The organism is Nitrospira calida (genome assembly GCF_976986435.1).
Genome location: NZ_OZ335950.1, coordinates 3,131,629 through 3,186,394, shown reverse-complemented (window position 1 = coordinate 3,186,394; position 54,766 = coordinate 3,131,629). Strand labels below are relative to the sequence as shown.

Genomic DNA, 54,766 nt, shown 5'->3' with positions numbered 1-54,766 from the left:
TTCCGCGCGATATTGCTTGGCCTGGCGTTCACGCTCGGCCTGCATGCGGGCGAACACCGCTTTCTCGTTCTGTTCCGGCAGGTCAGCCCGCTTGATCCGGACGTCCTGGATTTCAATGCCGTAGGCCGACGCTTTTTCGTTGGAACGTTCCGTCACCACCTTCATGATTTCGGCGCGTGTCTTGGAGACGATCTCGGACAGGTCGTGGCGGCCCAACTCGACCCGCAGCTCGGAATAGATAATGTCGTGGAGACGCTGCAGCGCGCCCCGTTGGCTCTGAAACGCTTGGTACACCTTCAACGGATCGACGATGCGCCACTTGGCGAAGTTATCGATCAGAATCGTTTTCTTGTCCTGGGTGATCACGTCCTGGGCGGATGAATCATAATCCAGCAGACGCTTGTCGAAGTACGTGACTTCTTGGATGAACGGAACCTTGACGTACAGTCCAGGTGTCGTCACATTGCGAACCGGCTTACCAAGCTGGACGACAATCGCCGTTTGCGTGACGTCGACGATGAAGAACGGCGAAGCGCCGAGCAGGAACAGAAGAACGGCGACAGCGATCAACGCCACGAGAAGATTTTGCTTGGTCACGGCTTCTTCTCCTCGCCGGCGGATGTCCCCGAAGACTTTGGTACACGATCGAGCGGCAAATACGGAATCACCCGATCGCCTGCCTTCCCGTCGATGATGACCTTCTCCACGTTGGGCATGATCTCTTCGAGCGTCTCGATGTAGATTCGCTTGCTGATGATGTCCTTTGCCTGGTTGTATTCCTTCAACGTTTTCAGAAAGCGATTCGCTTCACCCTGGGCACGATTCACACGGGCCTGAGCGTAGCCTTTCGCCTGGTTGATCAGTTGCGCCGCCTCTCCTTTCGCCTTGGGGATGATATCGTTCCGGTATCCCTGCGCCTGGTTGATCAGCTTCTCCCGGTCTTCTTTGGCGCTCGCGACGTCCTTGAACGCCGCGACGACCGCCTCAGGCGGGTCGACGTCCTGCAACTGAACCGCGGCGATCTGGATGCCCGCCTGATACTGGTCGAGGATGCCCTGCAAAAGTGCCTGCGTGTCCTGCTGGATCTGCGCTTTTCCAGTGGTCAACGCCTCATCGATCTTGCTCTTTCCGATCACCTCTCGCATCGAGGCTTCCGCGGCCTTGCCGATTGTCTCCTCGATGTCGGCGACATTGAAGAGATACTCTCGCGCGTTCTTGATCTTGTACTGGACGATGAATTCGATCGCGAGAATGTTCTCGTCGCCTGTGAGCATCAAGGCTTCCTGGGGCAGCATTTGCTGACGGCCCTGACGGTCTGTGCGGAAACCGACTTCGATGCGGTGGAGCTTGGCGACCTTCGGTTGCAGGACCGTCTCGATGAAAGGGATCTTCAGATGAGGGCCAGGACCGACCACCCGGACCACATCGCCGAACCGTTTCACCACCCCTTCCTCGTCCGGTGCGATGATGAACGCCGCCTGCCATACAAGCACGATCAGCAGGATGATCAAGAAGACCGAGCGCAGGCCGCGCGACGGCATCACCTGCCGCAGATGTGCCTGCGCTTGGCGAAGTGCGTCTTCAAGCGGGTCGCTTCGCTTGGTCCAGGGGTCTTTCGGATCCCATACCATAAGTGCCCTCACCTTAGCAGACTGAGGGAGAAGGCGGCAACCGGATATCGGCCTCAGCCCAAGATGATGTTCCGGTTCTTGCTCTCCTGGTGGTCGATGGAAGAATGTCGGAGAGACGGCATCGCGCGGGGCTCGATGCCGGACATGGTGAACACACAGCCGGGGTCTCCGGCCTGCGTTAGGTGACGGCACCGCTGCATGACGAGCCAGCTCCGGCTGTGCACCCGTAGCAATGGTTGCCGGTCACGATTCGGCGGCGGTGCAGGAAGGCCGGCTCGAACTCACGGATATGCCGCGGCGCTCCGCGATGGACCGGCAGGTCCAGCATCTGATTGAAGTCGCAGTCGTAGAGTGTACCATCCCAGCCGACCGACAGGGTGTACCGGCACATGACGCCGGCCGCCGCGGCGGGGTTGAACGCATTCGCCAGCCGCTCCATGTACTCTTCGTAGTTGCCTCGCTCCAACAGGAATTCCAGGAAGCGGCTAATCGGCATGTTGGTGATGGTATAGAGGCGATTGAACGTGATTCCGTATCGGCCGGCCAATTCTCGGCGGAATTGCGCTTCGATCGTCTCCTGTTTTGGAGGGAGAAACGCGCCAACGGGGTTGTAGACCAGGTTCAGCAACAAACCCGTCCCCTCTTGTCCGTAGCCGACTCGGTTCAGCAGTTGCAGGGCTTGAATCGATTTCTCGAAGACCCCTTCGCCGCGCTGTGCGTCGGTCTGCGCTGCGCGGTAGTAGGGCAGGGATGCGATCACTTCCACGCGATGTTGGGCCAGAAAGTCAGCCAAATCAATCTGGGAGGGGAGCAGCAGGACGGACAGGTTGCAACGGTCCATCACATGGCGCCCTAATGCCTTGGCCTGTTCGACCAGCCATCGGAAGTTAGGGTTCAGTTCCGGAGCGCCTCCGGTGATGTCGACTGTCGGAATCTCGGTCATGGCGAGCGCCCGAATGCAGAGTTCTGCTGTGGCCCGGGTCATAATCTCTTGACGATCCGGCCCTGCGTCCACGTGGCAGTGCCGGCAAGTCTGGTTGCAGAGTTTACCGACGTTGATCTGGAGGACCGTGATGCCGGTGGCGCGGAGAGGGTGCAGGCCCGCTTCACTGAGCCTGGTCTCGAACGGCTGACAGGGGGAACCTTCCAGGATCTGGAGTTGCTCGTGAGTCGAAGCGAGGGGACTCTGGCGAGCTAACAGGGTCAATCCCATGGTCAACAACAACTGCCTGTCGGGCCGCACGCGGCTTCCGTACCGGAGACAGCGGAGGTCGCACGGTTGATGATGGCGAAGTGAAGCCGGTATGCGTCGGTCTGGAGAACGTGCAATGTCTTTGAACAGATTTCCAACGGGACGCCTCGCCGGAAGGTGTGGTGGTCGTCGTCCTCGACTTCGGCAAAGGGGCCGGTGAAGATCGCGAAATGCCCTTGCCAGACGCAGGGTTTCTGCTCGGGTAACACGGCCAACCAGCGGGAGTCCGACGGCTCAAGGACGACCGGCGTATCCGATAACAAAAACAGGTTACGAAACGGCGGTAGGCTGAATAACTGAGCCGTTGCCATCGTGATCTGTTGGGGAATGCCGCGCCTGTACAGGTTACTCAGTTCGTCGGTCACCCGGCTGAACGGGCCTACCAGCGTGGCAAACCGCGCCTCAGTAGGCTCGGCCGCGGCAGGCAGCTTGAAGCCAGTCAAGGTGATCGACAGGAAGTGAATGCCGTCGATCGACTGCCAGGGCACGGCCTTGAGTTGATGCACCCCGCGAAAGCCCGCCTCGACCATCCCGCCAATGTACTCAGCGACTTGGAGAGCGCCGGACAGGCAGTTCCCCCACTTCTCCGTGTCGTGGATCAGGTACTGAGGTACCACCTGGTCGGCGACGATGTCCGAGATTGTGAAGCGTCCGCCCGGTTTGAGAACCCGAAACATCTCGCGGAACACGCGACGCTTGTCTGGCGCCAGATTGATCACGCAGTTTGAAATGATGAGGTCGATACTGCCGTCGTCGACCGGCAGGGCCTCGGCCAGGCCCTTGCGGAATTCGACGTTGGAGGTCTCATAGCCCAAGTTGGCCGCGACAATTGGCGCATTGCGCCTCGCAATGGCCAACATAGTGTCGGTCATATCGATGCCGATCACCCGGCCGGTCGGACCGACCCGGCGCGAGGCTTCAAAGCAATCAATGCCTCCGCCCGATCCGATATCCAGCACGGTTTCTCCCGGCCGAACCGTGTCGAGGCCGGCCGGCGTTCCGCAACCATAGGAAATCCTCAGAACTTCCTCGGGAATAAAACGACGGAGCTCGTCAAAGTTGTATCCCGTCGGGCAGCACATGCGCTCGCCTGTCGCGGCGGCCCTGGCGTAACGTTCGCTCACGAGTTCTGAGATTTTCTCGACGGTCACGATTCCCTCTTATGGGAGAACGCCATAGAGATGGGTCTATGTATCAACACCCAGCGTTTCCGTCAATCCCATCGTGGAGGATGTTACCTGATTTCGACGCCAGACCTCTGTAAGCTGGTTCACAGCCGAGGCGAAAGAAGCCGGCCAGTGGACTCTCCGTCCCTCTGTCAACTACCGTCTCTACCCAGACCGCGGTGGATATGGTGCTTTCAGTTCCGTCCCTTGACTCGGTACCAGAGTACAAGGTGTAGCATTCGCCTCAGGAGGGAGGTGAGACTTATGTGTCCCTGGGTCGAAACGCTCGGCTTCTGCCCGTACGAAGCGGTAACCAAAGTCTGGCGGTGGGTGCAGAGCTTCTTTGGATGAGCAAGGGCCAGAGTAGAAAGAGTAGAAAAGGGCGGCCGGAGCATTGTTCACCGGCCGCCTTTTTCGAAAACCTTGATGCAGAGGTCATTCGAAGGCAATGACTCTGTAAGGCATTCTTCCCCTTGACTCGATACGACGGGACTGGGCGTACAGTTCACGAACCCCACGGTGGTGCCATGGAATCAGCATTGACGATTGGGCGACTGGCGAAGCAAGCAGGCGTCAACATCCAGACAGTCAGGTACTACGAACGGCTGAAGTTGTTGACACCGATGGCTCGCAAGTCGTCCGGGTACCGGCTCTATGACGATGAAGCGCACCGGAGGCTGCGCTTTATTAAGAACGCTCAAGCATTGGGCTTCACGCTTCACGAGATCGAGGAACTCCTCGATCTTCGGGTCGATTCAACGGGGCGATGCGGCGTCGTGCAGCGGAAGGCGGAAGCCAAGCTGAGACAAGTTGAGGCCAAAGTGCGTGACCTCCAGGCCCTTGCCCGAGCCCTTCAAGGGTTGATCCGGGCCTGCCGTGCTGGGCGGTCGACTGAGCAGTGCCCAATCCTGCAGAGCCTGGAGGAAGGCGAGGCGCGAACGGCGCTTGGGAGCAAGCGGAGGTCACGAACACGGCCCGTGGGAGGATCTGGAAGTGGACGGTTGGGGAGTCCGTTCTGCGGAAAATGAGTGAAACCGGGGAGGAAAGCGGCAATGGCCAAAACCTGTGGCGGCGAAACCAAGGCGATCCAGGGTCGGATCATGAAGACATCGGGCCATGCCGGATCGGCAACGAAACCGGTGGTGATCACCTCGATCGCCGGGCTGGTCGCGGCGTTCTTGGCTTCGTTGTGCTGTATCGGGCCGTTGGTGTTCGCCGCGCTCGGCGTCGGAATTGGCGTCACCGGTGCGTTGGCTGGTACTGCCGGGTTCCTGAAAGCACTGCTGCCCTATCGGCCCTGGTTGATCGGGATGACGATCCTCTTGCTGGGCTTCAGTTTCTATCTCGCCTACCGGAAGCCGAGGGCCGGTGAGCCGTCCGGTCAGACCTGTGGGCTAGTCTCAGGTTCTCATCCGAATCGCGCGCTGCTTTGGATCATCGCGACGCTCGCGGTGGTGTTGGTCTTGGCGCCGTACTGGCTGGCGCTGTAACGCGGTATCCTCCTCACCCCCCTGCGGGAGAGGAGAGGGTGAGGGGTGGAAACAAGGAGATCGGCCATGTGGAGACTCATTGTGACAGCGATGCTGACCGGGATCATGACGCTGAACATGTTCGGGCTCTGTGGTCTTTCGGCTGAGACCCAGGGGATGCACACTGTCATCTTACAGATCGACAGCATGACCTGCGGGGCGTGCGTGAAGGACGTCAAAGCCGCGCTCAACAAAGTGCCCGGCGTTAGTGCTGTCGAGGTCAGGGTGGGCAAGAAGTGGATCGTTTTCTCCGCGATTATGCGGACGCGCGCGCCTCGGTGACGTTCGATCCGGAGAAAGCCGGTGTGGAGGCGTTGATCAAGGCCGTCGAAGGGGCCGGCAGCCCGCTGTCAATGTATAAGGCGCGGCTGATCGAAAAATAGGTGACAGCCAACAGCGAGCAGCTTCCCCTCCGGCCTTCCCCTCCCCCTTCAGGGGGAGAGTCTTGGTGAGGGGAGATCTTCGCGACTCGCTGGAGGTATTTTAGGCGAGGGAAAGGAAATCGTTATGAATCAACCGACAACTAATGAAACCAGACTATTCACCGAACTGAGAAAGTTGAGTCCCAAGGTCACGGGAGGATTGCTCCGGATGCGCCAAGAGGCCTATCGAGATGCAGCGGTGGCGGCCAAATATAAGCTCCTGACCGCCATGGCCATCTCCATCGCGATCCGCTGCGAACCCTGCATCCGGGCCTATGTGCAGATGGCGTGCGACAAAGGAGCCACCCAGGACGAATTGATTGAATTCCTCGAAGTCGCGATGACCATGCAGGGCTGTCCGGGCGAAGAGTGGGCGCTGAAAGCGTACGCGGCGTACAAAGGGTCCATCCGCGGCGAGCAGTCGGCGTCCTCGGCCCAGTGTTGTGCGCATTGAGCCGACCACCAAGCGGGGTGCCGTGGTGAACGGATGGTGCAGAGCCGATTGAGGAACTGGCGGGCGGCTTTCACATTTGCCCTCAGAGCAACGATCTTCTGTCGGTCCATACCAGACCTAGGCCGTCAGGCGGCTCGCTGGGCCGCATCCGCCGCACGCGTTGCCAGTTCGCGCCACCCATCGATCTGGCGCATCCGGATCTGCCCTATGACCAGGAGCCCAAACAGCAGCAACTCGGCCGCCTGGGCATTCGGCAACGAGCCCTGCGTCTTGACGCGGCGCCGGAATTCGCCATGGAGCCGCTCGATGGCGTTGGTGGTCCTCAGGCACTTCCACTGACTCGCGGGGAACCGGCAGAAGGTCAGCAGTTCCTCGCCCGCTTCCTTCCAGGCTCTCGACGACCTTCGGGGCTCGGGCGCGCCACGTGCGCACAAACGCGCGGTACGCCTGCTGCGCGGCGCTGAGGGTCGCGCTGCATAGACGATCTCGTGAGAGGCCGTGCGGAGCTCCTCGATGGCATGCTTGGGGGCGTGTCGTTCCAGATTCAGCAGCTTGTGGACCGTACGGCGCTGCACCGCCACGCCCGGCCAGGTCGCCTCCACCGCGGCCCGCAGGCCGGAGTTCCCATCGACCACGCACAACTGTGGCCGGCGTACCCCCCGCGTACTCAGCCCCCGAGCAGGCCCTGCCGGGCGGTCGTCGATTCGCTTGTGAGCAGCTCCAGATCGAGGACGCCCTTCTGCCCATCTTTGCGTCTCCACAGCGCCACCAGCACCGGCGCGGTCACCACCTTCTGCACCAGCCGGACACGTAGCGCAATGGTGTCCAGATACAGATAGACAATCCGTCCTCCGCCAGCGACCGCGGGCGCCACTGCCCCAGCAGGCTCTTGATGCGACCGACCAGCCGGGAGCTCGCACTTTTCGACAAGGACGTCCCACGCAGCAAGGGGGCCAAGGCGCCTTTGATGCGCCGCTGGTTTGCACCCGCCAGATAGACGCTCAGCACGGCGGCATCCACCGCCCGGGCCCGGCGCTCATAGCGCGGCAGTAGCCGACTCTGCCATTCCACCAGCCGCCCCTCCTGCCGCAGTCGCCCGCGAGGCAGCGTCGCTGTGGCGGCGCCCAAGCCCGTCGTGATCGTTTGCACCTCGCTGCCGTCCGATACCCGCGCCGGCCCGGTGTTCGCTCATACAGCTGAGCCGCTAGGACTTCGGCCAATTCTCCCTCCACCAGGGTGCCACCAGGGTGATGATCACTTCCTGGATGCGCTCCCGCAACGAGGCGGTCAAGCGATCTGGTCCCCAATTGTCTTCCACTGCGCGCTCAATCGGCGTAGACTGTCGCCTCATAGGTGTATTCCTCCTGTGGTTTCGGCCCTCCCCAGGACCGTTTCTTACGACGGGAGGATACGCCTTTTAAATTTCCACGAGAAGAGGGCCACCACCTCCGTCGCCGCAAGCGCTGTTTTCCAGACGGCAGCCGATCCTCTCAAGAAAACAGTCCCGATCCCTTTGCAGATCCCCACCAGGCTGCTCCTTTGTGCGCTGTAAAGCTGGAATACGGAATAGCCGGCTTAGTGCATCGACACCGTTGGTTCTCGACGATGTCTTGCTTCCTCGGACCCAGGGCGGCCAGCCATTCATTCTTCTCGCGCTCGCCGACCTTGAACGTGTTCAGCATGGCCACTAAGTCTCCGACCAACGCGTCGAACTCCTCGCCGGTGATCCCCATGCCGGCGTGGGCGGTTTTCATATCGCGACCGGTGTACGTGCAAGGTCCGCCGGCAGCCTGGCAAATCTGATCGACCAGCATGGTCTTCAGACGGGGAATGCTGGCATTGGCGAACTTGCCGTTGATTCGGCTGTCCGACCCAACGCGGGCGACAAAATCGTCCACCACGGCAGTAATCGCCGGCTTGCCGCCGAAGCGGTCATAGAGCGACTTGTCGGCCGTCATCTTCCCGGAGGACGGCTCTATCGTATTGCAGGCGGCTGTGACGGCAACCAGTGTGGTGAGCATGATCCCGGATGCGAAACGCGAACGCATGGCGACTCTCTCATCCTGATAGGGTTAGTTGAGCGGTTGTGAAACGGTCGAAAGACCGGCTCGCTACTCAACCCTTGCGAGCGGATACGGGAGATCGGATTTCAAAGACGGATTCTTTTTGGCGAATAGTCGTTGCGAACAACAAATCCGCTTTAGCAATTGATTCATAAGAAGCAATCGTGCGAGCTGCTGCCTCAAGTCTGCCGCGTCCGCTGCCAGAGCCATCCGTAGATCGCCAGATTGACGATCAGCACCAGTGCGCCGAGGGCGAACTGGGCCTCGCGCGTCAGTCCAGCCGGTTACAACGTCGGCAGGAGATATCTGGCGGTGAAATCGGGCTGAGGACCGGCCTCGTCTTCGGACTCGCGCAGCCAGAGTTCGAGCGGGGTCAGCGGGCACGTCCAGCCGCCGAATTCCACCGCGGCGCCCCACGCCGCAGCGGGCACGTGCAAACCACACAACCCACCGCCATTTCAATGCCAACAAGCCCCTGCACACCACAAACAGCACGAAGGCGAGATGGAGAGCTGCGACCGAATCGGCGAGCAGAAGATAGAGCATGCTTCACGACGCCCGGGCGATGCCTGCTTTCGCCACCAGCCGTGGGAGAGCCGCTACGTGTCGGCGGTCTTAAATGGATTGTCCATCGTGGGCAGGATCTGCCCGAAGGCCCGCCACGCGTCCGCTCTGGCTCTCAACGCGCACAGCCATAGGCGTTTGGCATTGGTGGTCGTAGACTTCACGAGATGACGCTGATGACTCGGCGCGATAGCGAGTATCTTGGCCGAGCCGAGGGTGAGACATCCTTTGTTTTCCGAGAGCAAGTCCAGCGTCTGGTTAAGCGCGAGATTTTCGTCGAACAACGCCTGCTTGAGCCCCGAGCTGTAGTGACGGATCTTCAGCGCCGCGATGGTTCGTAGCGGCCCCCGGACCGGCTTGCTTCGGTACCAGAGCGGCTTGTTGAGGATGACCAGGATGTAGCGGCAGCCACACTCGACGACGCGTCGGATCGGCAGCGGGTCGCTGAGGCTGCCGTCCAAGCACCACCGGTCCTCAACGCGGACGAACCGGTTATGCAGGATGGGTGCGGCGGCCGTGGCGCGAAAGGCTTCCCAGAGGTCAATCCCGGGTGTTTTGTTCGTCACATAGTGGGCGGAGGCGTCGCGTGCGTCGGTGAGGGTGATATGCAGGGTGGTCGAGGCTTGAGCCAGGGTCGACACCTTGAACGGGCGGACCTCTCTGACGACGTAATTGATCAGGTAGTCGACGTCCAGTTGTTTTCTCACGCGCAGGAGATGGACGAATCTCCTGTTGCTCAGATGGTGAACATAGGTCTCGACGCCATACCGCGCTTGGCCGGTGATGAAATGAGCTGCCGTGAGCGCGCCCGCCGAGGCTCCGGCGACATGATCGAAGCAGGCGGTGAATCCCATTTCCTCCAAGGCAGCGAGGACGCCCATGCAATAGATGCCGCGCATACCCCCGCCTTGCACCACCAAGCCCATGGCAGGACCTTCGGCCGACCCCGACGCACGCTGGCGCAACGCTTCCCACATCTCCTGCGCAACTGCATAGTACGCGGTCTTTTCCGGCAGGGTGGCGCTCATGGGGACCGCACTCTCTATAATGCGGTTCGCAGGCCTTCCTCATCAGGATCGAGACGTGAAAGCAGATTCATCTTAATCAAGCGAGGCGGCAGGGACAACTCTGAGGGCTTTGTGAAACGCTGCTAGGGGTCGCTTGCCAAGGGGAATGAACGTCGCGGTCGGCGCGTCCGGACTGTAGAGCCGGCTATTCCACCGGATACATCACCTTCCCTTCGTGGATTCTGGCAAAAGGCGTGAGTCGGTGCGGGGTCGCCTCCGCCGCAGAGAGAATATGCCGAACCGTCCAGCCTCGGCTCACCAGCGCATCCGCGATCAGCGATCGGTGGCAGCGCCAGGGCACCGCTTCGGCACACATGACGACGGTGGGCCCGCTCTTGCCACAGGCCATCAGCTCTCCCAGCGCGCTCCAGAATGCATCCGTCTGCATATAGTCCGCATAGCCTCTGAAGCCTTCGCTCCGCCATCGCAGGTTCACGGAATCGGGCCGGCTTGTCCGCCGCCCGCCCAACTCCGGCATGTGCCGGTATGGCATACCGGCTTCCTGTAGGCTGTGAGCGAGCGGCTCGGCGTTGAACTGAGGATGGCGTCGCGAAGTGGGAAATCTCCGGACATCGACCAGGACTCGGATGCCGTGCGCCCGGAGGAGATCGATGAATTCCTCAATGGGTCTGGTGGAATGGCCGATGGTCCAAATGAGCATGGCTTTCACCATGCCTGAAAAGGCCCCGATGCGTCTAGCCTGTGTTGCGAAGCGCCCCGCTTATCCGTTCAGAAGAAAGAACTGAGATCGGGATTGTGGTTCTCGTAAGATCGTGGCTTATCCGCACACCTGTCGTGAGACAGGGGCCCACGAGTCACCTCGTCAGCGGTCACAGCTGTCTTGCCTTTGTTGCCGAAACCGCCGTTTCCTCAATAATAGTAGCAGCCGGTTTCAAGAAAACAATCCCGACCCTTTTTCTCCTCCCGGGCTAGCTTTACCATGCCGCGGCGACCTATCGCGGAACCGCTCCGCGCATCGGTGTAGCGTTCAACTTGGAACCGATTCTGCCGCGGTAAGGCAAAAAGATTGCGGTACGAAGGGGGGCGGAGTCTTTGCGTGCATCCCTATCGCCCTTGTGATGGGTCACACGGGGAACGTCTTCTGAGCGGGCAAGTGTATGTATCTTAATTGCAAAAGATTCCCGCAATTGCAAAAGATTCCCGACCCCTTTTTCAGCTTCTCGAAGCTGGCGCAGAGGAGGCAAGGCTCCAGAGAGGAACTGGCGGGCAAGAAAAGTAGAATGTCCCTATTTCCAGGCCCCTGACCTCACCGCCGGCCTCTGCCCCCTCCTCCACCAAACCCGCGTGTTGGGCATATCGTTGACTGTCCGCCATAGTTGCCCCTCGCCCCTTGCGGGCCAAGATGAGGGTGAACCCGCTGCCAGGGGACTGGCTCCACCGTCTGCTCCTCGATGGAACTCGGGGTCCTGAGCCGGTCGAAGGACGGCGGTGCCTGTCCCTGTTACCGCACTTGCGTTTTCGATGAAAAGGTTTTGTCTTCAGCGGAACGATGGCTACAGTTCACCTGTCAGGTGCGTGGGTTGAGAAGCTTGTCTCTGATCGGGAAACGCCGTCATGCGCCGAATCAGACGCCGGCACGATAGTCAATGGTTCGACAGACCACGAGCTGTTGCCGCTTCCAATCAATCGTAATAGAGGAGCAAATGGGAAAACGGTTTAGTACACGTCTGAAGGGCGCACGAGAAAAAGCAGGCCTTTCCCAGGCCGAACTCGGCGAAAGGTTTCATGTATCGCAGGCTGCAGTACATACATGGGAAAGCGGCTCCTCGGAGCCCCGGGGCGACACGTATGACAAAGTACTTGAATGGATCGAACATTCTGAAAATGGCCAGAGGCCCCCAAGGAAGGCCACTGCTCGAACAAAGGAAGACATTCCTAGGGGGCACGAGACAAGTGGCTTCGGAGAGTGGTTGCTAAATGAGAGGCAGTCACGAGGCCTTTCCCACGCCAAGCTCACAGATAAGGCTGGCCTAAGCTCCCAAGCAGTGTACACCATCGAGATGGGCATCGTCCGAAGCCCCTGGAAAAAGACCCGCGAGCGTCTTGTCGAAGCGCTAGGGTCCGTCCCACTCCCACGCGAAGTTGCTCAAGAAATTAAGGAAGAAAGCGAGGTTCAGGGACTCGGAGAGTTCAGCGATTTTTCACCGTGGGATGATTCGATGATTCCTGAGGAGCCCTGTGTGTACGTCTACTATGACCGAACCGAGCGCCCCATCTATGTTGGCCAAACCAAGAACCTCAGGCGCCGGAACAAGCAGCATCAGACACAAGACAAATGGTTCTTTCGACGACTCCTCGAACGCGGCGGCTATTTTCGCGTGGACGACGATACACAAAGAACCCAACTGGAGAAGGTTCTGATCAAGTTTCTCGGGCGGAATAGCCTTTTCAATGAACAAGGTGCCCGGAAGGACGAATGATCCACTGGGGCAACAAAGCTACCCAACAGAATCGAGAATAATGTACCGATCAAGGCGATTATCAGGAGTCTTTTCCGGTTCTGACAGATCGGAAACCTCGCGAATGAGGCAGATCGCTCACGGAGATGGAGGAGCGCCGTGGAAGTCGTGTTCTTAGACAGCCGAGACTTATGGTATGCAAAAGTGCTATTGCCCGTGTTCAAGCATGAACACTGCAAAGAGGTTGAGCGCATAGACGGGAAACGAGCCACATGGCGAATAAATGGAGAAAGAATCATCATCGCCAAGAAAGGAAAGACTCGCGGACAACGCAAACGCTATTGGCAATTCACCTTCAATCCCAATGAACTCAGCATTCTGTGCTGAAGAAGGGTGGCGTGCTAAGATCTGCCTTCTTCTCGTGTGCGGCGAGGCTGTGTGCGCGCTCTCTTGGCGAGAAGCCAAGCAGGTCATGCGCCCTGATTCTGTCAGCGCATGGGAGCCCCTGTATGTGAGAACGAGGGACCAGCAGTGGTATGAGGTCAAAGGGGCGAACGCTAGCGTGGGACCACTGCTGGCCGAAAGGACCAGGCGTCCGAATCTCCTCAAGTACGTGTATTGCCTCTGACACTCCTGGGAGAAGCTGAAAATGTACCGGGAAGCTTTTCTGGTTCCTACGCCGATGAAAGTGGCATTGGTCAACGGGTAGATCTGAAGTAACCCAAGGGCTTGATGTGAAGCTGGCTAGTGGCGATCCTTACAAGTTTCGGGTGAAGACGAGTGGCAACGCTGGGATTAATCCTCGCGGGAGTTATTACCTGGGCGTTGATAGGGTATTTTGTCTATCGGTACTTCAAGTCTTCCCCTGGACGCAATAGATCCGCTTGGATGCGTTGGCAACAAGACGGCCAGCCTGTCTCGACCGGACCGATGCCGTACCAGAAGAAGTGGTACTTACTGTCTCCTGCGGAACGGGACTTTTATGAGGCGCTCCGCCAGGCGGTAGGGAACCGCTACTTGATCTTTGCCAAAGTAAGATTGCTGGACCTTCTCTGGTTGCCGCAGAACCTATCCAATCGTCAGACGCACATGAATCGGGTGCAGGCTAAGCACGTAGACTTTGTCCTGTGTCATCCGTAAACCGTGGCTCCAGCTTTGGTGATCGAGTTGGACGACGCCTCGCATCAGTTACCGGAGAGACAGGAGCTGGACATCTTCCTCAATGAAGTCCTGCACGTTGCCGGGATTCCTTTGCTCCGTGTGCCGGTGAGGAAGTCCTTTTCAGCTCCGGCCCTGCGCGGTCAAATCCTGGAGACATTGGGCGTGCGCAGCCAACCGGGAACTGCCGCCTAAACAAGTTGTTTGTTCAGCAGACCTTACGGGCATTCAACTGGGCTTAAGAAAGGGCGTCAGGTTCTCGTCATCACCTATTGCAGCCCGGACATGCCGGTGATCGTCCCATCCCGTCATCTTGGCTGCTGCGCTAGAGTCAATGGTCATGTCGGACCCAGATTCCCATTGCCCATCGACGGATGGGGGTCGCGTCTTGCAGTCACAGCTTGGCTCACTCGCCGCCGTTGATCGTTCCAATCTGGTCCAACTATCGCTACTTCGTCAGAACGTTAACTCTTTGTCCACCACCTACCGGGCCAACAGGCTCATCATGAAGGAAGAAAAGATTCCGAGAACTTTTGTCCCTCTCTGTCTCCTGTTCTCGCCCCTTTCTCGTCAGCCATTTCTCTGCCGTAGAACGTTTCAGTCCTGTCCCTCACGCTGACGATCAGCCAGTAATACTCTTTGTGGAATCGCCAGGGCGGCGCAGCGCCGTGGGTTCTTCAGTTGCGCGATAGCGCTCGTGGCAGAGGGAGTGGTTGATGCGATGGGGAGTGATGAGTCTCGCAGTGGCGGGAGTGCTTTGTTGGTCATCGGTTGCCGTCCAGACTGCATTAGTCGTGAAGGCTTGTGAACGGACGCATCCGTTTCCTCATGGAGTCGTGACGGTCAAAGTGACTCCTCAGTATGTGCTCGGAACATCTTTTACCTGTCGGAGCCGGAAGTACTCTCGCCTCTGCCATCAGTGCGGGTCTTAGCTCCAGCTCCAGAAGCACTGTCGTCACTCTTGAGGACAGTCAGGTCGCTTCCCGTGTTTTTGCCCACACAGTGATCCGTCAGTTTGCCACGGCAATCAGAGACGCGGGCTCACTCAGTCAAGATCATAGAGTAGGAGCGCGTAGGTCCACCGCACGACGAAGGGAAATGACGCGAATCAGCAAGTGGTGCGACGCAGCACTTCCGAAACTGATCCGACGATGGGTGTGAACCTGTAGGCCGGCAGTTGTGGGGGAGAAAGGATGGGTGACCCGGTGAATCAGTAAGGTGCGTCTGTCTTGCTACTTCATTCGGCATGACTGTGCCGTAGGTGCTTCGGCTCTCACTGTTCCTGAGGAGACAACGTGGAGGGATCTCATATGCGTAAGCTCGTGAAGAAGATGACAGTGGTTCTGGGCGTGATAGCGATGGTGCTGTTCGCCAGCACGGTGATCATGGCAGTCCCGGCGTTTGCGGGCGCGGACGCAACGTTCGGTCCGCTGAACACTCTGTTGACAGGCTGGATGCAGGGTTCGCTCGGCACGTTGCTGGGCTTGATTGCCGGGGCGATCGGGTTGGGCTCCGCGATGACCGGCCGGTGGGGCTACATGTTCACGGGGTTCGGCGTCGCAGCCGGGTCCTTCTATTTGCCGACCGTGATCCCAACGATTACCACGGGGCTGATGTAAGGCAGAGGCTCGATGGGGAAGGGGTTGGATAGACGACTCCATCCCGATCTGCCTTGGGGCGACGTGCCTCGGTCCTCGGATCACCGAATCGATGTTGCAGGGGAGGATGACGGTGCCGGTCTTCATTTTAAGGTATCTCGACAATCCGCCGCAGATCGCCTGGTGGGAGTTGGACGAATTGATCGTGCTGATCCTCTGCGGCTTCATCGGCATCCTCACCCGACACCTGACCTTCCTGCTCATCGTCGGCCTCGTGTGTACGTTCATGATTTCGACGCTCAAGAGTGGGAAGAGCGACGGGTTCATCTACCACTGCGCCTACTGGTACGGAATCCCGGGATTCGACCTTCCGCTGGGACCACAAGAAACGATTCGGGAATTGATTGAGTGAGGACCCAATGCATCTCGGACAGTATGTGAAGGATCTCTACAGCACGCGGGCCATCGCGTTTGTTCTGCTCCTGGCCAACATCGGATTGGTGCTGGCCTTGATTGCAAACGGCCTCTATCGCCGGGTGGAGATTCTCCACGTGGTCCCAGCGTCGGTCTCGCGGGACTATCTGGTCACCTCGGACGGGAAGGTTTCCGATGAGTACCGCCGCCAGATCGCGCCGACCTTGCTGCCGTTCATTACGAATGTCACGCCGAGGTCGGTCGAGTTCGGCCACACGGTCGTGCTGCGTTACGTGGCCCCCGAAAAAGGGAAAAGGGGGTTGGGAGTCTTTCTCGTGGGGAAATGGATTGGGATGCTTCACGGTGCGAACCTGCTAGGGACGCTTGCTCCTGGGAGCTTCACGGGCAAGCAGCGCCGGGTGGCTGAGTAGGAGCTTGATGAACTCCGCTTGGCGTCTGGTGCCGGTCTTCTGAAAGATCTGTTTGAGCTGGGTGCGGGTGGTGTGGAGGTTTCGGTGGAGGTGGACGGCTGCGTCTTTCACGGACAAGCCTTGCAGGAGCAACGTGGCGAGTTGCCCTTCCGCGTGAGTCAGGCCGTACATATGCCCCAGGGAAGGCGTCGGACAGCTCCGGCGTGTCCTCCGGGTCGGAGATAAAGACCACGGCGGCGGGCCTCTGCTCATCCTGCCGCCTGCCGGCGTGCAGTGGGCTGACGAGCAGCGGGTAGCCCCGGCGTCCCGATGGCCGCGATACCAACATGGTGTCGCCGGCACCCAGCCCCGTGTCATTGGCAGTGTCCAGGGTCTCACGGAGCAGGTGTGCCAGCCGGCTGTTTTCATCGATAGCAACTGCGGTGAGCATGCCGTTCGTGATCGTCAGGTCGTCGGTTTGCCGGCACAGTGCTTCGGCTGCTTGGTTGGCCCACTGGATGCACCCCCGCGCGTCGTACACGATCATCCCCGGCCGCAAGCGATCCGCCACTTCCCGCAGCGTGTCGCGCTCCGCGGTGGCTTGGTCCAAACGGTTCTGGATTTGGAGCGCGCGTTTGAGATGAGGAAACAGGGATTGGAGGACGCGGGCCTCTCGATCCTCGTAAGGGCGGTGCTGGGACCAGGGCGGATGGACACCGATCAGGAACATCCGATTTCCCTCGACGAGGGGGGAAAGCCGCCCGCGGTGTGAAACAGTCCCAGCGGTTTCATCCAACTCTGATAGAACTCGTTCCGCAGGAGAGCCTGGTCGATGACGTGACGGTGGCTGGCGTAGGCGACGCCAACCTTAAAGGAGCCGGGATTCGGAGTCCATAATCCGAGAAACCCTTGGCGGAATTCCCACCAAAGCCAGCGGCCGAGTCTCTCCGCTGACAAGGTTGATTTCCGCGATGTTACCGGTGTGGCTCTGGGTGAGCTGGACAAGATCCTGCAGCACGGCAGACCAGTGCGACGGATCGAGGGCGTCGTCGTAAATCTCGCCAATGAGACCGGTCAACTGCTTCTCCCGAGCCATGGCTCACCTCCGTGAGCCGGTGTAGAGCCGCTGGGAGGTAGGAATGATGACAGGGCGATGGTGTAGCGCCAGCTTCGAGACAAGGCTACTTTCTCGAAAGTAGGGGGAGGCGGTTCGGACGCCAGCGTGGCTGCGGTGACCGTCAGTTCGAAGCGTCCTTTGTAGATGATGCCAAAGAGGGTTCCCCCGTTGAGAACATCCACACCGCCGAGCGTGACGCGGTTGATGACACCCCGGAGTTGGCGAGTGGAGCCAAGAACAGTCTTTAAATCCGTCCAAGTCGAGGATAGCGGGTCCTTTACAAAGGCTTGCGGCCGGCGACGAGACGGGCCACAAAGGGAAAGACGAGGCGATCGCCACGTCGGTACCGATTCGCGCCTTGGAGGATGAGACGTTTGACTTCCTGTGTTTGATTAATTGAGAGTTTTGCCATCAGGTTTTGAACTGGCGCTGCAATCTCCAGCAGGTTGGTGTAGTACTCCTCGGGGGAGGCATAGGACCATTCTGCGGCAAATTCCGACTCGCTCACGTCGCATAACCCGGCCTGAGTCAGCATGCTGCTCAAGTCACCAGGGTTCGCCAACCGAAAGATACCTGGCGCGGTCGGGTCCGGCGGCGGGAGCTCGATAACGCTTCTGATAGCGTTTACGGACAAACTGATCGACGGATTCTTGTCCGGGTCAGACCAGACGGCGGCGGCAACCCAGCCGCCGGGCTTGAGCACCCTTGCGATCTCGGCCGCCGCTTGAGGAACGTCCGGCAGAAACATCAGGCAGAAGCGGCTGGTTACCGCATCGAACGAAGCGGCGCCAAACGGCAGTGTCGTCGCGTCACCGGTGCGAAATGAGATGTTAGTCAAGCCGAGCCGGGCGGCTTTGCGCTCCGCGGCTGCCAGCATCTGCTCCGCCAGATCGATCCCGACCACGCGACCCTGAGAGCCGACGACCTGCGCGGCCAGCAGCGCGGGATAGCCAGTGCCCGAACCTAGATCCAGCACGTGATGGCCAGGGCGCAGTCGGGCGTCGCCGACCAGGCGGTGGTTCAAGCAGGCCATGCTGCGATCGAAGAACTCGTCCCACTTTTCCCATCCGGCCGCGACACGGTTCCAATCCTGCCGTTGAATCTCGATGACTTCTTGCGCTGTCTGTTGGGGCATGGCATCTCCTGCTACCAATGACCAGTGACGGTTGACGCCTGTCGCGATACGCGTCGTTCACTTCAAGCTCTGCAATGTCTCGCGCAGCTCTTTGACTTCCGAGGCGAACAGATCCAAGTGTTGTTCACGCTGTGGTTGATCGTCTTTGAACTTCCAGGCGCGCTTGAAAATCGCCCACAACTCCTTGCTGTGCGTCACGGCGAGAGCATAGGTTGGTTGCTCGCGCACGGCCTTCTCCACGCAACAGAGGGTGTTATCGAACGCATGAAGTTGATTGTGGAGATCGTTCAGCGCCTGATCGGATCCTCTGCCGCTTCTGGCGGCCTTCGCGCTGGCTTCCAACTCGTCGTGAGGTTGATCAACGTTTCGACGTGCGTGGCCCCTTTCGCCTTCTCCGCAAAGTCTTGAGCGTGCGGATAGAACACATAGCTGCAGCCGGTGAGCGCAAGCATTCAACGCCAGAATACCGAAGATACGACGCATGCCCGCCTCCCATGAATAGGGCCTCTGTCAACAGGGAACACAAGGCCCTGACTAATAATATGATGGACCGTTAACCTCCCATGCGGGCTCGGGTCGCCCAACCTTCCGGTTCAAAGACAGCCGCCCAATCTCCAGAACGAGGTGCGTGCCTCAAGGCACATGCGGGCTCACTGTCCTTGCTTGTCCATCAGGGTGCGCCAACCTGATCCGACGGTCTCTCGCATGCTACGCGGTCGCGGGCTCGAGCCTGCGCGGATCATCGCGCTCGCCGGACTTCAGCACGCCGTAGGCCGTGGTCAGCAGCTTCCGCGCTAAGGCCACGACCGCGATCTTCTTCCCTCGTCGGCGGGCGATGCGGGCGAAGAATCGTTGCAAGGGCTTGGCCCCGTGGCTCTTCATCCGCGCCACCGTATGCGCGCACTGCAGGAGCACGCGTCGCACCTCGCCCCGGCCATCCCGATTGATCCGTCCTCATGGCCGGACTGCCCCACTCTGATAGATGGTCGGGGCCAGCGCCCCATAGTTCGCCACGGCCTTGCTATCCTCAAACCGCTGGGCCTCGTCCAATGCGCTCACCAACACCCGGGCCGACAGTGGCCCAATGGCCGGGATGCTCTCCAGCAGGGGACAGCGCGGATCCTCGATCGCCTCGAGCCGAGCCGTGAGCTGCCGCTCCGCCGCACTCAACGCCTCGATGCTCGCCATGAACGTCTGCATGATCAGCTTCAGCGGCGCACTCACCGGCAGCCGCGCCAGCTTCGCCTGCCAGGTCGTGCCAGCAAAGAACTTCTCTGGGAGCCGATACCCTTCTTGGTACACATCGCCCCGGATCGTGTTGATCAGCGCGATGCGCTTGCTCTGCAGTTGCTGCCGCGCACTCACCAACTCGCGCAGCTCCCGGACAGGCCCCTCTACCACATGCACGGCTCGCGGCAACATCCCCGCTCGGGCCAGCTCCGCCAGCTTCTTCGCATCCACCCGATCCGTCTTGCCCCGACTCTCGGTGATCCACTTCACCTCGTTCGGATGCCCCACATGCACCTGGACCTCCGGCAGCGTCTGCAAGGTCTCCGCGATCCACTTCATCTGATTGCCCGCCTCGAAGGCGACCAGTTTGGCCCCGAGACCCACCTGTCGCAGCAGCGCGCGCAGTCCCGCCCGGGAGGCCGGCTGCTCCCCCGCGAACACGCGCTGTTTCCGTTCATTGACCGCATAGACCACCAGGCTCTTGCCACTGACATCCAATCCGACGTACACCATACGCTGCCCCCTTTCATTGGTGGTGATCGCTCACCGCAGACAGTCGGGCCTTCGTGCCTCGCCTGTCAACCAATTGAAAGGGGGCCCTATTCATAGAATCTCTTTTTAGAAAGGGTGAGGTCGGTAGTCAAGCATGTTGGTCCGCCCAGGTCAATGCCGCTCTTCACCTCTGCGCTAAAAAGGAAGAGTCAGCAGCCATTAGCGAACAGCTAGAGGCTTCACCCCCTCCCTTCCCTCCTCACTTTGTCAAGTGGGGAAGGTCTCGGAAAGCGGGAGTTCACTGGATCCGGCTTATCCATGCGATTCAGGGCTGGCTTTAGGCCAGAAAGGCCAGAGAGCGCGTATAATGTCGACCATGCGACTGGCACGATTGGTCGAAGTGGTCGCCAACGTTCGGGCAACCACGAAGAAGACAGAGAAAGTGGCCCTCCTCGCTGAGTGTCTCCGCCAAACGCAGGGCAAGGAAACGGAACTGGCTTCGCTCTATCTGTCCGGTGCGCTCCGGCAGGGCAGAATCGGCGTGGGCTGGCGCATGATTCAGGAGGCGATGGTCGAGGGGGCGGCGTCCGGCGAGTCCTTAACATTGACGGAGGTTGACCAGGTCTTCGACGGAATTGCGACGGATCAAGGGGCCGGTTCGACCGAGCGTAAGATCGGCGCGCTGCGCCGACTCTTCGAGCGGGCCGGTCCAGAGGAACGCCGGTTCCTTGCGCAATTGGTGATGGGCGAAATCCGGCAAGGCGCATTGGAAGGATTGCTGCTGGACGTGATCGCCAAGGCTGCTGTTCTTCCGTCTGGCGATGTCCGGCAGGCCTTCATGTTCTCCGGCAACATCGGCGAGGTTGCCCGCGCGGCGTTGGAAGAAGGTGCGGCCGGGCTCTCCCGCTTTTCGCTGCGGCTCTTTACACCGGTGGCGCCGATGCTGGCCAACAGCGCTGAGGATGTGGAAGAAGCGTTAGACCGGCTGGAGGAAGCGGCCTTTGAGTACAAGCTCGACGGCGCCCGCATCCAGGTCCACAAGGGCGGAGACGTCGTCAGGATTTTCACTCGACAACTCCAGGATGTGACAGAACGCCTTCCGGAAGTCGTCGAATGGGCCCATGCCTTGCCGGTGCGCGACGCGGTGCTGGAAGGCGAAGCCATTGCGCTGCGGCCCGACGGGCGGCCGTTGCCGTTCCAGATCACGATGCGCCGGCTCGGCCGCATCAAGGATGTGGACGCGGTCCGGCGGGAGATTCCGCTGTCGTCGTTTTTCTTCGATTGTCTCTACCTCGAGCGCGAAGGGTCTTTGATCGCACGACCCTATCACCAACGGATGGAGATCCTGACCAAGATCACTCCGTCATCCCTCGTGCCGCGCCTCGTGACAAACAGCCGGAGTGAGGCTGAGGCCTTTCTCCGGCAAGCGTTGGATGCAGGGCACGAAGGGCTCATGGCCAAGTCACTCTCCGCGCCCTATGTCGCGGGGCAGCGCGGCTTTCACTGGCTCAAGCTGAAGGCGGCGACGACGCTGGACCTCGTTGTGCTGGCAGCGGAATGGGGCCACGGTCGGCGCTCCGGCCGGCTGTCCAATCTGCATCTCGGCGCGCGCGATCCGCAGAGCGGGCAGTACGTGATGTTGGGGAAGACGTTTAAAGGGCTGACGGACGAGATGCTGAAGTGGCAAACGGAGAAGCTGTTATCGCTCGAAGTAAGCCGCGACGAGTGGACGGTCTATGTGCGACCGGAACTTGTCGTGGAGATCGCCTTCAGTGAGATTCAAGAATCACCGCGCTATCCAGCCGGTCTCGCCCTGCGGTTCGCCCGCGTGAAACGCTTCCGACCCGATAAGTCAGCCGCCGAAGCCGATACCGTTCAGACGGTAACGGCGTTATTCCACAAAAAACGAGGAACGGGCGAGGCGCTAGCTCGATAGACCCCTGATGCTCCCGTTTGAATAGCTGAGGTGTCTACTGAAAGATAGCGAGGGATGCAACCGGCTAGATCGTCAGCTTCGCGTGCGTGCGCTTGATAACCTCGTCCGTGAACTCAGTCGTTGTGGCATGGCCCTTCAAGTCTGCGGTGCGGACCCCTGCGCAGACGGCTTCGAAGACCGCTTCCGTGATTGCTTGCGCAACCACCGCCGCCCGGCTGCCGATGTAAGACAGGAGCGCCGCGGCCGCGAGGATCATGGCCATCGGGTTGGCGAGGTTCTTGCGAAACAATGAGGGTGCTGTTCCATGCGGTGCCTCCGCCATGATGACGCGGAGATTCCAGCTCTCATCGAAGCTCAATAGAAGGGATTCGGCTCCTGCGATCGACCCAAACATTTGCAAGACCAGATCGGACAGACAATCTCCGTCCCGGTTCAAAGCAGGGATCACCAGTGCGTCGCCGGGATTGGCCAGCAGCAGCGCATAGGTTGCGTCGATGAGCTGCGGCTCGTAGCGCACATGAGGATAGCGTGCGGCGGCCGCGTCTAGTTCTTCTTTGAGCATGCCCTCGTAAATGGGGCTGACCGTGTATTTGGGGCCGCCGAAGACTTTAGCGCCCAACCGTTCGGCGTGACGGAACGAGAACTCGGCGACCGCGCGGCAATGCCGTCGGGTGATCCGGTCGATCCGATAAGCCACCTGGGAAAGTCCCTCCCCTTCCCGCCACTCTTTCGCTCCGTACGCATCCCCGACCGCCATCCGCACGATCGCGATAGGTGCGTAGACGTTTGCCAGGGTTGGCACGCCGGGGATGCGCCGGCCAGTGCGCACGATGACCGTGCCGTCGACCCGCTCCCGCAGCAGGGCATTGGGGCTTCCCAGATCCGGCTCGCCCTCTGTGGTGATGGTGGCCGCTTTCAAACCAAACCGGTATGCGAGCAGAGCTTCTGCCGCCTCTTCGACGACACGATTCTTGGTGGCCCGCCGATTCCCAAGGCTCAAATCGAAACGTTTGAACGTGAGCGCAACTCCCGTCACTGCGGGGTCCAGCACCCGGAGCGCCTCCTCGAGGAGTTCTTGCCCCGTTTGGTCTCCCTCCAGGATCACGATGGTCGAGTTCATAAGACCGCCCCTCTCTTCGTCCGCGATTAATCTGTTCGCTGAATTCCCTCGCCATCATACTTTGTCCGAGACTCCGAATGCCAAGTGATGAAGAAAATGGGTCGTGAAGAAAAGTGAAGAAAAGGGGTCGGGGGTCTTTTCTCATCAAAAGCTCATGACTTATCCTCATGCCTGGCTCGAGATCTTCGCCTTCGAATCACCTCGACTCATGTTACAGTCATCTTGTCTCTGTCAACGTATGTGCCGTTCCATTGACCCTAGCAGGCCATGCCAAGAACATGCCAAGAAAAGAATCCCGACCCCCCTGTTTTACTGGACGGCTTGAAGTCACCCGATGAGGAGTGGAGAGAGTTGGGGGAGCCAGGGAAGAAAGGCGATGCCCACGCAGATCGACAGGGCGACGATCGAGGCGACCAACTCTTCGTCAAGTTTGGTTTCGGTGGCGAAGATCACCGCTGTGACGGCGGAAGGCATAGCGGAAACGAGAATCACGACGGCTCGTTGAAGAGCGGCGAGGTCAAGCACCCTCACGGCGGTCAACCCGAGTGCCAAGCCGCCGCCCATGCGCAGGGCCGCGCCGAGCATGGCGAACGGGAGTTGGCGCCGGACGGCGGCTGGCGTGATCGAGAGCCCCAGCACCAGGCTGGCCAAGGGCGTCGTTGTGAGATGGAGCGGCGTAAGGGCGAGATGCGCCCACGCGGGGAGAGTCAGTCCGAGCCCTTTCAGCCCTAGAATGATCAGCAACGCCCAGAGTGGCGGGGAGGAGATGAAACGGACAAGTGGAGACCAGACCGTCGGTGACGTCCCGCCGTACCACGCGGCCAGGCCGTAAACGATCGTGAGCGTCAGCGTGGTCTGGCCCAGATCGAACAGGACGGCTTGGCCAAGACCCTCTTCGCCGAACGTCGCGAGCGTGACTGGGTAGGAAAAGTAAACGCTGTTGATGCATCCGGTGGCGACAATGAAACCGCCTTGCCTGGCGCGTGGCCATTGCAACCAGCGGACGGAGAGCCAGGACAGGGCGATGAGCGGCAGCGTGATCAGGCAGGCGGAGAGCGGAATTTTCCACGCGGCGGCATCGAAGCCAATCCGATCGAGTGAGATGAGAATCGTGGCCGGCAGGCTGATCGAGAAGACGAACGCGGCGAGCCGCTCGGCATGGGACTTGGTGAGGAGATCGACGGAGCGGAGCACGGCGCCGACCACAAAGATCGCGACAAAGGCTTGCAGCGCGTGGGGCATAACAACTTCACTTGCCAGAGTGGTCGCGGCAGAGTAACAAAGATGAGGAGGCAGCGGCTATATTTTCTTCTGCCGTAGACTGGCCAACGTCATCATCGAATGGGAGGAACGCGATGGATTCCAAGAACCTCCAGCAAGACCTGGCAAACTTCTGGTCGAGAGCGCTCGACCGGCGCCAGATGCTTAAAACGCTCGGTGTGGTCGGTTCAGCCCTGGTCTTGAGCGGCCCAAGAGGGTTGGCGGAAGCGATGGCACCAGCAGCGACAACCAGCCAAGATACCGAGCGCGGTACGACAACCGGCGAAATTCCGAAGCGCGCGCTGGGCAAAACGGGGGTGGAAGTCTCGGTGCTCTGTTTCGGCGGGGCCCATTGGAGCCGGATGAATTCAGAAGCCGAGGCCATGCGGGTCATCCATGAAGCCATCGACGCCGGCGTCACCTTCCTGGATAACGCCTGGGAATATAGCGGTGGACGAGCTGAAGAATGGATGGGCAAAGCGCTTCAGGGGAGGCGGCAACAAGTTTTTCTCATGACCAAGGTCTGCTCGCACGGACGCGATAAGAAAGTGGCCATGCAGCAGCTTGAAGAATCCTTGCGCCGGCTGCGCACAGATTATCTGGATCTCTGGCAGATTCACGAAGTGATCTATGACGACGATCCTGATCGGCATTTTGCACCAGGCGGGGCGGTGGAGGCGTTGCTCGAGGCCAAGCGGCAGGGCAAGGTCCGGTTCATCGGCTTTACGGGACACAAAGACCCGACGATCCACCTCAAGATGCTGGCCTATGACTTTCCGTTCGACACCTGCCAGTTACCGCTGAACGTGTTCGACAGCACCTACCGGAGTTTCGAGCAAGACGTCCTGCCGGTGTTGAACCAGCGCGGCATCGCGCCGCTAGCCATGAAAACGATGAGTGGGAACGGGGCGCCGATCAGGCAGGGGATCATCACTGCGGAAGAAGCCCTGCGCTATGTGTTGAGCCTGCCAGTGGCGTCCATCGTGAGCGGCATCGACTCGCGGGAGGTGCTGCAGCAGAATCTCGACATCGTGCGCCGCTTCACGCCGATGACCGCCGCCGAGATGCAAACCCTGCGCATCCGCGTGGCCCGTTACGCCATGGACGGCCGCTTCGAGCTGTTCAAGTCCTCTAATCGCTACGACGGCCGCATTGGGCGGGAACAGCATGGATTATTATGAGCGTTGTTCGCAGAGCATGCAGCATACTCGTCCTGAACGAGCAACCGATTGCGCAATCAAGACGAGAAAGAGACATGAAAAGGGGTCGGGAGTCTTTATTTGTACAACTCATGGCTTCATCTGACGGACAGTGAGTCCTCACCGGGTTTAGGCCGCTAACATTTTCTCCTTCGTCAGCGACACGCTCGCAACAAATGGCTGCATCGGCGGCTTACCAGAACACCCGCGTCTCTGATGGGTTCGCTGTTCGTTGTACGCCTGCAACCAGGCATCCCAGTCAGTCTGGATGCTCGCCCAGCGTCCGATAGAGCTTCTTCCAGAACGCCACGCGATAGAACGCATTGAGCAGGGGCGTGTGGAATCGTTCACCGATTCCGTTGGTCTGGGGATGCTGCGTCTTGGTCCGGGTGTGATCGATGTTCTCGACGGCGAGATACCATTCGTACTCATGGCGCTCCGGCGCCCCACCGTACTCCGTGCCGCGATCCGTGAGGACGCGATTCAGCGGAATCGCGTGCTGCTCGAAGAACGGCAACCCCCGGTCATTCAGCAGCTCGGCAGCCGTGACCGGCGTTTGGGGGTCATACGGCTTGGCAAACCCGACCTTGCTGGAGGTATCGCTGAAGGTCTGTTGGTCGATCCGGCCCACGCCCTGGAGTGTCCCGAGAGAGAACGTGTCCTGCGCCCCCCAGGAGCCCGGGCATTCACTTTCAAACTCGCCATGCGCTTCTTTGTCCGCTGGGGCTTGCTCCAAGCCACGACTTGGGCTTCGGTTAAGACGCGGCCTTCTTGGGCGCCCTTCGCGTCTAGCGCCCTCAGCTGCGTCCGCATCGTCTCCAGATCGTGCCGGAGCCAGATGCACCGGATGCCCACGGGGGAGATTGGCAGGGCCTGTTTGCGGAGTTCGTTTGCCACGCGCTGTGGGCCCCAGGCTGGTTGGTCGCTGGCCATCTGCACAAGGGCCTGTTCCCCGTCGGGCGAGACCCGATTCTTCCGGAGCGGCTTCCGCCGGGAAATCTCCTGGAGGGCGGCCTCGCCCCCTGGGGCATAGAGTTCTTTGAACCGATAGAAGCTAGCTCGACTGTAACCCATCACCTGACAGGCCTTCGGGACGCTGCCGAGTTGCTTCGCCAACTCCAAGACATCCACCTTCGTCTTGATGATCTTCGGTTCCGTGGTCAGCGTCCTCGCTCCTTTCGGTGAAGGCAAGGACTCTCCCTGACTGTCCGATTAAGTTCTAGCTTTCACACTTTATTCTTAATGCAATTTGTCTTCCTCACGAAAAGAGTCCCGACCCCTTTTGTGGACGCGAGATTTCTCCCGAAACCGTTCGGTTCTGGCATCCTGGCCGACAAAGTGCGGGAGATGTTGGCGGATACATGCTCGTGACCAGGGAGGAAGCCGATCGAGGACGAGACATGCGCGGGGACCTTCCCTGAAAGACGCGCCGCCGGACGCGCGGTGTGTCGTCAGCCTAACGCACTATTTCTTGAAGAGATTCTGCAAGGCGCGCCGTGCGGCTTCAGGACCGGACGATCCCGACGACGTTTCCCGCTCGACCGTGACGCGCAGTGAAAAAAAGGGGCATTCGTTGCGCGCGCGCTTGTCGGCGATGCGCTCGGGGATCGGCTGGGAGCATTCGAACCGCTGGCCCGGAGCGAAGTGGGTACACTGCTGGCAAGCATGCAGCTCGGCGTGACACTTGGGGCACTGGCCCTGCGCATCGGTCAGCGGGGGGAGCTGCGTTCCGCAGTCGGCGCAACGGACGACGGTTCGACTCGGAAGCATCGCGGGCGTACGCGGGCCCGATGGCCTTCCTGACTTTGCTCGTTCCGGCTTTTCATAGTCCCGATACCCCCGCTGACCGTATTTTCTGTCCGCCATAGCCGCCCCCCTGATTGTTCAGCTTTAGTCTACTCCAAGCAGTCATTGGTGTCATCCGGCACGCGCCTATGTTGCCTGATCCGGCGGAGCGCACGTCTTTCATAAGAGTACGGCTTGCGCCGTGCTCTCTCGTCGGTCGTCCAATCCAAAGCGCGGAGGTGTAGAATACCCATCGCGGATCAATCAGCCTTGCTTTGGCGATGAGTCTTTCGTCGAAGGAGGGGAACATGAAGCAGATCACACAGAACCGTACTCGGGGATATGTTGGACTTTGGATCAGACCAGGCATGGTGCCGATGTTGGCAATGGGATGGCTGGCCTTTCTCACACTGCCGGCGCACGCCAGCCATCAGGGCCATGCGGGTCATGCGGAGGAAGAGAGTCATGAGCCAACCGGGCCGGGATATGCGATCCCGGGCGCATCATTTCGGATCTTCCTGGGTACGGGAAACGCGACGCCGGCAGGCGGGGGGCTTGACCAAACCCACGTCGAAGCCGCTGTCCAGACTGTCGTCGATGCCCTCACCATCATGCTGCAACATCGGACCGACTATGCGCGATTTGATGAAGCCTTGAAGAAAGACGCGCTCGACAAAGTCGTCGTCGAGCCCACCGTGGTGAATCGGGACGGAAAGGAGTTTGCGTTTCTGGTTGCCCGTACGACAAATCCGGGCCGGGTCAAGCTGCTGATCAGTGCGTCGTCACTGAAAGACAAGGGCTATCTGGGACATCCCGACAAACTGGTCCCGGTTCTGGCCCGAGAATTCCAGTGGGTCGTCAGCAAAGCGGATACGTCTCCCAAGGCCAAAACCGTGGCGGTCGAACGCAACCTCAAAGATGCGCCAATTCGCACGGACAAAGAGATTCGGGAGATGTCGGGGGAGGAGCGAGAACGTCTCCTTCAACGACTGTTCGACACGTATCTGAGAACCGTGGACGACTTAAAGAGCTTGCAGGGGCAACCGTTTTACGAAGTCGGCACCACCACGCTAGTTCAGCCGAGCCATCCCGATTCCACGATCAAGCTCTATGACATTCGGGTCCGTGAGGCTCTGCAGAAGATCGTGCGGGACCCGTATTTTTCGGAACACACGCCGAAGGCGGTCCGCAGCCTGCTAAACGGAAAAATTTGGAGCGTCGCGTTTGTCAAAATCGATCAGCGGGATTGGGCCACGCGCACCCGGGTGCTTCCGGAAGACAAGGCCGTGCTGGTGGGGAACAGCGAACATCCGATTCAACCGGCTGCGGTGTTGGTCAACACGTACCGAACGGCGGCCCCGGACGACCCGTTTTATGCGGACACGAAGGGCCTGCCGATGGGGGCGCTCTCGACGGATCAGCTCGCCCGCGTCATCGCGCTCGAAATTCAGCACAACATTGTCGAGAAGTCCATGCGAGGTCACGTGGTCCAGGACGCGAGCACTGCCCCCAAGTGAGGGAAGGGGGCGGGTCGCGCGAAGCAAGGTTGCCCTTTCCGAATTCATGCACCAGTCAACACAGCCGGTCACGAGAGACAGGAAAAGGCTGTCGGCGCCCGGCATCTCGATCACTGCGGAGAGACAGCGGCGAACTGATAAGGATTCCCCATGAGTAGTGCGGAGAAAGTCTCAGCTTGCTGTGGCATCGCGGGAGGCGGTCCGGCCGGGATGATGCTCGGACTGCTGCTGGCCCGCACCGGCGTGGATGTGCTTGTCCTGGAGAAGCACGCCGACTTCCTCCGGGATTTTCGCGGGGACACGATTCATCCCTCCACGCTCGAAGTTCTGCACGAACTTGGGCTGCTGGAAGATCTGCTGAAGCTGCCCCACCAGAAGGTGCCCCGGATCAATGCGCGGTTCGGCGACCTGGCGCTGACGGTGGCGGACTTCACCCATCTGCCGACCCGGTGTCGCTTCGTCGCGTTCATGCCACAGTGGGATTTTCTCGACTTCCTCGCCCGAGAGGGGGCTCGGTATCCCGGCTTTCAGTTGAGGATGCGGGCCGAAGTGACCGGCCTTATCGAAGAGGCGGGTCGTATAGTCGGACTTCACGCGCAGACCGCGGACGGCCCGTTGGAGGTGCGCGCGAACCTGGTCGTCGCCGCCGACGGCCGGCATTCGGTCGTCCGGGCACAGGCCGGCTTGTCAGTGGAAGAGTTCGGCGCGCCGATGGACGTGCTGTGGTTCCGGCTGTCGCGTCGAGCGGTCGATCCCGAGGACCCGATCGGGCGCTTCGATACCGGGCGGATTTTCATCATGCTGAACCGCGGCGACTACTGGCAGTGCGGCTTTGTCATTCCCAAAGGCTCACGCGATCAATTCCAGGCTCGAGGGTTGGCGGCGTTTCGCGACAGTGTGGCGCAGCTCGCGCCGTTTGTGGCCGATCGCGTCGGCGAACTGCAAGACTGGGAGGCGATCAAACTGCTCACGGTCCAGGTCGATCGGTTGCGTCAATGGTTCCGTCCGGGACTCCTGTGCATCGGTGATGCGGCGCACGCCATGTCGCCCATCGGCGGCGTCGGCATCAACCTCGCCATCCAGGATGCCGTCGCGGCCGCGAATCTATTGGCCGCTCCGTTGCGGGAACAGCGACTGACGACCGACGATCTGCGCCGCGTCCAGCAACGGCGGGACTGGCCGACGCGCGTGACCCAGCGCGTGCAGCGCTTCATCCAGAAGCGCGTCATTACACGTGTGCTCGGAGAGGCGGGTCCGCTTGCGCCTCCGTTTCCTCTTCGCCTCCTGGCGCGATTTCCCTCTCTCCGCCGGATTCCTGCCTGGTTGATTGGGATTGGCGTCCGTCCCGAGCATGTGGAAACGCGCGCCATCTCCGTAACTCAGCAGGGCTTTAAGCTTTCTTTTCTCACAGCTCGATCGCCGCGTCCGTCTCCAGGGCGAAACGACCCCGGCCACAGGGGACAAGCTGGCATTTCTGTTCCAGCCGTTTGCGCAGCAGGATCAGCCGGCTTTCCAAGTTGTCCTTGATCTCGGGCAGGCCGAGCCATGGATCCATCCGGAGCTCGCGGTTGGTGAACTCGGACCGGCCTTCCTGGCGGTACTGGGTAAGCAAGCGCCACAGAATGCGGCCCGGCACGCTGCGAATCAGATATTCGCCGTCCACAAAGATACAGTCATCGCGGTGAAAGAAGCAGAACCGCCGTGCACGCGGCAGTGACACCGCTGCATGCACGGGTTGCGGTCGCGCGAACGTCGCCGACGGCGGTTCCTCCGCCTCGCGGCCGAGTTGCTCGATTCCAGCCGCCACGTGCGCCGCCGAGATCGTCAGGATGGTATTTTCGCGAGGCATGAAGGCGAGCGGCTCCGCACTTTCGACCGCCAGCACGCCCGCCAGGCGACCGCGGGCGACCAGCGGGATGGCGATCTGGCCTGCGGCTCCGGGCAGACCGGGAAGCGGAGTTTCCCGACACACTGCCTCAGGCCCTGCGACCACCGCCGCGCGATCCCGCACGGCGCGGGCGTACCGCAGGCTGTGATCGATCGTGGATAGATGCAGCGCGCGTCTCGCTCCGGCGACCATGCCGATCAAGCCCTCGCCGAATCCCACCTCGGATTCCGCGCCGTTTTCCGGATAACCCTGGATCGCGATGGTCAGCAGTTTCTGGTTGCGCTCGTCCGCCAGCAAAATCGTGGAGTGACGAAAGCCGAACAATTCGTCGAGGAGTTGGAGCGCCATCTCCAGCAAGTCGCCCAGCAGCTTGCGCCGGTTCAGGCGTTCGGCCAGGAGCCGGAGCGACACCAGGTCGTTGTCCACAAACAGGCGGGAGGGGCGTTCCGAGGACGGTGGGGTGGGCAAGCGGGTGAAGCCGTCCATCCGCTCGAGGCGCAACACCTCGTGCACGTCGGCCGCCCGCAAACGAAAGATGTCCGTCATCCCCGCATAGGACGCGACGGCCTGCAGTTGCGGGGACATCGACTCGAACAACAGACCGGCCGATTCGGAATGGTCATACCGCAGGTACAACCGATAGGCCTGGAGGTTCCGGGGTCGAGGATCATGGCGCAGGCCAGCGGATTTTCTCGAACGTTCTTGTGCGTCTTGTTGAAGAATTGAAATGAGATCGCCACGTGCGTGGCGTCAATGTAGTACACCTGGCTGAGGAACGTGATATTTGGGGTGCCGTCGCGCGAACAGGTGCTCAACGCGGTGGGGATGATGCCCTGGAAACAGGGCCAGAGGTCTTCGATCTGCGGCGCGGTTGTTTCCATAAGCTTACACCCTCTCTCCGGCGCCGGGACCCGGTGTCTGTAGAAAGACCTCCGTCACGTCGATCTCGACGGCCAAACCGGGCTCGGTGACCCAGGCTTCGCCAAGCTGAGCCGGAACGCCGACGGCGGCGATTTCTCCTAAAAAGTCGCGGTGCCAGTTCCTGCTGCATTCCCGGTCGCACTGATGCGCGGGCCGGATTACTTGTGCTCGTCCCTTGAGTTGGCAGGTCACGTGATCGGTCGGCCGCGTGCAACTGACGGCGATCAGTCCGTTCTCTCTCAAGTTCTGGAGTGTCTTCCGGGAAATCGCCTCCGTGAGCAAGATTGTGACCGAGGTGCGGTTGTCTCCCACGCGGATGCCCTAGGCCCGCGTGCACTCCGGCAAGAGGTGCGCGTCACGCGTGCCGACGACGACGGAGACGCCGGTCTGGAGGAAGTCGTACACCTGTTGAGGGATCATGAGGGAAACAACGAAAACGCATTTAAGAAAGAATTAGGCAAACGACAGCATATTCTTAGGAATTTCCGCTCGCCCTCCTATGCTAGGGTTGGCCCCGTTGAAGGGTGGCGGCTGGTCCCGCCGATCATCGTCACTCACCCTTACTGGCCAAACATGGAGGAGGTTCCCATACGACACGTGCTATTTCCATCACTCGTCGGCCTTTCTGTCCTGGTACTGGCCATTGCTTTTTTGAGGAGGCAACCGGCGGCGAAGCCGTCGTGGCTGCTCGCGAGAATGGCCCTTCCGTCGTTTTTGTCGCCCATGACCACAGGTTCAGTGGACCCGACCGCGTACCGGCCTGAGTAACGACGGTGGAAATCATCAATCAGGGGCAGGATCTGCATCATGTGCAGATCGTCAGGTTGGCTCAACACAAGACAAGACCGCGGCGGACTTCCGCGCGGCGATGCAGGCGAACCCGTCCCGGCCACCGAGTTGGGTGAGCTTTGTCGGCGGGCCGAACGCGGTGTTTCCCGGAAGCAAGACATCGACGACGATGAGGCTCGAGGCCGGCAACTATGTGGTGCTTTGTCTGATTCCCGATAAACCCGGGGTGCCGCATGTGGCGTTGGGGATGGAAAAACCGCTCTTGGTCACGCCGGCCGTCGTTGCGGCTGATAAAGAGCCCGTTCCGGACCTGATCATCACCCGGAGTGACTTTCACTTCAGTCTTTCCAAACCCGTTGAGGCGGGAACGCACACGATTCAGGTGCTCAACGCCGGCAGTCAGCCGCACGAAGCCGTCGTGGTCAAGCTGACGCCCGGCGCAACGGCGAAGGATTTCATCGCGGCCTTCGAGCCCGGCGCAGCCGGTCCTCCGCCCGGTCAGGTGTTGGGAGGCATTGTGGGACTAGACCGCGGCGGGCACGGATTCTTCCAGGCGCATTTTGAGCAGGCCAGTACGGGTTGATCTGCTTTTTCATGGACGCCGAGAGCAATGCGTCGCATGTTGCGAAGGGCATGGCGCTGAACTTTACCGTGAAGTAGACGTCGCTAAGGATGCGGGCAGAGCGACCGGTGTTTTCGCGACCGCTATTTGATCGTGAAGTCCAGGACCATACCCTTTCGGGCATGGGAGTTCTGAAGATAGGGATTAGAAAACAAGCAGATCAAGGCATAGCGGCCGGGTGATAACGTGGCGGTGAACACGCCTTCTCCGCCGGGCTCCAACTCGGTAATCCCTCCGACCAGCTTTCCAGGTAACGGAACACCGTAGCCCAGCGTCCATGCGGATAGAATCTGGTCCGGCGACGCGTCCGCGGCGAGCCGGAAAAGACTGACCTCATGCGGTTGACCTCCGCGATTGACGGTATAAAAGGTATGGCGTCCCGGCCTGATACGTTCCACGATGTCGAATTGGAAATCGCGCAGCGCCAGATGGTAATGCCCCGAAAAGGTCGGTTTCGGCGCTGTCTCTTTGACCACCTGCAGCGACCTCCGCATGCCCAGCGCAACGTGCGGTCTCCCATCGCGCGCCGGGATCGTGCAGATGAGGACGTAAGAACCCGGGGCCAGATAGACCACGGCTTCCCCTTCTTCCCCGGGTTCGACTCCATTCGGCCCACCCATTCGTTTCGCCCAAGAGGAGAGGGGAGCGCCAGCACGGGCTCCCGAAGCACCGCAGCGAGGTCTTCCGGACGTTTGCCCTTTTCCAGGCGAAGCAGTTGAATGTGGTGCGGTTCACGGCCGTGATTGACGAGCCGGACGGTAGTTATGCCGGAGGGCATGAACGGCGGGGCCGTCGAACCCATAATTTTCTGCCGTAAACGTCGCGATGGAAGCTTCGGAGGAAGAAGATGAGGCATCTACAGCGGTAAGACCACAGAAACCGATCGACATCCAGATGAGGATGAGAAACCGAGAATACCAACCAACCTCACCGGGGTTCATCGCGAGTGTTTTGTCCCCCGTTGTCGTCCGGAGTCCAACCGAAAAGTTGAACGGAGCACGATGGTGCTCGCTCCTGCCGATTGCGTCAATAGAAGGAAGCACGACGCCATGACCGTCAGGCCTCTTGGCCGTCATTTGAAAAATTTATCGGCGAGACGGAGATCCTTTTCCAGGTCAAGGGACCGCCCGGCCGGCGGTGAACCGAAACCCTCGGGCGCACGCCTGCCGAGTTCCTTGTCGAGGCTTTTCACAATCTCCTCCGGATGTTTGGCGCCGATGAAGTCGCGAAAGAGCGTCGGTCCCGGGGGCGGACTCGGCCCTCCCGGCGGCCCGACCGTGGGGGCCGTTCCCGGCCGGTCGTCGACCCGGAAGTCGCCGGTAGGACCCAGTTGGGCCAGTTGCGCGAACGCGGAGACGTTGCTGACCACACCAAGGAGAAGCAGAGACACGAGCCATCTCATGGTGGCCTCCATCGAGGCTCTGGGAGGGAGGGAACGAGAAAGATAATTTAATTTACTCTACCACACCGGAGCATACTGGAGAACGTACAGGCCGAGAATCCCATTCAAGACGATTGATGCGGCGAACGGGACCGGCGAATCCGGTCGGCAAGGCAAGGTGTGAGCCGCACGGGAGATCTTTGAGCCGGCGCGCGTGACCGGTGCCACCCACACCCGATACAATGGACCTCGGACTCGCTCGCCGGATGAACGTGTTCAACGGAGGCCCATCATGCAACTGATGTTAGAACCGCAAGAGCGAGAAATCTTGGTGTGGGCGTTGAACGGCGCGGTTTCCGATCTGGGAGCCGAGATTGCCGATACGGAGAATCAGGAGTTTCGAGAGGACCTGAAGAAGCGAAAGGCGATCTTGCTGGGGATTCTCGACCGTCTGAAATAGACAAGGACGGGGGGCCGCGCCTAGCCTAATGGCCGAGAATGGCACCGGACGGCTCAGTCAAGCGCGGTGCGGGATGGAGGCGTTTGATCCCAGGAAGGATGGGCGAGCGCCACGCACAGGTTGCGTGCGATGTCATAAGGAGGGTTTATCGTCATGGCCAACAAGAACATCATCGCGGTGGTAGGAGCGACAGGGATGCAGGGCGGCGGGCTGATCCGCGCGATCGTCAACGACAAGGATGGAGGGTTTGCGGCGCGGGCGCTGACGCGCAAGGTGGGCTCGGACAAGGCCAAAGAGCTGGCGCAACTGGGAGCGGAGGTGGTCGCCGCCGATCTCGACGAGGTTGAGAGTCTTAAGCGGGCGTTCGCAGGCGCCTACGGGGTGTTCTGTGTCACCAACTTCTGGGAGCATTGCTCGCCCGAAAAAGAATTCGCCCAGGCACGGAACATGGCGGAAGCGGCTAAGCACGCGGGTGTCCAACACGTTATCTGGTCGACGCTTGAAGACACGCGCCGTTGGGTGCCGCTCACTGACACCCGCATGCCCACGCTCCTGGGCAAGTACAAGGTGCCACACTTCGATGCCAAGGGCGAAGCGGATGGTGTGTTCCGAGCGCTGAATATTCCCACCACCTTCCTGCTCACCTCGTTCTACTGGGACAACCTGATTCACTTCGGGATGGGTCCCAAGAAAGGTCCGGACGGCACGCTGACGTTCACGCTCCCGATGGGCGACAAGAAATTACCGGGCATCGCCGCGGAAGATATCGGGAAATGCGCCTTCGGCATCTTCAAAAAAGGCTGGGAGTACGTCGGCAGGACGGTCGGTGTCGCCGGCGAACATCTGACCGGCGCGGAGATGGCTGCGAAGCTTACCCAGGCGTTGGGGCGGGAGGTGCGTTACAACGCGGTGGCGCCCGAGACCTACCGCAGGTTCGGATTCCCCGGCGCCGAGGATCTCGGCAATATGTTCCAATTCAAGTGCGATTTTAACGCCGTGTTCTGCGGCGCGCGCGATCCTGCCGTCGCCCGCGCGCTTAATCCCGCTCTGCAAACCTTTGACCAGTGGTTGGCTCAGAACAAGACGCGCATTCCGGTCGACTAGCAACTGTGTCGCGCTGAGGGATCTCCATCCGCGCGACCGAACCCCTTGTCCAATCCCTTCTTCAAGGACCGCCTGCAAAAGACGAGATGCCGCGACCGCGCATGAGAACAATTTTGTAGTACGGGCGACAAAATGCGTCAGAGAAAGACCGAGTCGGTCAAAAGGCGATGCTTCGATCCGGCTCGGCGGCAAAACAAAAATCACTGATGGTGTATGCAGTTCGTTACAAGCGGCGGCGGTTTCTTCCCGTGACGGCCCGTTGACCCTCCTGCGGCACTCCATTTGCCGTCACCTTGTTCGGCTCGTTGTTCGAGACGGTCCTTGCGTGTCGAGTCGCGGGCCCTTGCTTTTCAACGGTCGGGGAGGGATGCCATGAAAAACCTGATCCTAGTGGCAACTGCGGGATTTTTGCTGGCAGGTTGCGCGGTGGACGACGGGCGACGTCCCAATGTCAACGTCGGCGTCGCCATCGGCGGTGATGCTCCCGCCCGCGGCGGTGGTCCTCCACCCTGGGCCCCCGCCCATGGGCGACGCGCCAAGGAAGCGGCCTATCGATATTACTACTATCCGGCTTCGGGCGTGTATCTGAACATCAGCACAGGAACCTACTTTTACCTGAGCGGCGGGACGTGGCAGGTGTCCGCGAGGTTGCCGCCTTCCGTGGTGATCGACACAGCTGATTACGTCAGCCTCGAACTCGCTACGGACAAGCCGTATCTCTTCTACGACGAGCACAGGGTCAAATTTAAAGGCAAGAAAGGCCATCCGAAAGGCAAAGGGAAGTGGAAGGACGGCGGACCGCCTTTCTGACGTCGGTATCCACTGCTCGCGCTTCCGGTCTTGACCTTGGACATTCCGGTGGCGGTGCAGGTTCTGTTTTTCGGAGCCGCCGGTTCACATTGTCCCAGCCGAGGAGGAGGCGCTTCCGGCGTGACGCCGCGATGACCGCATGGGCTTGCGCGGGCATGACCTCCGCTCCGGCAATCCTTGGAGAGAAAGGTGTTCGAACCCGGGAGGCGTCGCAGAACCTTGCTCAATCGGGTGAGGCGACCCGTCCAGCCGGACTGATGTTTGTCGCGTTCTTCCGTGGTGGGGAAGAACGCGTGCGCGAGCGTCAGTTCGGTGCCCTCCGGAACCGTTCGCAGCTCAATGGTGACGAAAGTTTCATAAAATTCCCTGAGTCCAAGCCGGTCCCGATCCGAACCTTCCCATGTCCAGGTGAACACCAACCGTGCCGGCGGCGTCACTTCCTGATAGCCGCCCGGGTATAGATCATCCCGTCAAGGGCCTTCATCGCGATGCGATAGCTCCCGCCAACGCGCGGGTCCACTTCGGCAAGCAAAGTGGAGTAGTCGTCCGACGGCGCAAACCACCGCGTCAACGCATGCGGGTCCGTCCAGGCCCGGAAGACTTTTTCTCGCGGTGCCGTGAACCTGCGGGTGATTCGGAGCATAGTGTGAGGGGGCGGTGAGCCGGTCGGCCATAGCGATTCCTTCGCCGGCCGGGGAACAGCGGGCGAAGCAAGTGCGAAGGCATCCGGGCGCGCGGCGCCGGGCTGCTCGCCTTCCCTTATCCGGGAGAAATGGACAGGAAGATAGTCGCGTTGCCGCGGCTGAGCAGGAGCAGGACCGGTGAGTTGGGCGCGAGCTGGCTGGTCAACCGCTCGAAGTCCTGGACGTTCTTCACCGGCTTGCGGTTGATCTCGCGGATGATGTCGCCAGACCGCAGGCCAGCACGCTCGGCCGGGCTGTCCGGTTCGACATCCGTGACCAGCACCCCGCTCTTGGAGCGGCCGGAGCCGGACGGGACCGGTTCTACGGTCACGCCGGCGAGCGCGTGCTCGCCTTTCGCGCCTTCCGAGGAGCCGCGCGAGGCCTTCGCGAGGTCCTTGGGCAATTCCCCGATCGTCACCTTGATGTCTTTCTCCTGTTTGTCGCGGAGCACTTTGATCGTCACCTGCGTGCCCGGGGCGGTTTCGGCGACCAGGGCGCGTAGATGAGCTGGGTCGTTGATCGGCGTCCCGTTGTATTGCAGGATCACGTCGCCGCGCTCGAGCTTGGCCTTGGACGCCGGGCTGTCCTCCATCACGTCGGCCACCAGCGCCCCCTTCGTGTCGGAGACGCCGAATTGTTTCGCCAGGTCCTGATTGAGTTCCTGAATTGACACGCCGATCCAGCCGCGCACGACCTTACCGTGCTTGATCAGGCTGTTCATGACGCTTTTCGCCATGTTGCTGGGAATAGCGAACCCGATACCCATGTACCCGCCGGTGCGGCTGAAGATGGCCGTATTGATCCCGATCAACTCGCCTTTCAAATTGACCAACGCGCCGCCGGAGTTGCCGGGATTGATGGCGGCGTCGGTCTGGATGAAGTCTTCATAATCGACGATGCCGACATTGGCCCGTCCGACCGCGCTGATGATGCCCATCGTGACGGTCTGGTTCAAGCCGAAAGGGTTGCCGATGGCGAGCACGAGTTCGCCGACCTGCAACTGACTCGAGTCGCCCCATGGCAGCGTGGGCAAGTCGGTCGCGTCGATCTTGATGACCGCGATATCCGTCTTGGGATCGGTGCCGACCAGCTTGGCTTTGAAGCTGCGTTTGTCGGCCAGCAGGACTTTGATCTCATCGGCTTTTTCCACGACATGGTTGTTGGTGACGATGTACCCGTCTGGAGACACGATCACGCCGGAGCCCAAGCCCTGTTCGCGTCGTTCCCTCGGAATGCGGAAGCGCCGTTCGAATTCCTCCCCGAAGAAGCGCCGGAAGAAGGGATCGTCGAAAAACGGATTGGAGAATTGCTCGCCGCCGTCGCCTTTCCGTACGGCCGAGATATTGACAACGGAAGCGCGGGCGGCTTTGGCGACCGCGATGAAGGTTTCGTTGGACGGAATCCCCGCGGTCGGGACCGCAGTGGCGACGGGGGTCGGCGCGGGAGCCGGGGCGGCCACCGCCGCGGGAGGGTTCGAAGGCAGGGGCGGCGGTGCTTGTTCTTGCGAGCAGCCGATCACCACCAACAAGGCTGCAGAAAGCCCAAAAAACAAGAGCCTGGCCGACTTCCGCCGACGCGACCGATGTGCAACCCCGCATCCCCTTACAGCCATGCGTTTCCTGCTCCCACTTGAACAGACATCCAGCGTATATACCAGTTTATTAACCTTCTAGGGATCTTAGTCAAGATGCAAATCCCGCCTCATTGGCGAATGCAAAACGTCGCGCTCACCGGCGCGGCAAATCTGGGCGGGGATCGGGGACAAATCCGTGCCGATTCGGCATCTGCACGGCGGGCAATGTCCGCGCATCGAACACGGCGTGCTCATCCACGATGCCGTTGCGATACAGCAACCAGGCGACTACGGCGTACACCTCATCGGAGGTCAGCGACTGCGGGGCGGAGAAGGGCATGGCGCGACGGATGTAATCGAACAGGGTGGTGGCGTAGGACCAGTAACTGCCGATCGTCTTGATCGGACGCGATGTGGCCAACGTGCCCTGCCCGCCGACCAGCCGATCGTTCGGTCCTTCCACGCCCGTCGGGCCGTGGCAGGCGGCGCATTTCTTGGCGAAAACCGCGGCGCCCTGTTTCACACTACCGCGGCCGGGCGGCAGGCCGTCGCCGTTCGGGGAGACGTCGATGTCCCAGGCTCGGATCTCCGCCTCGGTGGCCTGGCGACCGAGGCTATAGGACGACTGGCCATCCAGGGAGAACGCGTCGGCCCGGGCGGAGAATGTCACCACAGCCGCCGCGAAGAGACAGATCCCGTACAGCTCGACGGTTGCCCGATCGTTCTTTTCTCGACAGGGGAGCAAGAGGTGGTTAAGCATGGATATTCGTCACCCTGCCATCGCGCGCCACGCGCCAACTGTGAACAGCGTTGTAATGGTACACGGAGTTCACGCCGCGCACCGCCAGCAAGTCGGCGCGGGCCGGTTGCACATAGCCGGTTTCATCTGTGCAGCGGCTCTGGAGTATCGCGTCCGCTCCCTGCCAGCGCCAGGGGAACCGAAAACGCGTCAGGCACTTGGGCAACACCGGCTCCTGCAACTGCGCCGGTCGCCACGTATGCCCGCCATCCGTGCTCACCTCGACCGTCGTGATGCGTCCTCGTCCGCTCCAGGCCAACCCGCGGATCTCCACGAAGCCCGGCCGAATCCGTTGCCCGCCCGAGGGGCTGGTGATCACCGACTTGGCCTCCATGACAAAGGTGAACTGCCGCGCGGTCCCGTCCGGCATGAGGTCCGTATAGTGCGACGTCTCTTCACGGGTCATGAACGGTGCGGTGCCCAGTTTCAGACGACGCAGCCACTTGATACAGGTGTTGCCTTCCCAACCGGGAAGGACCAGACGGAGCGGATAGCCCTGCTCGGGTCGCAACGCTTCGCCGTTCTGCGCATAGCACAGTAGGGCTTCTTCCAGGACGGCCGGGAGCGGCAGGCTGCGTGTCATGGCGGCGGCATCGCTGCCTTCGGCAAGCATCCAGGCCGCTTCCGGCTTGATGCCGGCCTCGGCCAACACCGCCGCCAAGGGCACGCCGGTCCATTCGCTGGCGCTCAGCAGCCCGTGGGTTTCCTGAACAGTGCGGCCGGTCGGCACCGCCCATTCGGCGGCCGAGTTCCCCGAGCATTCGATGAAGACGACTCGCGAGGTGGACGGAAACCGTACCAGATCGTCCATGGTGAAGATCAAGGGGCGTTCCACCAGGCCATGCACGAGCAGCCGGTGTTTGGCCGGATCGATGGCAGGGACACCGTTGTGATGCCGCTCGAAATGCAAGGAGTTGGGCGTGATGATCCCGTGCAGCGCCTGGTGCGGCGTCAAGGACACGGCGGATCTGACCAATCGACCCACCTGCTCGAACGGGGACCGGCGGCCGTAGGCGCTGGGCGGCGCCCCCGGTACCTTGGTCGGGTCGGCCGGGGCTGCCGGTTTCGCATGCGCCGACGGCAGAAGGGAGCGGGTTGCCGTCAATCCCGCGAAGGTTGCCGCACCGGCGATGAAGGCCCGGCGGCTGAGCGGCCGGGCGGAAGTATCGATATGCGGAACATCATCGTCCGGGAAGCGTGCCATCGATCACCTCGCGTCGGGTGGTGGCAACCGATTATGGATTGCCGCAGACCAGCGGGTCAATCGTCCGTTCCGAGGACGACTCCGATCCCGTACCGTTCGAAGAGGGCGGAGAGGAGCGCGAAGTCGTCGCGATAGAGCATCACGCCGAGCACAATCAGAAACAGTCCGCTGACGGCCGAGATGACGCCGAGGTACGCTCGGATTTGTTTGAAGGCGTCGAGAAAGCGGTCCAATCCGATCGCTGCGGCGAAGAGGGGCGATCCCAGCCCGAGGGAATAGAATCCCAGCAGCGCGACGCCGTCCGTCACGGTGTCGGCCGCGGCTGCGTACAGGAGGATCGTCCCGAGCACCGGCCCCACGCAGGGAGTCCAGCCGGCGGCGAAGGTGGCGCCGATCAGCAACGGGCCCACGGCGCCGATCGGCCGGCCGGCGAGCCACACCCGTCTCTCGCGCATCAGAAAGCGCAGCTTCACGATTCCGAGCAGGGAAAGCCCAAAAGCCACGATAAGCGCCGCGCCGACTTTCCGAATGAGCGCCTGATGGTCCGCGAAGACTCGGCCTATGAGACTGGCCGATGCCCCGAAGGCAACGAACACGGCTGAAAAGCCGGCGATGAAGAGGAGCGAGTTGGCGATGATCGTCGCGCGCTGCCGGTGTCGCCCCTCGGAGTCCGTCAGTTCATGCAGCGACAAGCCGGTGATCGACATGAGATAGGACGGCACTAGCGGCAGCACGCAGGGGGAGACAAAGGACAGCAGGCCGGCCAGAAACGCGGCCAGGAGCGAGGTGTGCGGCAGTGAATCGATCATGAGAGGGACGCAGATGGAGGCGGGGACCGGGTCCGCGCGGCCCCGCCGGTCTTCACTCGGTCAACGCGGACAGGAACTCCTGAAACTTGGCGTTCTGGAGAATGCCGGCGCCGCGATGCACGAGCACGATGTGCCCCTGAGCGTCGACCAGCACGGAGGTCGGCGTGGCGTTGACGTTGAAGGCCCGCGCCGTCCATCGATCTTCGTCATAGGCTGTGGGAAACACGAATGTGCCGGGACTGGCCTTCACGAACGCCTCGACGTGGCTTCTCGTGTCGGCGAATCCGATCGAGACCACACGGAGCCGCGCCGGTTTCTTTCGCTGGTAGAAATCGCTCAGGCTCGGCAGCTCGCGCTGGCAGACCTTGCACCACGGCGCCCAGAACACCAACAACGTCGGCCGGCCCGTGATCGTTTCATGGCTGTACACCTCCCCGGCTAACGTCACCAGCTCGAACGGCGGGATGGCCGAAGGTGCCGCTTCGGCGATGCCCTCTCCGTTTCCGGTCAGGCCTCCACCGAGGCCAAACCACAGGATCGTCAGAATACAGAGACCGCTCCTGATCCCTCGCATGACGACTACCTCCTCGTTACGGTTTGATGTAGATGTACCCCTGCCGCTGCAGATCCGCAATGCGCTTCACCGCGACGGGATGCAAGGTGGCGACGAATCCCTTGGCCAGGTTGTCCAGAGTCTTGCCGAACATCTTCATCGATACCTGGCACATCTCCGCGCGCACGCCTTTCTCGATGATCTGGTCGAATCGCTTTTGCATTTCCGGGTCCATCTTATCTTTCTCGAAGAGCTCCAGCGCCGGTCCGTGCACGACCAACTCCACGTCGATGTTCTCCGGCCCGCCCTCCGCGTCGATGTGCTTGTTAATGAGGGCGAGCGCGTATTTAGCGACCTCCGGGTCCTTCCCGTCCACGTGGTACAGGACCTTGACTTTCTCCTTCTTGGGATTGTCCGCTGCTTGCGCCAGGTCGGGGACCGCGGTGAGAGCGAACATGACGACCGACAGAATAGCTGCGAGCGTCAGTTTGCAGGGGAACGTGGTGATCATGGCTTCCTCCTTTGGGTGATGATCCGTGAACAGCGCCGATTCATGCGCGCATCGTACTCATGCGCAATGGAAGGAGGGTAGAGGAGGGTACCCCGGCAGGCAGAACAATTATGCCTCTGGCAGGTAGGGGAGAACGCCTCTGGTCAGATCTTCGGACGGTGTTGGGTGTAGTAGACGGCCGCCTGGGCGCGGCGCGTGACGTGGAGCTTCTGGAAGATGTTGCCCAGGTAATTGCCGACGGTTTTCTCGCTGAGGTTGAGCGCGACTGCGATCTCCTTGTTGGTCCTACCTTCGGCCACCAGCGCAAGCACGCGTTCCTCCTGCGGGGAGAGCGCGTCGCGCTTCTCGCCGTGCGACGGCGCCGGCATGGATTTCAGACGCGCGAGCACCCGCTCCGTCACGGCCGGATCGAGGATCGATTGTCCGCCGGCCACGGTCCTCGCCGCGCGAAGCAGCTCCTCGCCGCCGATTTCTTTGAGCAGGAACCCGTCGGCGCCGGCGAGAATCGTGGCCAGGACTGCGTCATCGTCGGCGTAGGAGGTGAGAAAGAGCACCCGGATCTCAGGACGCGCCGCCCGGATCTCGCGACAGGCCTCGATTCCGCTGCCATCGGGGAGCCGGACGTCCATCAACACGACATCGGGCTTGAGGCGCGCCGCTTCCGTCACGGCGGCCGCTTTTGTGCCGGCTTCACCGACCACCTGGAATCCGCCGACTTCGGCGAACAACGTGCGCAGGCCCAGCCGGAGCACCTGGTGGTCGTCCACCAACAGCAGCCGGATCGGCTTGGTATCAGGTCGAGGCATGGGACACCTCCTAAGGCACGTCGCAGACGATCCGCGTGCCGCGCCCCGGCTCGGAATGCACCGTCAGCCGGCCGCCGAGTTTCCTGGCGCGGGCGTCCATGTTTCGCAAGCCGTGCCCCTGCTCGTGAGCCGCGCCCGTTTGAAACCCCACACCGTCGTCCTCCACGACTAGCCTCACGTTCCCGTCGTGCAGGTACAGCGATACCGTCCCGGTGCGGGCGGCGGAATGTCGCAGGCAGTTGCTCATCGCTTCCCGTGCGATCGCGAGCAGATGCGCGGCCTGTCCCGGTGTCACCCTGTCTGCGGCGGCCGGGCTGACCCGCAAGTCGAAGTGGATCCGGTGCGGCCCTTCCATCGTCGCGACCAGGGCATTCAATGCCGTTTCGAACTCGCGTCCGCCGGAAAGCGGCGGCTCGGCTCCGCCCAGGTACCCGCGGAGGTCACGAATCACCGATTTGAGATCGGCAATGGCCGAATCCAGTTGGCGGACCGATTCGGTCGGATCGATCGCCGCCTGCCTCCGGGACCGTTCCAGGCTGAGCGTGGTCGCAAAGAGCGATTGGATGGCTCCATCGTGCAGGTCCTGGGCTATCCGCTCCCGGTCCTCCAGCGCCTGGCGAAGCTGCCCCTCGCTCCGGCGTAGGGTCTCTTCGGCGCGTTTTGTCTGCACCAAGGAAGCTTCCAAATCGGAGATTGTGCGGAGATACCGGCAGGTCACGTAGCCCAACGCCAGGACACAGGCGCTCAGGCGCAACAGGTGCCAGAACCACCAGCGGGCGTCCCAGGGCACCGAGTACATGAAGACCAACTCGGCCAGAGCGAACAAGAGCGCGAGGCAGGCAAACAGATAGTCTTCCGGTTCGCCGGAGCGCCGGTAATCGAGGAGCAGACGCAGGGTCGCCGCGAAGAAGAACAGGCAGGCCAGGCTCTGGGGCGCGACCGCCGTCGGAGTGAACTCGCCGTTGCGGATCATGTCCGGAATCCGGTCGGGCCAGGCCAGAATCGACAGGCCCAGGATCAGCGCGCCGACCGCGACGGCCCACGGCAGCCGTAAGCGTCGCCTCGCGAGGCGCTCGGAGGTCTGAGTCCAGACGAACGCGAATCCGGCGCCGCCGACCAGGCTGGCCACATTCCGCAGCAGGACAAACGCGTTTCCCGGCCGGACCATCGCATGAAACGTGTCCAGAATTCCCATTCCCAAGAAGCCGACCGCCAAGGCTTGGAATTTTGCACCGCCCCGCTCCTCGCGCCGTCGCAACAGGACTGTCGCCATCGCCATGGCGGCCAATCCTCCCAACGCTTCCATCGACGAGTGCAGCGGCTCGTGATGCCAACGCCAGTCGGGCCAGCGCGCGGACAGGGCCGCGCTTGCCAGCAACGCGGCGATGGCGCCGAGTCCGAGGAGTGTGTACGAAGGGATCGGATGGCCGATCATGGAGAGTGACGACCTCTCTACCGGGTCGCCTGCCCGGCCTCTGCCGATCACTATACGACCTTCCGCCATGGACTGAAAGGCCCTCCGCCTCTGCCGGCGTGGGTCCTGTGGGAACAGGTCGAGGCGGGCAGCGGGCGCCCATTGCTTGGCCTCATGACCAGGGTGATGGGAACGAAGCCGGGAGCGTTTAGTCACAGCCGATGCGGCGGCCAGCGGTAATGATCCCTTCGCGGTCGGCAAAGAACACCAGTCGGCAGCTCACGCCTCCGTAGAGCGGAAGGGTGTGATACTCGTCGGCTTGGCCGGGCATTCGATCGATCGTCATGTCCCACACCATCTCGATCATTCCGTCGTCCAACTCCTTCGGATGGAGATTGGGAGGCCCGAGTTCGTAGTACAACTCGGTCTTCGGCTTCCCAATCCATCGATCGATCACGTCGTCCCAGGTTCGATAGATTCCCGCGACGCCGGGATCGCGGCTCGCCGCGCAGCCTGCGAAACCCGCCAGCATGTCCAGGATCAGCAGCACCGTGGCAATCGTCGGCCTCATGGTCTCTCCTTCCGTGATTTTCGACAGCGTTTGGCGTATTCTGTCGATCGAGCCGGCTGTAGCGCGTGGACCGCGCGGCAGTGTAGCAGGTCCTGGAATTGAGACAAGAGGCAAGCAGGGCTTTGGGTTCAAGGGGGATCACTGTCGGGGCTGGGAGTTCGGGCGGGGAACATGCTGTGCCACCGGGGATCGTGAGGCTGTGAAACGCCGATGAAAGTTGCCGGCCGAATGCGTTGGATCACGCGGGGAATCACGCTGCTGGCATGGAGCGGGATCGCGGCCTGTCTAGGTCTCGGCCTTTACGGGTTTTATCTCTCGACCAGTCTGAGCCTGCCGAAAAGCGAAGACCATCGGCCGCTGCTCATCTACGGCGCTCCGTTTCTGTTGAAGCCGGATCAAAATATCGACGAAGTCCGGCTGCTCGAACGCCTCCATCGGCTGGGCTACCGTCCAGCCTCCTCGGAGGTCCTTGCACCCGGCGAGTACCGCGTCACCGAACAGACCCTCGACATCTACCTCCACGATCAGCCCGATGTGCACGCTCGAGCCCTGCCTATCCGTTTGACGTTGGACGGCCGCCGCGTGGTCGAGATCCTCTCGCTTGTGGACGGGGGGCCGATTTTCCCGGTGTCGCTCGAACCACAGCTCATCAGCGGCGTTCGCGGCGAGTCCCGCCAAGTGCGCGAATGGCTTCCGCTCGCGTCGATCCCGAAACCGGTGATCGATGCGGTGCTGGCCGTCGAGGACCACCGCTTTTACTCCCATCCCGGCATCGATCCGGTGGCGGTGGGGCGGGCCGTGTGGGCCAATCTTGTGCAGGGCGAAGTCGTGCAGGGCGGCAGCACCATCACGCAGCAACTCGCCAAGAACCTCTTCTATACGCCGCAGCGGACCGTCGTGCGCAAGATCAAGGAGTCGATCGCCGCCTTGGTCTTGGAAGCCAAGTATCGAAAAGAGGAGATCCTCGAGAGTTATCTGAATGAAATCTACCTGGGGCAAGCCGGTTCCGTCGCGATCTACGGGGTGGCCGAGGCGGCGCATCGGTACTTCGGCAAATCAATCCATGATCTGTCGATCGAGGAAACGGCGCTGATCGCCGGCATGATCAAAGGCCCCAATACCTATTCGCCGGTGCGGGACCCGCAGCTCGCCAAACAACGGCGCGACGTGGTGTTACGCCGGCTGCGGGACGCGGGCCGGATCACCGAGGAGCAGTGGAGGGCCGCCGTCAATGCGCCGGTGCGCGTGTCGCCCCCGCAGGACAGCCTGGCCGACGCGCCGTACTTCGTCGATTACGTGCTCCGGCAGTCCGAGGAAGCGGTCGATGCGTCGCTGCCCGACGGAACAAAGATCTATACGACGCTCGATCCCATCTTGCAGCAAATCGCCGGCGAGGTCCTGCAGAACGGCCTCGCGCGACTGGAGGAGACCTATCCCAAGTTACGACGCGCGGATCAGCCGCTGCAGGGCGCCTTGGTGGTGCTGGATCCCAAAACCGGCGGCATTCTGGCGATGGTTGGCGGGCGGGATTATCGGAGCAGCCAGTTCAATCGAGCCGTGCAGGCCAAGCGGCAACCGGGCTCGCTCTTCAAACCGCTGGTGTACTTGGCCGCGTTCGAGGCGACCAGGGACGCCGGGTCGAGCGCCGTCACGCCGGCTAGCCTCATCCTCGATGCGCCAGTGACGTTCGAATCGCCGGCTGGGCCGTGGTCGCCTCAGAATTATGACCGCCGGTTCCGCGGCACGGTGACGATCCGGGCCGCGCTGGAACAATCCCTCAACGTGCCGGCGGTTCGGGTCGCCCAGACGGTCGGGGCCAAGCGCATCATCCGGCTCGCGCATGAACTGGGGATCAAGAGCCTGCTGGACGACAACCTGTCGCTCGCGCTGGGCAGTTCTGCCGTGTCGCTGCTGGAAATCACGGCGGCCTTCGGCGTGCTGGCGCACAACGGGCTGGCGGCGGCGCCGTCGGCGATCAGGTCCGTCGCGGCGCCGAACGGCGACCCGCTGTGGCACGCGCTGCCCGAGCGGCGTCAGGTTGTGTCGCCCCAGGCGGCCCATGTGGTCACCTCGCTGCTCAAAGGCGTTATCGACCACGGCACCGCGGCCAAAGCGAGGGCGCTGGGGCTCAAGAGTGTCGCGGCCGGCAAGACCGGCACGACCGACGGGTATCGCGACGCCTGGTTCGTCGGATATACGCCGGAGATCGTGATCGGGGTGTGGATCGGGTTCGACGACGAGCAGCCGCTTGGCCTCTCGGGAGCGCAGGCCGCATTGCCGATCTGGACAGAGTTCGCCCGCCGGGTGATTCCGTCGAATTCCCCCGACTTCATCGCACCATCCGGCGTGGTGAGCCGCGAGATCGATCCGCAAACCGGCCAGCTTGCCACCTCGAAGTGCCCGGAGCGGACGCCGGAAGTGTTCATCGAGGGCACCGAGCCGACGGTCTACTGCGAAGTGCACGGCGAAGGCTTCTGGGACCGGATCAAGCGGACCTTCAGCTTCTTCTGATTCTTCCGCCGTTGGCACGCTTCTCGTTTTTGCCGCGCGCGATGCGGCGCGAAGCCCGCCGGAAAACGAGTGAATCGTTGACGAACCGGCAAGGTTGTCGCATCTTCGGGAACACATTTGAGAAGGGAAACTTCTGAATGGGACCCACATGATGCCTCCACTGATTCCTCCCGGTGAAGCCCAGCGCCTGGCCGCGCTGCATTCGCTCCACATCCTCGACACCCCGCCCGAAGAACGGTTCGATCGCATCACGCGTCTCGCGCAACGCCTCTTCGATGTGCCGATCGCCTTAATCTCGTTGGTGGATGCGTCGCGGCTGTGGTTCAAATCCCGCGCTGGTCTCGATCTCGAGCAAACCCCTCGGGAGAGGTCCTTTTGCGAGCACGCGATCCTCGGCCGCGGGCCGTTCGTCGTTCAGGACGCGCGAACTGATCCTCGCTTCTCCGATAACCCGTTGGTGACCGGCGAGCCCGCGATTCGTTTCTACGCCGGATGGCCGCTGACCGATCACGGTGGCCATCAATTGGGTGCGCTCTGTCTCATCGATCGCCGGCCTCGACAGTTGAGCGAAGCCGATCTGCAGATCTTGCGCGATTTGGCCTCCTTGGCGGAGCGGGAACTGACCAACCGCGAACTCCTCGAGGCGTTCGCCCGCCTGCGCGCCAGCGAGGAACGGTACGCGCTGGCGGTGCGCGGCACCTCCGACGGGCTGTGGGATCGCGACATCCTGACGAACGCCGAATATTGGTCTCCGCGCTTCAGGGAGTTGGTGGGCTATCACGAGTCCGAACTGCCGAGCACGTTCGAATCGTTCGTCTCCCTCTTGCATCCCGACGACGTGGACCGGGTCATCTTAGCCGTCCGCGCGCACCTGGAGCGCCGGGAACCGTACGACATCGAATATCGCCTGCGGACGAAGAACGGCACGTACCGGTGGTTTCGGTCGCGCGGCCAAGCCGTGTGGAACGAAGCCGGCCGGCCGGTCCGCATGGCAGGCGCCATCACGGACATCACAGATCAGAAGTCGGCTGAGGAGGAACTGCGCGCCACCAAGAAGCTGCTGCGGGCGATGCTGGATCATACGCCGGCCGTCGTCTATGCCAAGGATCTGAACGGCCGATATCTCTTCGTCAACCGACGTCACGAGCAGGTGTTCGGCCGGACGAACGAAGAAACGGTCGGCAAAAGCGATGACGAGTTGTTCCCGGGTCAGCAGATCGCGGTCTATCGAGCGCACGACCGCGAAGTGCTCGCGTCCCTCAAGGCGATCGAATACGAGGAAACCGCCGTCCAGGAAGGCCGGCTTCATACCTATCTGTCGGTAAAGTTCCCATTGCTGGACTCCTCCGGCCGGCCGTTCGGCGTCTGCGGTATTTCCACCGACATCACCGATCGCAAGGAGGCGGAGGAAGAACTCCGGGAACTCACAGATCGGCTTCAAGCGATCGTGCGGGCTTCGCCGGTTCCGGTCGTCGCCATCGATCCCGATGGCATCGTGAACATGTGGAATCCAGCCGCGGAGCGCAGCTTCGGCTGGAGCGAGGACGAAGTCGTCGGCCGCCCGGTCCCCTTTGTGCCCGACGACAAACGGGAGGAATTCCGGGCCCTGCGTGAACGGGTGCTGCGCGGCGAATCGCTGTTCCAATTGGAGTTGCAACGGCAGAGAAAAGACGGGACGCCGATCGTGGTGAACCTATCCGCCGCGCCTCTGCGAGATCGAGGAGGGCGCATCCACGGCATCATGGCAGTCTTGGAGGACGTCACGGAACGAAAACGATTGGAAGAACAACTGCGGCAGGCGACGAAAATGGAGGCGATCGGGCGGTTGGCCGGCGGGGTGGCGCATGACTTTAACAACATGCTGACCGCGATCCGCGGCTACAGCGAACTGTTGATTCAGGATTTGCCGGGGGGCGATCGGAAGCGGCGCCAGGCGGAAGAAATTCTCAAAGCGGCGGAGCGGGCGGCGTCGTTGACGCAGCAGTTGCTGGCATTCAGCCGGCGACAGGTCATTCAACCGAAAACCGTGGACCTCAATGCGTTGCTCACGAACCTGATGGGCCTGCTGCGGCGGGTGATCGGCGAGGACATCCGGTTGGTGGCCCATTTGGACCCCGGACTATGGCCGGTCATGGCCGATCCGGGACAACTGGAGCAGGTGGTGCTGAACTTGGCGGTGAACGCGCGGGACGCGATGCCCCAAGGCGGCGTGCTGACGATCGAGACGGCCAACGCGTGGGAAGAAGCGTCGGGCCAGGGCGAATCTGCCGCCGGAAGCCCGGGCGTCGTCCAGCTCACGGTCCGCGACACTGGGTCGGGCATGGACGCCGGGACCTTGGCCCGCATCTTCGAACCGTTCTTCACCACGAAGGAGTTGGGAAGGGGCACCGGCTTGGGGCTCGCTACGGTGTACGGGATTGTGCAGCAGAGCGGCGGCACGATCAGCGCGGACAGCGCGCCGGGCCGGGGCACGATCTTCACCGTCCGATTCCCGCGCGCGCAGGCGCCGGTCGCGTACATACGGACGCACGACGACCAGGCCGAGGTTTTCACGGGGTCCGAGACAATCCTGGTGGTGGAGGACGAGCCCTTCGTCCGCCAGTTTTTGAAAGAGTTGTTGGCGAGCCGGGGCTACGACGTGCTCGAAGCCGCATCGGGCGCCGAAGCCCTGGCCCGCTGCGAGGCGTACAGCCGGCCGATCCATCTGTTGCTGACCGATGTCGTGATGCCTGAGATCAACGGGCGGCAACTGGCGCAGATGCTCGTTGTCAAGCGGCCGGAGATGCGGGTCCTCTTTATGTCCGGCTACACGGATGACGCGGTCCTGCGGCACGGCGTGCAGAACCGCGGCGCGGCGTTTATCCAGAAGCCCTATGCGCCGGAAGCGCTGCTGAGAAAAATTCGAGAAGTGCTGTCGGCAGAGAGCTAAGGCTCAGGCGCCCGTCGGAATTTCGGGTTTTCGTCGATTCCCCAAGCGAGTACGGGTAGTGTCAGCGGTAGCGCACCGTCACAGTCATCGACGGTGGCTCTCTCCGGACAGAGCCGATGATCGCCGAAATTGCCGATCCCGCCAACTGTTTCCTCAGTCTCTATGCGCTTCCGACCTTCATCAGCTCGATCGCGCTGGCGTCACTTGGGCTGCTGGTGCTCCTGCGCGAACGCGCCTCCCGGGAAAGCGTCTTGTACTGCCTGATGACCCTGACGGTCAGTGTGGCTCTTCGCCTTTTTGTGGATGTACTGCGCCGAGGAAAAAACGGTCGCGCTCTGGTGGGCGCGGGCGGCCTATCTGGGCATCCCCTTCGTCTGTTCGGCCGTCTATCACTTCACCATCTCGGTCCTTCGCCTCTACGAGCGACGCAAGGGATTCGTGTGGGCCGGATGGGCGCTGTCCGCGGTCTTTTCCGCGGCGGCTCTCTGGACGGACGAGCTGATCAGCGGCGTCGATCGGTACTGGTGGGGCTATTACCCGGAGTACGGCCCGCTGGGCGCGCCGTTTACCGCGTTCTTTGCGCTGATGTCGCTGACCAGCCTGCGTTACTACTGGAGCGAATACCGCAAGGCGAAGCCGGGTGTTCACCGTAACCGGGTGCAATGGTTTCTGATCGCGTTCGTCATTGCGTCGCTGTCCTGGGTGGACCACCTGCCCAAATACGGCGTCGAGCTGTATCCCTTCGGGTATGCGGCGCTCGTCGGCTGGCTGCTCTTCGTCGAACGCGCCATCTGGCGTTACCAACTCGTCGATCTCACGCCGGCGTTCGCGACCGATCAGATCATCCGGGCGGAGGCTGACCCGGTTGTTGGTGCTTGATCAGGAGGGTGTAGTGCAGGTCGCCAATCAGGCGGTGTGCCGCCTGTTCGGCCACGCGGAGGCGCAGATCATCGGGACGCCCGTCGCCGCGACAGCCCTGACTTCCTGCCCCACGACCGGTTCGAGATGCTGCTCCGCATCGGGCAGCACGTGAGCTACGAAGTCACCTATCGCGAGGGACGGGACGAGCCGGTGGCCCTCGACGTGTCCGCGTCCATGAAACGCGGCCGGTCCGGCCGCGTTGTCGGCATCGTCTGCGTCGCCCGGGATATGACGGCGCGCTTCCATGCGGTCGCGCAGTCGGCCACCGACGCCCTCATCTTGGCCGACGGGCGCGGGCGGATCCAATTCTGGAACAAGGGTGCCGAGATCATCTTCGGGTATGCCGAAGACGAAGTGATGAGGCGTCCGTTGACGATGCTGATGCCGGAACGGTATCGGGAAACCCACCGGAAAAGCCTGGAACGGGCCTACGCGACAAGAGAGCGGCGGGTCGCCGGAAAGACGATCGAGCTGAACGGCTTGCGGAAAAACGGGCGGGAGTTTCCCGTAGAGCTTTCGCTGTCAATGTGGAAAGCGGGAGGGGACACGTTTTTAGCGGCATCATCCGCGACATCACCGAGCGGAAACAGGCGAAAGCTCGGTTCACGAAGGCCGCGTACTACGATTTTCTCACCGGTCTGCCGAACTGGCGCCTGTTCATGGAACTCCTCGCGCAGGCGATTGCGCGCGTCCGACGCATCGAGAAATCGGTGGCGTTGCTGTTCCTGGATCTCGACAACTTCAAGCTGATCAACGAGACATTGGGCCATGTGGAAAGCGACACGGTGTTAAGGATCGTCGCCAACTGGTTCACCGGTTGCGTGCGCGAAACCGACGCCGTCGCGCGTGTCGGCGGAGAGGACACCGGCGCCGCATCCGCGCCGTCGGCGTCCGACCGCGAGGGCCACGTCGTCGCTCGTCTGGGCGGAGATGAGTTCACGTTTCTCCTGGAGAGTATCCACTCTCCGCGCGACGCGGAACGGATCGCGTAACGGATTCTGGAGGCCGTCGCCAAGCCGATCCGGCTCCACGGCCGTGAGTTGGTGCTCACGGTGAGCATCGGAATCGTGCTGTATCCGGGCGACGGGACCGACTGGGAGAGCCTGATCAAGAACGCCGATGTGGCGATGGACTCGACTAAGCGGCAGAAAAACACCTTTCGCCGGACATGAACGCCCGCGTGATCGAGCGGCTGAATCTGGAGGCCGACCTGCGGCATGCCTTGGATCACGGAGAGTTCGAGCTCTATTACCAGCCCTTTGTCGATGCCCGAACCGGCCTAATCAACGGGGTGGAAGCGCTGGTCCGGTGGCACCACCACGAGCGCGGACCGATCGGACCGGACACGTTCATCCCGCTGGCCGAGGAGTCCGGCCTGATCGTTCCCTTGAGCCGGTGAGCCATGCGGACCGCCTGCGCGCAGGTCGCCGCCTGGCGCGCCGGCGGATTCCCGCACCTGCGGGCGGCGGTCAACTTGTCGCGCTGCCTGTGCCAGCATCACAACCTGGTCGATCTGATCGAGCCGGTGCTCAAGGACAGCAATTGGGCGCCGGAAGGGCTGGAGCTGGAACTGACGGAGAGCATGCTGATCCAGGACCGGGAGCGGACCGTGTCGATGCTGTGCGCGCTTTCTGTCTCGGGGGGTCCGCATTTCCATCGACGACGTCGGTGTGAAGTACTCGTCGCTCAACTATCTCCGCCGGTTGCCGCTTAGTACGCTGAAGATCGATCAATCCCTCGTATGCGAAGTCACGTCGAATCGAAGCGATGCGGCGATTGTGCAGACGATCATCACGCTGGCCCGCTGCCTCAAGCTGATGGTGATTGCCGAAGGGGTGGAGACGGAGGTGCAGGTGGCGTTCTTGCGCGACCAGCAGTGCGACGAATTACAGGGCTATTACTTCTACCTACCGGCCGATTCCGGCGGAGGCGATGACGGGCATTCTGAAAGCCGAAGGCGGAGCGGAGGGCTCGGGCTGAGTTCCGAGTGGTGTGGATCGGGAACGACGGCGCGTTACCGTTCAGGAACGGCGGCCGTCGCTTCCGCCGGGTGCGACCGAATGGGTGTGGCGCGGATGAAGGTGACCGTTGCGATGAGGACGGACCGAGCGGTCACAGCGGACCGGCTCCTGGCTCGGATCGTGATCCGGATGCGGGTGCGTCGGGAGGGTTCGCCCGGCGTGGGGGTGCTCGAACGGACGCGCCGCCGCACCAGCCTCAGCCGTCCGTTGTTCGGTCAACATTCTCAGGCGGGCGGTGTTCCTGGCCAGTCCGACGATGAGGAATGCCAGCGAGACGAAGAACAGCAGGCGCCACGGCGAAGGATTGTTCCACAGGTCCAGCAGCGTGATCATGAGTTCGCGATCCATGAACAGCGAGAACATGACGCAGGGAAAGACCACGCCAAGACTTCGCAGCCAGAACGTCTCCTGATTCCATCGCCCCACCGCGACACCTCCCAGGTTCTCAATCGCAAGGCAAATGAGGGGCAACGATAGCAGAAACGAGGCGTCGGTGTCACGCGATTTTTCTCGCCGGCTGTGCGCGCTACGGCGGCCACGTTCCATT

At 61.5% G+C, this 54,766-nt stretch carries 59 protein-coding genes and 6 pseudogenes (1 of these 65 cut by a window edge); 27 read left to right on the top strand and 38 right to left on the bottom strand.

The annotated features are described in order from the left end of the window. From hflC to ACWHTU_RS15550, 4 genes are all read right to left on the bottom strand, one after another. Positions 1–597: the 5' portion of a protease modulator HflC gene (gene hflC / locus ACWHTU_RS15565; protein ID WP_447860303.1), read on the bottom strand. The gene continues 264 nt to the left of window position 1, outside the view; the window shows 597 of its 861 coding nt (coding positions 1–597); it begins with the start codon at positions 595–597; its stop codon lies beyond the left edge, outside the window. Beyond that, the gene (gene hflK / locus ACWHTU_RS15560; RefSeq protein ID WP_447860302.1) at positions 594–1,631 is read right to left on the bottom strand and encodes an FtsH protease activity modulator HflK; all 1,038 of its coding nucleotides are present in this window, start codon (positions 1,629–1,631) and stop codon (positions 594–596) included. Before hflK ends, hflC begins: the two co-directional genes overlap by 4 nt. Positions 1,632–1,809: 178 nt before the next feature. Continuing rightward, complete coding sequence (gene arsS / locus ACWHTU_RS15555) at positions 1,810–2,844, bottom strand: arsenosugar biosynthesis radical SAM (seleno)protein ArsS (RefSeq protein ID WP_447863379.1); 1,035 nt, start codon at positions 2,842–2,844, stop codon at positions 1,810–1,812. A 2-nt stretch (positions 2,845–2,846) separates the two neighbouring features. Then, positions 2,847–4,034, bottom strand: a complete 1,188-nt coding sequence (locus ACWHTU_RS15550; protein ID WP_447860301.1) for a methyltransferase domain-containing protein — start codon at positions 4,032–4,034, stop codon at positions 2,847–2,849. Positions 4,035–4,576: 542 nt separating this feature from the next. Between ACWHTU_RS15550 and ACWHTU_RS15545 the strand changes: the two genes are divergently transcribed. The 4 genes from ACWHTU_RS15545 (at position 4,577) to ACWHTU_RS15530 (ending at position 6,454) form a co-directional block, all read left to right on the top strand. Then, positions 4,577–5,077, top strand: coding sequence for a heavy metal-responsive transcriptional regulator (locus ACWHTU_RS15545; protein ID WP_447860300.1), 501 nt, complete (start codon positions 4,577–4,579; stop codon positions 5,075–5,077). Positions 5,078–5,101: 24 nt separating this feature from the next. Continuing rightward, positions 5,102–5,539, top strand: a complete 438-nt coding sequence (locus ACWHTU_RS15540) for a mercuric transporter MerT family protein (RefSeq protein ID WP_447860299.1) — start codon at positions 5,102–5,104, stop codon at positions 5,537–5,539. A 66-nt stretch (positions 5,540–5,605) separates the two neighbouring features. Next, positions 5,606–5,860, top strand: coding sequence for a heavy-metal-associated domain-containing protein (locus ACWHTU_RS15535; RefSeq protein WP_447860298.1), 255 nt, complete (start codon positions 5,606–5,608; stop codon positions 5,858–5,860). A 225-nt stretch (positions 5,861–6,085) separates the two neighbouring features. Further along, on the top strand, positions 6,086–6,454 hold the full coding sequence (locus ACWHTU_RS15530; protein ID WP_447860297.1) for a carboxymuconolactone decarboxylase family protein: 369 nt from the start codon (positions 6,086–6,088) through the stop codon (positions 6,452–6,454). 125 nt (positions 6,455–6,579) lie between these two features. Here ACWHTU_RS15530 and ACWHTU_RS15525 read toward each other — a convergent pair whose 3' ends face one another. The 8 genes from ACWHTU_RS15525 to ACWHTU_RS15490 all read right to left on the bottom strand — a co-directional run bounded on the left by ACWHTU_RS15525 (position 6,580) and on the right by ACWHTU_RS15490 (position 10,809). Next, positions 6,580–7,089: a transposase gene (locus ACWHTU_RS15525; protein ID WP_447860296.1), complete on the bottom strand. Its 510-nt coding sequence runs from the start codon at positions 7,087–7,089 to the stop codon at positions 6,580–6,582. A gap of 32 nt (positions 7,090–7,121) precedes the next feature. Continuing rightward, a complete protein-coding gene (locus ACWHTU_RS15520) occupies positions 7,122–7,253 on the bottom strand; it encodes a hypothetical protein (protein WP_447860295.1) in 132 nt (43 codons plus the stop codon). Next, a complete protein-coding gene (locus ACWHTU_RS15515) occupies positions 7,238–7,603 on the bottom strand; it encodes a transposase (RefSeq protein WP_447860294.1) in 366 nt (121 codons plus the stop codon). The genes ACWHTU_RS15520 and ACWHTU_RS15515 overlap by 16 nt, the downstream gene beginning before the upstream one ends. Before the next feature lie 55 nt (positions 7,604–7,658). Continuing rightward, the gene (locus ACWHTU_RS15510; protein ID WP_447860292.1) at positions 7,659–7,805 is read right to left on the bottom strand and encodes a hypothetical protein; all 147 of its coding nucleotides are present in this window, start codon (positions 7,803–7,805) and stop codon (positions 7,659–7,661) included. A 139-nt stretch (positions 7,806–7,944) separates the two neighbouring features. Further along, positions 7,945–8,502, bottom strand: coding sequence for a group I truncated hemoglobin (locus ACWHTU_RS15505; RefSeq protein WP_447860291.1), 558 nt, complete (start codon positions 8,500–8,502; stop codon positions 7,945–7,947). Between the two features lie 299 nt (positions 8,503–8,801). After that, entirely contained in the window at positions 8,802–8,948 is a 147-nt protein-coding gene (locus ACWHTU_RS15500) for a DUF2784 family protein (protein ID WP_447860290.1), read from the bottom strand. A 168-nt stretch (positions 8,949–9,116) separates the two neighbouring features. Further along, positions 9,117–10,109 (bottom strand): patatin-like phospholipase family protein, encoded by a 993-nt coding sequence (locus tag ACWHTU_RS15495; protein WP_447860289.1) that lies wholly within the window; start codon positions 10,107–10,109, stop codon positions 9,117–9,119. Positions 10,110–10,293: 184 nt separating this feature from the next. Continuing rightward, positions 10,294–10,809, bottom strand: coding sequence for a DUF488 domain-containing protein (locus ACWHTU_RS15490; protein ID WP_447860288.1), 516 nt, complete (start codon positions 10,807–10,809; stop codon positions 10,294–10,296). Between the two features lie 1,003 nt (positions 10,810–11,812). On the opposite strand from ACWHTU_RS15490, the gene ACWHTU_RS15485 reads away from it, so the two are divergent. The 7 genes and pseudogenes from ACWHTU_RS15485 (at position 11,813) to ACWHTU_RS15455 (ending at position 16,920) form a co-directional block, all read left to right on the top strand. Beyond that, on the top strand, positions 11,813–12,589 hold the full coding sequence (locus ACWHTU_RS15485) for a helix-turn-helix domain-containing protein (protein WP_447860287.1): 777 nt from the start codon (positions 11,813–11,815) through the stop codon (positions 12,587–12,589). A gap of 138 nt (positions 12,590–12,727) precedes the next feature. Further along, positions 12,728–12,955, top strand: a complete 228-nt coding sequence (locus ACWHTU_RS15480) for a hypothetical protein (protein ID WP_447860286.1) — start codon at positions 12,728–12,730, stop codon at positions 12,953–12,955. A gap of 501 nt (positions 12,956–13,456) precedes the next feature. Next, a pseudogene (locus tag ACWHTU_RS15475) lies at positions 13,457–13,921 on the top strand (DUF2726 domain-containing protein). A 1,115-nt stretch (positions 13,922–15,036) separates the two neighbouring features. Continuing rightward, the gene (locus tag ACWHTU_RS15470; RefSeq protein ID WP_447860285.1) at positions 15,037–15,345 is read left to right on the top strand and encodes a hypothetical protein; all 309 of its coding nucleotides are present in this window, start codon (positions 15,037–15,039) and stop codon (positions 15,343–15,345) included. 112 nt (positions 15,346–15,457) lie between these two features. Further along, on the top strand, positions 15,458–15,736 hold the full coding sequence (gene traL, locus ACWHTU_RS15465; RefSeq protein WP_447860284.1) for a type IV conjugative transfer system protein TraL: 279 nt from the start codon (positions 15,458–15,460) through the stop codon (positions 15,734–15,736). 7 nt (positions 15,737–15,743) lie between these two features. Beyond that, positions 15,744–16,169 (top strand): TraE/TraK family type IV conjugative transfer system protein, encoded by a 426-nt coding sequence (locus tag ACWHTU_RS15460; RefSeq protein WP_447860283.1) that lies wholly within the window; start codon positions 15,744–15,746, stop codon positions 16,167–16,169. A 268-nt stretch (positions 16,170–16,437) separates the two neighbouring features. Further along, on the top strand, positions 16,438–16,920 hold the full coding sequence (locus ACWHTU_RS15455; protein WP_447860282.1) for a hypothetical protein: 483 nt from the start codon (positions 16,438–16,440) through the stop codon (positions 16,918–16,920). Positions 16,921–17,016: 96 nt separating this feature from the next. On the opposite strand, the gene ACWHTU_RS15450 is transcribed toward ACWHTU_RS15455, so the two are convergent. The 5 genes from ACWHTU_RS15450 to ACWHTU_RS15430 all read right to left on the bottom strand — a co-directional run bounded on the left by ACWHTU_RS15450 (position 17,017) and on the right by ACWHTU_RS15430 (position 20,143). Continuing rightward, positions 17,017–17,244, bottom strand: a complete 228-nt coding sequence (locus tag ACWHTU_RS15450; protein ID WP_447860281.1) for a hypothetical protein — start codon at positions 17,242–17,244, stop codon at positions 17,017–17,019. Between the two features lie 298 nt (positions 17,245–17,542). Continuing rightward, the gene (locus ACWHTU_RS15445) at positions 17,543–18,400 is read right to left on the bottom strand and encodes a class I SAM-dependent methyltransferase (protein WP_447860280.1); all 858 of its coding nucleotides are present in this window, start codon (positions 18,398–18,400) and stop codon (positions 17,543–17,545) included. A gap of 57 nt (positions 18,401–18,457) precedes the next feature. Beyond that, positions 18,458–18,883, bottom strand: a complete 426-nt coding sequence (locus ACWHTU_RS15440) for a hypothetical protein (protein ID WP_447860279.1) — start codon at positions 18,881–18,883, stop codon at positions 18,458–18,460. A gap of 225 nt (positions 18,884–19,108) precedes the next feature. Next, positions 19,109–19,315, bottom strand: a complete 207-nt coding sequence (locus ACWHTU_RS15435) for a hypothetical protein (RefSeq protein ID WP_447860278.1) — start codon at positions 19,313–19,315, stop codon at positions 19,109–19,111. A gap of 39 nt (positions 19,316–19,354) precedes the next feature. Beyond that, the gene (locus ACWHTU_RS15430) at positions 19,355–20,143 is read right to left on the bottom strand and encodes an IS110 family transposase (protein WP_447860277.1); all 789 of its coding nucleotides are present in this window, start codon (positions 20,141–20,143) and stop codon (positions 19,355–19,357) included. Between the two features lie 355 nt (positions 20,144–20,498). On the opposite strand from ACWHTU_RS15430, the gene ACWHTU_RS15425 reads away from it, so the two are divergent. Next, entirely contained in the window at positions 20,499–22,058 is a 1,560-nt protein-coding gene (locus tag ACWHTU_RS15425; RefSeq protein ID WP_447863378.1) for an ATP-dependent DNA ligase, read from the top strand. Positions 22,059–22,122: 64 nt separating this feature from the next. Here ACWHTU_RS15425 and ACWHTU_RS15420 read toward each other — a convergent pair whose 3' ends face one another. Beyond that, positions 22,123–23,178, bottom strand: coding sequence for an isocitrate/isopropylmalate family dehydrogenase (locus ACWHTU_RS15420; protein ID WP_447860275.1), 1,056 nt, complete (start codon positions 23,176–23,178; stop codon positions 22,123–22,125). 327 nt (positions 23,179–23,505) lie between these two features. Then, positions 23,506–24,420 carry an AEC family transporter gene (locus tag ACWHTU_RS15415; protein WP_447860274.1) on the bottom strand — a complete coding sequence of 305 codons (915 nt, stop codon included), beginning with the start codon at positions 24,418–24,420 and terminating at the stop codon, positions 23,506–23,508. A gap of 179 nt (positions 24,421–24,599) precedes the next feature. Between ACWHTU_RS15415 and ACWHTU_RS15410 the strand changes: the two genes are divergently transcribed. Then, positions 24,600–25,619 (top strand): aldo/keto reductase, encoded by a 1,020-nt coding sequence (locus tag ACWHTU_RS15410; RefSeq protein ID WP_447863377.1) that lies wholly within the window; start codon positions 24,600–24,602, stop codon positions 25,617–25,619. Between the two features lie 147 nt (positions 25,620–25,766). Here ACWHTU_RS15410 and ACWHTU_RS15405 read toward each other — a convergent pair. Both ACWHTU_RS15405 and ACWHTU_RS15400 read right to left on the bottom strand, forming a co-directional pair. Next, positions 25,767–26,801, bottom strand: a pseudogene (locus ACWHTU_RS15405) (IS481 family transposase). Between the two features lie 300 nt (positions 26,802–27,101). Further along, the gene (locus ACWHTU_RS15400; protein WP_447860273.1) at positions 27,102–27,503 is read right to left on the bottom strand and encodes a hypothetical protein; all 402 of its coding nucleotides are present in this window, start codon (positions 27,501–27,503) and stop codon (positions 27,102–27,104) included. A 227-nt stretch (positions 27,504–27,730) separates the two neighbouring features. Between ACWHTU_RS15400 and ACWHTU_RS15395 the strand changes: the two genes are divergently transcribed. Together ACWHTU_RS15395 and ACWHTU_RS15390 are read left to right on the top strand one after the other, a co-directional pair. Then, positions 27,731–28,939 carry a hypothetical protein gene (locus ACWHTU_RS15395; protein ID WP_447860272.1) on the top strand — a complete coding sequence of 403 codons (1,209 nt, stop codon included), beginning with the start codon at positions 27,731–27,733 and terminating at the stop codon, positions 28,937–28,939. A gap of 150 nt (positions 28,940–29,089) precedes the next feature. Next, positions 29,090–30,466 (top strand): FAD-dependent oxidoreductase, encoded by a 1,377-nt coding sequence (locus tag ACWHTU_RS15390; protein WP_447860271.1) that lies wholly within the window; start codon positions 29,090–29,092, stop codon positions 30,464–30,466. A 319-nt stretch (positions 30,467–30,785) separates the two neighbouring features. On the opposite strand, the pseudogene ACWHTU_RS15385 reads toward ACWHTU_RS15390, so the two are convergent. The 4 genes and pseudogenes from ACWHTU_RS15385 to ACWHTU_RS15370 form a co-directional block, all read right to left on the bottom strand. Next, positions 30,786–31,175: pseudogene (locus ACWHTU_RS15385) on the bottom strand (GAF domain-containing protein); the annotation flags it as partial. Between the two features lie 153 nt (positions 31,176–31,328). Then, a pseudogene (locus ACWHTU_RS15380) lies at positions 31,329–31,708 on the bottom strand (pyridoxamine 5'-phosphate oxidase family protein); the annotation flags it as partial. Between the two features lie 4 nt (positions 31,709–31,712). Next, positions 31,713–32,060 (bottom strand): hypothetical protein, encoded by a 348-nt coding sequence (locus ACWHTU_RS15375; RefSeq protein WP_447860270.1) that lies wholly within the window; start codon positions 32,058–32,060, stop codon positions 31,713–31,715. Between the two features lie 248 nt (positions 32,061–32,308). Further along, entirely contained in the window at positions 32,309–32,557 is a 249-nt protein-coding gene (locus ACWHTU_RS15370) for a hypothetical protein (RefSeq protein WP_447860269.1), read from the bottom strand. Between the two features lie 149 nt (positions 32,558–32,706). Between ACWHTU_RS15370 and ACWHTU_RS15365 the strand changes: the two genes are divergently transcribed. Further along, positions 32,707–33,120: a hypothetical protein gene (locus ACWHTU_RS15365; protein ID WP_447860268.1), complete on the top strand. Its 414-nt coding sequence runs from the start codon at positions 32,707–32,709 to the stop codon at positions 33,118–33,120. A 122-nt stretch (positions 33,121–33,242) separates the two neighbouring features. On the opposite strand, the gene ACWHTU_RS15360 is transcribed toward ACWHTU_RS15365, so the two are convergent. Continuing rightward, the gene (locus ACWHTU_RS15360; protein ID WP_447860267.1) at positions 33,243–33,779 is read right to left on the bottom strand and encodes a hypothetical protein; all 537 of its coding nucleotides are present in this window, start codon (positions 33,777–33,779) and stop codon (positions 33,243–33,245) included. 452 nt (positions 33,780–34,231) lie between these two features. Beyond that, positions 34,232–34,561, bottom strand: coding sequence for a hypothetical protein (locus ACWHTU_RS15355; protein WP_447860266.1), 330 nt, complete (start codon positions 34,559–34,561; stop codon positions 34,232–34,234). 271 nt (positions 34,562–34,832) lie between these two features. Here ACWHTU_RS15355 and ACWHTU_RS15350 point away from each other — a divergent pair, with 271 nt between their 5' ends. The 3 genes from ACWHTU_RS15350 (at position 34,833) to ACWHTU_RS15340 (ending at position 36,914) form a co-directional block, all read left to right on the top strand. Further along, a complete protein-coding gene (locus tag ACWHTU_RS15350; RefSeq protein ID WP_447860265.1) occupies positions 34,833–35,000 on the top strand; it encodes a hypothetical protein in 168 nt (55 codons plus the stop codon). 153 nt (positions 35,001–35,153) lie between these two features. Then, positions 35,154–36,104, top strand: coding sequence for an NmrA/HSCARG family protein (locus ACWHTU_RS15345; RefSeq protein ID WP_447860264.1), 951 nt, complete (start codon positions 35,154–35,156; stop codon positions 36,102–36,104). Positions 36,105–36,476: 372 nt separating this feature from the next. Continuing rightward, positions 36,477–36,914 carry a hypothetical protein gene (locus tag ACWHTU_RS15340; RefSeq protein ID WP_447860263.1) on the top strand — a complete coding sequence of 146 codons (438 nt, stop codon included), beginning with the start codon at positions 36,477–36,479 and terminating at the stop codon, positions 36,912–36,914. Here ACWHTU_RS15340 and ACWHTU_RS15335 read toward each other — a convergent pair. From ACWHTU_RS15335 to ACWHTU_RS15285, 11 genes are all read right to left on the bottom strand, one after another. Continuing rightward, the gene (locus ACWHTU_RS15335) at positions 36,827–37,351 is read right to left on the bottom strand and encodes an SRPBCC family protein (protein WP_447860262.1); all 525 of its coding nucleotides are present in this window, start codon (positions 37,349–37,351) and stop codon (positions 36,827–36,829) included. The genes ACWHTU_RS15340 and ACWHTU_RS15335 overlap by 88 nt on opposite strands. Continuing rightward, positions 37,348–37,557: an SRPBCC family protein gene (locus ACWHTU_RS15330; protein WP_447860261.1), complete on the bottom strand. Its 210-nt coding sequence runs from the start codon at positions 37,555–37,557 to the stop codon at positions 37,348–37,350. The genes ACWHTU_RS15335 and ACWHTU_RS15330 overlap by 4 nt, the downstream gene beginning before the upstream one ends. A gap of 116 nt (positions 37,558–37,673) precedes the next feature. Next, positions 37,674–39,209, bottom strand: coding sequence for a DegQ family serine endoprotease (locus ACWHTU_RS15325; protein ID WP_447860260.1), 1,536 nt, complete (start codon positions 39,207–39,209; stop codon positions 37,674–37,676). Positions 39,210–39,324: 115 nt separating this feature from the next. Then, a complete protein-coding gene (locus ACWHTU_RS15320) occupies positions 39,325–39,930 on the bottom strand; it encodes a c-type cytochrome (RefSeq protein ID WP_447860259.1) in 606 nt (201 codons plus the stop codon). Then, positions 39,923–41,173, bottom strand: coding sequence for a sulfite dehydrogenase (soxC, locus tag ACWHTU_RS15315; protein WP_447860258.1), 1,251 nt, complete (start codon positions 41,171–41,173; stop codon positions 39,923–39,925). Before soxC ends, ACWHTU_RS15320 begins: the two co-directional genes overlap by 8 nt. A 56-nt stretch (positions 41,174–41,229) precedes the next feature. Continuing rightward, on the bottom strand, positions 41,230–41,982 hold the full coding sequence (locus tag ACWHTU_RS15310; protein ID WP_447860257.1) for a cytochrome c biogenesis CcdA family protein: 753 nt from the start codon (positions 41,980–41,982) through the stop codon (positions 41,230–41,232). Positions 41,983–42,034: 52 nt separating this feature from the next. After that, positions 42,035–42,556: a TlpA family protein disulfide reductase gene (locus tag ACWHTU_RS15305; protein ID WP_447860256.1), complete on the bottom strand. Its 522-nt coding sequence runs from the start codon at positions 42,554–42,556 to the stop codon at positions 42,035–42,037. Between the two features lie 16 nt (positions 42,557–42,572). Next, positions 42,573–43,046, bottom strand: coding sequence for a DsrE family protein (locus ACWHTU_RS15300; RefSeq protein WP_447860255.1), 474 nt, complete (start codon positions 43,044–43,046; stop codon positions 42,573–42,575). 143 nt (positions 43,047–43,189) lie between these two features. Further along, positions 43,190–43,852: a response regulator gene (locus tag ACWHTU_RS15295; protein WP_447860254.1), complete on the bottom strand. Its 663-nt coding sequence runs from the start codon at positions 43,850–43,852 to the stop codon at positions 43,190–43,192. Positions 43,853–43,862: 10 nt separating this feature from the next. Then, on the bottom strand, positions 43,863–45,287 hold the full coding sequence (locus ACWHTU_RS15290) for a sensor histidine kinase (RefSeq protein WP_447860253.1): 1,425 nt from the start codon (positions 45,285–45,287) through the stop codon (positions 43,863–43,865). Between the two features lie 187 nt (positions 45,288–45,474). Beyond that, positions 45,475–45,837, bottom strand: coding sequence for a hypothetical protein (locus ACWHTU_RS15285; protein ID WP_447860252.1), 363 nt, complete (start codon positions 45,835–45,837; stop codon positions 45,475–45,477). A 228-nt stretch (positions 45,838–46,065) separates the two neighbouring features. Between ACWHTU_RS15285 and ACWHTU_RS15280 the strand changes: the two genes are divergently transcribed. The 8 genes and pseudogenes from ACWHTU_RS15280 (at position 46,066) to ACWHTU_RS15245 (ending at position 54,696) form a co-directional block, all read left to right on the top strand. Continuing rightward, the gene (locus tag ACWHTU_RS15280; RefSeq protein ID WP_447860251.1) at positions 46,066–48,348 is read left to right on the top strand and encodes a PBP1A family penicillin-binding protein; all 2,283 of its coding nucleotides are present in this window, start codon (positions 46,066–46,068) and stop codon (positions 48,346–48,348) included. A 148-nt stretch (positions 48,349–48,496) separates the two neighbouring features. Continuing rightward, a complete protein-coding gene (locus ACWHTU_RS15275) occupies positions 48,497–51,277 on the top strand; it encodes a PAS domain S-box protein (protein WP_447860250.1) in 2,781 nt (926 codons plus the stop codon). 279 nt (positions 51,278–51,556) lie between these two features. Beyond that, positions 51,557–52,156 (top strand): histidine kinase N-terminal 7TM domain-containing protein, encoded by a 600-nt coding sequence (locus ACWHTU_RS15270; RefSeq protein ID WP_447860249.1) that lies wholly within the window; start codon positions 51,557–51,559, stop codon positions 52,154–52,156. 126 nt (positions 52,157–52,282) lie between these two features. Then, positions 52,283–52,696, top strand: a pseudogene (locus ACWHTU_RS15265) (PAS domain-containing protein); the annotation flags it as partial. Positions 52,697–52,725: 29 nt separating this feature from the next. Beyond that, a pseudogene (locus ACWHTU_RS15260) lies at positions 52,726–53,370 on the top strand (diguanylate cyclase domain-containing protein). Beyond that, entirely contained in the window at positions 53,367–53,597 is a 231-nt protein-coding gene (locus tag ACWHTU_RS15255) for an EAL domain-containing protein (protein WP_447860248.1), read from the top strand. The pseudogene ACWHTU_RS15260 and the gene ACWHTU_RS15255 overlap by 4 nt, the downstream one beginning before the upstream one ends. Positions 53,598–53,600: 3 nt before the next feature. Further along, complete coding sequence (locus tag ACWHTU_RS15250) at positions 53,601–53,912, top strand: hypothetical protein (RefSeq protein ID WP_447860247.1); 312 nt, start codon at positions 53,601–53,603, stop codon at positions 53,910–53,912. After that, entirely contained in the window at positions 53,869–54,696 is an 828-nt protein-coding gene (locus tag ACWHTU_RS15245; RefSeq protein WP_447860246.1) for an EAL domain-containing protein, read from the top strand. Before ACWHTU_RS15250 ends, ACWHTU_RS15245 begins: the two co-directional genes overlap by 44 nt. Positions 54,697–54,766: the final 70 nt, after the last annotated feature.

Excerpts from the sequence above, each read along its gene's own strand:
- ACWHTU_RS15430 (WP_447860277.1), bottom strand. The coding sequence starts at position 20,143 with ATGGTGTACGTCGGATTGGATGTCAGTGGCAAGAGCCTGGTGGTCTAT.
- ACWHTU_RS15420 (WP_447860275.1), bottom strand. The coding sequence starts at position 23,178 with ATGAACTCGACCATCGTGATCCTGGAGGGAGACCAAACGGGGCAAGAA.
- ACWHTU_RS15540 (WP_447860299.1), top strand. The coding sequence starts at position 5,102 with ATGGCCAAAACCTGTGGCGGCGAAACCAAGGCGATCCAGGGTCGGATC.
- ACWHTU_RS15450 (WP_447860281.1), bottom strand. The coding sequence starts at position 17,244 with ATGGCTCGGGAGAAGCAGTTGACCGGTCTCATTGGCGAGATTTACGAC.
- soxC (WP_447860258.1), bottom strand. The coding sequence starts at position 41,173 with ATGGCACGCTTCCCGGACGATGATGTTCCGCATATCGATACTTCCGCC.
- ACWHTU_RS15320 (WP_447860259.1), bottom strand. The coding sequence starts at position 39,930 with ATGCTTAACCACCTCTTGCTCCCCTGTCGAGAAAAGAACGATCGGGCA.
- ACWHTU_RS15280 (WP_447860251.1), top strand. The coding sequence starts at position 46,066 with ATGCGTTGGATCACGCGGGGAATCACGCTGCTGGCATGGAGCGGGATC.
- ACWHTU_RS15340 (WP_447860263.1), top strand. The coding sequence starts at position 36,477 with ATGAAAAACCTGATCCTAGTGGCAACTGCGGGATTTTTGCTGGCAGGT.
- ACWHTU_RS15485 (WP_447860287.1), top strand. The coding sequence starts at position 11,813 with ATGGGAAAACGGTTTAGTACACGTCTGAAGGGCGCACGAGAAAAAGCA.
- ACWHTU_RS15470 (WP_447860285.1), top strand. The coding sequence starts at position 15,037 with ATGCGTAAGCTCGTGAAGAAGATGACAGTGGTTCTGGGCGTGATAGCG.
- arsS (WP_447863379.1), bottom strand. The coding sequence starts at position 2,844 with ATGGGATTGACCCTGTTAGCTCGCCAGAGTCCCCTCGCTTCGACTCAC.
- ACWHTU_RS15460 (WP_447860283.1), top strand. The coding sequence starts at position 15,744 with ATGCATCTCGGACAGTATGTGAAGGATCTCTACAGCACGCGGGCCATC.
- ACWHTU_RS15530 (WP_447860297.1), top strand. The coding sequence starts at position 6,086 with ATGAATCAACCGACAACTAATGAAACCAGACTATTCACCGAACTGAGA.
- ACWHTU_RS15490 (WP_447860288.1), bottom strand. The coding sequence starts at position 10,809 with ATGCTCATTTGGACCATCGGCCATTCCACCAGACCCATTGAGGAATTC.
- ACWHTU_RS15325 (WP_447860260.1), bottom strand. The coding sequence starts at position 39,209 with ATGGCTGTAAGGGGATGCGGGGTTGCACATCGGTCGCGTCGGCGGAAG.
- ACWHTU_RS15425 (WP_447863378.1), top strand. The coding sequence starts at position 20,499 with ATGCGACTGGCACGATTGGTCGAAGTGGTCGCCAACGTTCGGGCAACC.
- ACWHTU_RS15370 (WP_447860269.1), bottom strand. The coding sequence starts at position 32,557 with ATGATGCAGATCCTGCCCCTGATTGATGATTTCCACCGTCGTTACTCA.
- ACWHTU_RS15440 (WP_447860279.1), bottom strand. The coding sequence starts at position 18,883 with ATGCGTCGTATCTTCGGTATTCTGGCGTTGAATGCTTGCGCTCACCGG.
- hflK (WP_447860302.1), bottom strand. The coding sequence starts at position 1,631 with ATGGTATGGGATCCGAAAGACCCCTGGACCAAGCGAAGCGACCCGCTT.
- ACWHTU_RS15290 (WP_447860253.1), bottom strand. The coding sequence starts at position 45,287 with ATGATCGGCCATCCGATCCCTTCGTACACACTCCTCGGACTCGGCGCC.
- ACWHTU_RS15545 (WP_447860300.1), top strand. The coding sequence starts at position 4,577 with ATGGAATCAGCATTGACGATTGGGCGACTGGCGAAGCAAGCAGGCGTC.
- ACWHTU_RS15250 (WP_447860247.1), top strand. The coding sequence starts at position 53,601 with ATGCGGACCGCCTGCGCGCAGGTCGCCGCCTGGCGCGCCGGCGGATTC.
- ACWHTU_RS15395 (WP_447860272.1), top strand. The coding sequence starts at position 27,731 with ATGAAGCAGATCACACAGAACCGTACTCGGGGATATGTTGGACTTTGG.
- ACWHTU_RS15310 (WP_447860257.1), bottom strand. The coding sequence starts at position 41,982 with ATGATCGATTCACTGCCGCACACCTCGCTCCTGGCCGCGTTTCTGGCC.
- ACWHTU_RS15510 (WP_447860292.1), bottom strand. The coding sequence starts at position 7,805 with ATGAGGCGACAGTCTACGCCGATTGAGCGCGCAGTGGAAGACAATTGG.
- ACWHTU_RS15535 (WP_447860298.1), top strand. The coding sequence starts at position 5,606 with ATGTGGAGACTCATTGTGACAGCGATGCTGACCGGGATCATGACGCTG.
- ACWHTU_RS15505 (WP_447860291.1), bottom strand. The coding sequence starts at position 8,502 with ATGCGTTCGCGTTTCGCATCCGGGATCATGCTCACCACACTGGTTGCC.
- ACWHTU_RS15390 (WP_447860271.1), top strand. The coding sequence starts at position 29,090 with ATGAGTAGTGCGGAGAAAGTCTCAGCTTGCTGTGGCATCGCGGGAGGC.
- ACWHTU_RS15355 (WP_447860266.1), bottom strand. The coding sequence starts at position 34,561 with ATGAGATGGCTCGTGTCTCTGCTTCTCCTTGGTGTGGTCAGCAACGTC.
- ACWHTU_RS15275 (WP_447860250.1), top strand. The coding sequence starts at position 48,497 with ATGATGCCTCCACTGATTCCTCCCGGTGAAGCCCAGCGCCTGGCCGCG.
- ACWHTU_RS15400 (WP_447860273.1), bottom strand. The coding sequence starts at position 27,503 with ATGGCGGACAGAAAATACGGTCAGCGGGGGTATCGGGACTATGAAAAG.
- ACWHTU_RS15295 (WP_447860254.1), bottom strand. The coding sequence starts at position 43,852 with ATGCCTCGACCTGATACCAAGCCGATCCGGCTGCTGTTGGTGGACGAC.
- ACWHTU_RS15445 (WP_447860280.1), bottom strand. The coding sequence starts at position 18,400 with ATGCCCCAACAGACAGCGCAAGAAGTCATCGAGATTCAACGGCAGGAT.
- ACWHTU_RS15305 (WP_447860256.1), bottom strand. The coding sequence starts at position 42,556 with ATGCGAGGGATCAGGAGCGGTCTCTGTATTCTGACGATCCTGTGGTTT.
- ACWHTU_RS15495 (WP_447860289.1), bottom strand. The coding sequence starts at position 10,109 with ATGAGCGCCACCCTGCCGGAAAAGACCGCGTACTATGCAGTTGCGCAG.
- ACWHTU_RS15360 (WP_447860267.1), bottom strand. The coding sequence starts at position 33,779 with ATGGGTGGGCCGAATGGAGTCGAACCCGGGGAAGAAGGGGAAGCCGTG.
- ACWHTU_RS15410 (WP_447863377.1), top strand. The coding sequence starts at position 24,600 with ATGCTTAAAACGCTCGGTGTGGTCGGTTCAGCCCTGGTCTTGAGCGGC.
- ACWHTU_RS15345 (WP_447860264.1), top strand. The coding sequence starts at position 35,154 with ATGGCCAACAAGAACATCATCGCGGTGGTAGGAGCGACAGGGATGCAG.
- ACWHTU_RS15330 (WP_447860261.1), bottom strand. The coding sequence starts at position 37,557 with ATGCTCCGAATCACCCGCAGGTTCACGGCACCGCGAGAAAAAGTCTTC.
- ACWHTU_RS15365 (WP_447860268.1), top strand. The coding sequence starts at position 32,707 with ATGAGGCTCGAGGCCGGCAACTATGTGGTGCTTTGTCTGATTCCCGAT.
- ACWHTU_RS15255 (WP_447860248.1), top strand. The coding sequence starts at position 53,367 with ATGAACGCCCGCGTGATCGAGCGGCTGAATCTGGAGGCCGACCTGCGG.
- ACWHTU_RS15350 (WP_447860265.1), top strand. The coding sequence starts at position 34,833 with ATGCAACTGATGTTAGAACCGCAAGAGCGAGAAATCTTGGTGTGGGCG.
- ACWHTU_RS15285 (WP_447860252.1), bottom strand. The coding sequence starts at position 45,837 with ATGAGGCCGACGATTGCCACGGTGCTGCTGATCCTGGACATGCTGGCG.
- ACWHTU_RS15300 (WP_447860255.1), bottom strand. The coding sequence starts at position 43,046 with ATGATCACCACGTTCCCCTGCAAACTGACGCTCGCAGCTATTCTGTCG.
- ACWHTU_RS15415 (WP_447860274.1), bottom strand. The coding sequence starts at position 24,420 with ATGCCCCACGCGCTGCAAGCCTTTGTCGCGATCTTTGTGGTCGGCGCC.